Below are 57,671 nucleotides of genomic sequence, written 5' to 3' on the forward strand. Positions count from 1 at the left end.
TTTAAACACTTTGTTTGATACCTGCACTCTTTAGTTTGGTCTATAGAAGGACTTATTGGACATTTTGATGCCTGCCACCCCTCGTTTTGTCTTTTAAAGCCTTCTATTGGACACTTTGGCCCATCCATTCTGAAAGAGTACTAACAATAACCATGTACCGTTTTCCCATATGCAGAAAGATTATATATTCCTCCGTATCATTCTTCATAACTAGCTTTATTTTTAATGGTTTCCTATACGAATTATGTCGCTGTTTTACATGAAAGAATTGTTCCTCCTCAACTCCTGTTCTCCCTTTTCCTTTACAATCTTTACATATATGTAATTTATGTCCCTTACCACTAAATTTCTCATTTGCTCGATATCGGCCGCATCCTCTGCAATAATGGCCTCCTTTTTTAGCCATCCTAGTCCAACTCCAAGAATTTATAAAATCTATCAACTTTGGCTATAATGATATTAATACTATTTTGGATTTCATTAAAATTAGTTATGAGGGATTCCAATGCAAAACCTTGAACAGCAACTTCAGCAAGCATTAAACGAATGCCAGAGACTTAAACAAGAGAATCAGCTATTAAAGCAAATATTAAAATCTCATAACATAAATTATCGTCCACAACAGTCATATACCATTTCCATGAAGGAACAAGCTAAAAAGGAAAAGATTCTGGAAAGAATTAAGATTTTCAAAAATCTTTTTAGGGGCAGGACAGATGTTTTTGCTGTCCGCTGGGAATCTAGTGATGGTAGAAAGGGTTATTCACCTGCTTGTGATCATGAGTGGCATCCGGACCTTTGCCATAAACCTAAAGTGAAATGTGCCGTTTGTCAGCATCGAAAATTTCTCCCCCTTACCGACCAGGTAATCTACGATCATCTATTTGGGAAACAAACGATTGGGATCTATCCCCTGCTACTAGATGATACCTGCTGGTTTTTAGCGGTTGATTTTGATAAAAATAACTGGCAAAAGGACTCGCTCGCTTTTTACAGCACTTGCAAAGAGTTGAATGTCCCTGCCAACATTGAACGGTCCCGTTCAGGAAATGGCTGTCACATATGGATATTTTTCGACCAAGCACTGCCTGCTTCCCTAGCTCGTAAACTGGGTAATCTATTATTATCGCGTACTATTGAAAAAAGACATGAAATCGGAATGACTTCGTATGACCGTTTATTTCCCAACCAAGATACTATGCCGAAAGGGAACTTTGGTAACTTAATTGCCCTGCCCTTGCAAGGTCGGTCAAGAAATGAAGGAAACAGTTTATTTGTTGATGAAAACTTTGTCCCATTTGAGAATCAATGGAACAATTTAAAACAAGTTAGGAAAATGTCTTTAGCAGAAGTACAGGTCCTAATTAATGAATTTAACGGTGCTTCTTTTAAAGAAATCCGCCAACCAACAGAGATTAAAAATCTGCCTGAAACATTGAAGGTCATAGAAAGAAATGGTTTATACATTGAAAAGGAAAAACTCCCTTCCTCTTTCATCCATAAACTGATGCAGTTGGCGACCTTTAATAATCCAGAGTTCTATAAGGCCCAAGCCCAGCGATTTTCAACACATGGAATCCCTAGAAAAATAGCTTGTTATGACGAAACTGACCAATGCTTCATTTTGCCTAGGGGATGTAAAAATGAACTTATGTTATTGCTTAATGAACACAAGATTAAACCCGATTTTCAAGATGAGACCAATCAGGGCTCCGAGATTTCGTTAAGCTTCAAAGGGACCTTAAGAACTGAGCAAGAACAAGCAGTCACAAAATTATTGGAGCACTCTAATGGGATATTATCGGCAACCACCGGATTTGGTAAAACTGTTATTGCAGCTACCCTAATAGCTGAAAGAAAGGTAAATACATTGGTAATTGTTCACCGAAAACAGTTAATCGAGCAGTGGAAACAAAGCCTATCTAACTTTTTAAGTTTGGAAACCAATCAAATAGGACAAGTTGGCGGTGGAAAAAACAAACAGTATGGAATAGTTGATATCACAACTATACAAAGTCTTAATTATAACGGGGAAATTAAAGATTTGATTTCCCAATATGGCCAAATTATTGTAGACGAATGTCACCACATCGCAGCCTATAGTTTTGAGAAAGTGTTAAAAGCAGCAAATGCAAAATTTGTTCATGGGTTAACAGCAACCCCTAAAAGAAAAGATGGGTTGGACCCGATTTTGACAATGCAACTGGGACCAGTTCGTCATAAGGTTACCGCTAAAAATCAAGCAAAAGTGAGACCGTTTGATCATATCCTTCTGCAAAGGTACACCAATTTTAAAAGTTCAAAGAAAGAAGAAAAGAAAGGTATTCAATCCATTTATAGTGAACTCGTTAAGGATGAAATCCGAAACCAAATGATTTTTGATGATGTTTTAAAAGAACTTGAAAAAGGTTCGGTCCCACTTATATTAACTGAGAGAGTAGAGCACGCCTATCAGCTAAAATCAAGGTTTATGGGATTTGCCAAAAACATCATCATCTTAACCGGTCAAATGAGCAAAAAGGAACAAAAGGAAAATTTAAAAAGACTAGAAGAGTTATCGGATGATGAGGAAAGACTGGTTATTGCCACAGGAAAGTACATTGGGGAAGGCTTCGACCATGCCCGATTGGATACCTTATTTTTAGTCATGCCGTTATCCTGGGAAGGTACATTGCAACAATATGTCGGCAGACTTCATCGACTCCATGAGGATAAATTCCAAGTGAAGGTCATTGATTATGTGGATCATAAAGAGCCAATTTTGAAGGCTATGTTCGAAAAAAGAATGAAGGGCTATAAATCGATGGGATACAAATTGCCGGAAACGAAGTCAAAGGCAGGATCTGAATCCGAGCAAATGAGGTTGTTTTAAAAATTTCAAATAGGGTGTCAACAAGTGACACCCTAATTTTGCATTTGTGGTTATTATTCCTTACAAAACCGGCACCTTCGAACAGCTTTTAATGAACTCCACAAATAAATTATTCATCACTGAATCGGTACTCGCCATAGATTCCGGATGCCACTGTACTCCTAAAGTAAATGTGGTTGGATGAATATACTCTACTGCTTCAATAATTCCGTCAGATGCCGTCGCAACCACACGTAAATCGGCAGCGACCGTATCCAAAGCTTGATGATGAAGGCTATTAACTCTTACCCGTTCAGAACCAATCATATCAAATAATTTACTATTATTTGAGATATTCACCCAATGACTATCCCTGCTCCTATCAATCTTTTGCGTATGTTGAATTGGCTCTTTGACTTGACTCGGGATATCCTGTATTAATGTTCCGCCTAAGGCTACATTTAATATTTGGACTCCTCGGCAAATTGCAAGCAGTGGAATATTATTCTCTATTGCATATTTTGCAATGGCTATTTCAGTCAAATCCCGTTCTGGAGTGGTCGGCCCTAAACGGCGATGAGGGTCTTGTCCATAATACTTTGGATCGACGTCCTCTCCACCGCTAAGGACGATTCCATCACATAGTCCTAGAGTTTCAACAGCCAATTCAGGATTTATAAAAGGAAGCACAATCGGAATTCCTCCATTTGCGGCTACGCTTTTATGATAATCATGGTGGACATAAACACCTTCCATATATTCGTTATGGTTAACATAGGCACCCGTAATGCCGATAATTGGTTTCTTATGCATTTTCATCCCCCTCGTATGTAGCAACACTAAAAACCACCATTTTTTCAAATGATGGCATTATTCAAAATATATCATAAAAAAGTTTTAAAGAAACTAGAAAAAGATTCATATTAAACTTCTATTAATAGACTTTTATTGCTATCCGCAAAATGTAACTGATTTTCCAATGAAGCTATTCCACAATCGTAATAATTGGTGGGTTCTGTAAGAATCTCATTAAATTAGGACCATCCTCCTCAGCTGCTTTTGCCTCCGGACTGGCCAATGCCTGTGTCAATGTGTCCACACTCTCAAACTCAAGCTCGGTAATTAAATACAAATTCAAATCAGAATTTTGGGTCTGAAGGACGCGGCGAACCGATTCCCTCATAATGTTAGGAATCTTCTTACCTAGTGGAACATGGACATTAAAATAATGTTGATCAAATGCTTCCTTATCAAGCGGTTGTTCATACATAATTATCATTTTGGCCATAAAATCCCCCCCTTTTATCACGTCAATTTCAATATATTTCGGCCATTTCCCTAAAAATACCTTTTTAAATAAAAATTAATGTCCTAATGAAAATAAACGTAATTTTTTAAATAATAGTTCCATAATCTTAGTTTAGTTACCATTGGTTGATTTTCAGACTAAAAATTCAATTCGGGGTGATAGAATGGATAAAAAGTTTGACGTAATTATTACTGGAGCAAGATGTGCAGGCTCCTCTTTAGCTATTTATCTAGCAAAGGAAGGTTTTCAAGTATTGTTAATTGATCGGTCTTCTTTCCCTAGTGATACTCTATCCACTCATACCTTTTTCAATAATACCACCGCGCTTTTCCGCGAAATGGGTGTGCTTGAAAAGTTATTGGAAACCAATGCGCCTCCGGTTAAAGATATAAAGTTTCAGTTCGAGGATACCACGATTGAAGGGAAAATACCTGAAGTTCTTGGAGAGGAAAATTGTTATTGTATAAGGAGAACATTTCTGGATCATACTCTCTTTGAACACGCTAAATCTCTAAAGGGCGTGACTGTTTTAGAAGGATTTCGGGTAACGGACATCATCCGCCAAAATGGAGCAATAGTTGGTATCAAAGGGACTGATTCTAATGGCCTTGATCAAGAATTTATTGCCGATATCATTGTTGGTGCCGATGGAAGAAACTCAACCATCCGCAGGCTTACTGACAGCAAGCAGAAATTGCGTGTGCCCGCAAAAGTAGGCATTTATTATGGGTATTTCAGAAACTTTAACAACGATCTTGTACCGAAATTTGAAGTCCACAGGGTAAAAGACAACACGGCGATTCTCTTTCCTACAAATGATGACCTATGTACCGTTGTTGGAATATTCCCATTAGACAACAAAGCTTTCATTCAGAACTTGAAGAATAAACCGGAAGAAAGTCTTCGCAGCCTATTAACGGAAGGTTTTCCAAACACCACTATCGGTTCCCGGCTGAAGCAGGCCACCCTTGTTGAACCGATTAAAGGGATTCTAGGCTATGAAAACTTCTGGTATACCGGGATGGGAAATGGCTGGGCGCTGGTTGGGGATGCGGTTTGTTTTAAAGACCCAAGCATGGCACAAGGGATCCATGATGCGGTATATGGCGCAAAAATACTTTCTGGAATTCTAGTAAAATATAAAAATAAATATCAACAATGGCCAATAATATCTGAGGAGTATCAAAAGTCACTGGAAGATGAGTTTATGGTCCGTTTTTATATGGGCTGCGAAATATCCAAAAATGAACGGATTTCTGAGCAGCAAGACGCTATCAATAAGCTGATTAGCGCTCACCCTAAAGCTGTTGAGAAATTTCTAGGAATCTACAACTATGCAAACGAACCGGCTGATTTGGAAAAAGAACTAATGGGCATTATGGGTGAAAATACTTAATCATCAAAAAAGAGATTTATTACTTCGGAAAATTATTAATAGGGCGAATTGCAGCCCCCTAATTAATCATTGGGGGCCTGCTCTCTTGATATTTATACTAAAAATCCCCTTAACTGTTTCTGTTTTCTGGACAATTCGTCAACGATTTGTTCGTACTCATGTAACCTCGTTCCTAGACTTTGCTTTCTCTCGACAATCATTCTCCTCACCTCATCTGGATTCGGTCCCCCATGAATGCTTCTTATCCTAACAAAATACTCTGGAGAAATAATGTTTTTCCATTCATCCTCAGTAAGGGATACATCGACGAATTCTTGCAGCATCGAGTTAATCTCATCAATCTTCCAATCATTTAATTCTTTTTGTCCCTTACATGTTTTATTGGCAATTGCGCTTGCAACCGAATGCGCCTTCCTGAAGGAGATATTATATTTCCTCGTTAATGTATCGGCCAGCTCCGTAATCGTGATGCAGGATTTTTCGGACATTTCCTTTAAATGACTCTTATTAACTTGAAGTGTCAATATCACAGCATACATCAGCTTCATCACGCGGTTAGCTTTCGAAAAGGCCTTGTATAAATGCGGCTGCAGATCATCCTCTGTATCAACGATATCCCCAAATGGCGTATTGTGAATCATTTGGATGGCGGCCAACGCCTCACCAACAGAGCTGCTAGCAAGCGACCGTGAATGTTCAACTGATACCGGATTCCGCTTCTGAGGCATAATGCTGCTGACTTGAACATACGGGTCTGCTACCCTAAACGCGCCAAATTCCCTCGTTACATATAATAAGAAATCCTGAATCCATCTACCGGTATTCACCATACAAGTCATGATGGCGGTTGCTGTTTCCAATAAATAATCCGCTCCGGCGATGGAATCATAAGAATTCTCAATAACTCTATCAAACCCCAACAGCTCTGCCGTCCGCGTCCGGCTGATGGGAAAGCCCGTCGTGGCTAATGCCGCCGCTCCAAGCGGTGATTGGTTTACTGTTTCAAAGGCAGACCATAATCTCTTTAAATCCCGCTGTAAGACATCATATATTGCCAAAAAATAATTCCCTAACGTCGTTGGCTGTGCTGGCTGTGTATGCGTATAGGCCGTCATATAGGTTTCCGCATGACGCTCCGATTGCTCCAATATTGCTTCACTCAATCGATACCCATTCCCTATCAGCTGTAAAAGATGCTTCCTCAGCACCAAACGGTACATGGCTACCCCCATGTCATTTCTGCTTCGGCCGATATGGATTTTCCCTGCCAGATCATTCCCGATCTCCTCTGCAATTTTTGCCTCCATCATGAAAAATAAATCTTCATATTGAGGGTCATATGGAATTTCCGTAATATCCGTTTTTGCAACTTTTTCAATTCCTCCCAGCATGATTTTGGCTTCGTCCCTTTTGATAATTTGCTGTTCCGAAAGCATAATCACATGTGCACGATGAATATCAAACATTGCCTCAAACAAAAAATCTCTTTGGTCATAAAATATTGGCTTTAACAGCCCTTCAATGTAGGTTTTACCCGGAAATGAAGTCCCTTCATTCTCGAGAAATTCATGATGCTTGTTCATATAGTTCACTCCGATTTTTTGGCTTTGATGGTCGAATCTTTTCCCACCAAATTGTCCCTGCAATACATGTATACGGGATTTATTTTCTTACAGTGACATCTGATTACTTTATTGACACAAAAAACCGGAGCAAAAGTTGTTCATCGCTTGTACATTAGAGAAATTTGGTTTGCTATATATTCAGAGCTATAATGAATGCCATCCTTGATCCACCAGATAATAATCCCCATTAATGAAGCTGTCAGGATTTCAATGTATACATAATTTTTGGGTAACTCCTTTTGTTTGTTGTTTCTTCTAGTTTCTATTAGATTTTTTATAAGGTTATATAAATTGGTTTCAATACTTTTATTTTCAAATAAAATGGCAAAAAATTTCCGATTTTCATGGATGTAGTCAAAAAATCGAGCGAATGGCACGCGGATCTTCTTTTTTTGGACTAGACATTTTAAACTCCTTTATCGATTATAAATGCTTTCTTCAACAGATTGCCTTCAAATGTGAGGAAAAGTGCTGTAAAAATAGAAACCGCATCATCTGAATTAGCAAAGGAAAGTTAGATTGAATATAAGAAATGGCTTTACCAATAAAAAATGACTATCAAAATATCAATGATAGTCATTTTTCGTTACATATTTAGTTTGCGATAGGTGACGGTAACCGTCCATTAAAAAGGTTTTTTATTGAGCCTTTAATTTTTCCATTTCAATTATTTTTTTCAGGTATCCATATTCCTTTGGGTCGAGAATGTCAATCTCCTGATTTGTCGCGAGGAGAATCTGGTCTCGGCACTTTGAAATTCGTTGAAGCATTGGGTATATAGTCAAACTTGATAGATTTACAAAATCATATAAGTCGTTTAAGCAAACGGGTAATTTATAGCCTTTATTGCTGCTGGAGATTAACAACCCGCTATCGCGCAGTTTCGAAACAATGTTGGAACGGAAATAATGCTGATTCATTTTCACATCTCGAATGGCATTCAAATTATCGAGAATTTCTTGAGTATAGACGTATTCATCGGGATTTTCCTTCAAATTGAATAAAAGGAACTTTAAAAAATCGATTCGGAGCCTTTCGTCCTCTTCCTCACTTTTGCGATGATTTCCGATATATTGATAGGAGGAATTGACGGCTTGTTTGATGATTACTTCGTTGTATCGGGAGTCGGCGGGGTCTGTTTTGTAATCATAAAGAAAATGTCGGTAATCCAAAGGCAGTAGATTAATAGCGGCAATTTTATGTTTAATCATTTTTAACAATGAATGGGAATAGACGGAATAGGAACTACGGTCGTAGCTTGTGCCCAAAGTCTCCGCCATTAAGCCGGCCAATTGAAGCAGGATATCAGACTGGCTGTTATTGAACCCAAATGAAGAATAATTGAATAAATCTGGAATACTCCTTGTCATGATGTACTTTTTAAATTCCTGCAAAAATTTCTTCCCCTCAGCTTCATCCGTCACAAGATCAAGCTGATCAAAGGTTCTATTTAAGTCCTCATAAACCATCCGATTTACATATTTAATAAAAGGTGTTTGATGCATAATGCCGCTGTCTTCTCTTACCTTCCGCTTATCAATGACGTACGCATATATGCTAAAAGGCAAATCCTTAATATCCTGCAAAAGCTTAGATCTTTGGGCATCATCCATAGGCGCTGCTTCTGACGGAAAATAGTTCTGAAGCTGTCGTTCTAAGTTTTCTTTTTCAGATTCTTTAACAAGTATGGATACGATGATAAAGTGGGTCGAATGGTCGTGGTTGTCAAAATTAAATCCATAATTTCCAAATTCATCAAGAAACGCAAATTGTAACTCGTTCAACTTTCCCACCTCACCATATAAAGGAATTTACCTAATTATTTCAACAAAACGTTTGGAAACCCTTTAAAAAGTTATCTTTTTCCTTAGCAAAAAAATAAAGCAGGAATACCCGCTTTATTCTGCAAATAATATTTTGATTTCGTTTTCCGCTTCGACCATTCTTCCGTATTTGTAGCCTTCGATCAAAAGATGTTTTTCATGGGCATCCAGGGACCGGCACCATTTTGTTTCAAGGTACATAATGACTTCGTTGTACAGTATGTATGGGTATTCACATGGTTCATTCATAAACGTTCACCCCTTCCTAAAAAATCTCCTCATTCTAAGTTTTGACCGTTTAGTGATTTAAAAGACTTAATTTCTAATATAAATAAATGAGAAAGGAGTGATTTTTTGAATCCCAATGATCCTTTTATAAAAATAAAACCATACCTAACAACACATAGTTTATTTCCCGAAAATCAGGAGGCACCGATCCATTTTCTTGAAAACAGTGAAACCCCAACCGGATTAACCTATCGAAGAAATCACTTTCCATTTCCTGCCCTTTCCACCAAATCGTACTATCTAACCATCACAGGCTCAGTGAAAAATCCCATTTCCATCCCATACAATCAAATCATTACAATGCCATCTCGGACAGTAACTTCTGTCCTGGAGTGTTCAGGAAACAAACGAGCCCACTTCGAACCAAAAGTGTTTGGGGAGCAATGGAATGATGGGGCTATTAGTCAAGGAACATGGAAAGGGGTGCCCCTTTTCTATCTGCTGCAGATTGCCGGGATACAAGATAGTGCCCGTGAAGTGGTCTTTGAGGGTAATGATTCTGGAGTCAAGAAAGGTCAGCACGTTCATTTCGCAAGAAGCCTTCCGCTCAAAAAAGCAATGGAACATGATTGTATAGTCGCCTGGGAACATAACCATAAACCGATCAGCTCAAAACATGGTTTTCCTTTTCGTTTAATCGTTCCTGGCTGGTACGGAATGGCGTCAGTCAAGTGGTTAAAGACCATTCGTGTGGTGGACCATCCATTTACCGGGCCATTCCAGACTGATGATTATGTTTATTATCCCCACAAAAACAATAATGAAGAGGCCGTCCCTGTGACAGTGAGCCATGTCAATTCGATTATTCAGCAGCCGCGTGACCGGCAAATCTTGCAGTCTGGCCAGCATGAAATAAAGGGTCTAGCTTGGACTGGCGAAGGTGTGGTTACATTCGTTGAAGTCAGTTTGGATGATAGTGAAACATGGAAGCCGGCCACTCTCCATGGCCAGCCCCTTCAATATCAATGGATTATGTGGTCATATTCTTTTTTATTTGAAAAAAATCGAGAATACTCCATCAAGGTCCGAGCCTATGATTCAAACGGCCATTTCCAACCTGAGATAGCTTTCTGGAACTGGAAGGGATATGGGTACAATGCGGTGTCACAGATAAAAATAAAGATAGAATAATGCTTCATAGGGACGGTTCTTCTGCTTCAGAAACAAAAGAACCGTCCCAGCGTTTCACAAGCTTTCAATAAAGCTTTTTAGTACATGTACTGATATTACGCAATCGTTTAGGGAGGACCATTCTTTTGGATTGTGGCTGATTCCGTCCTTGCTTCTTACAAAAATCATGCCGACTGGGATCTCCTCTCCTAAAACCATCGAATCATGTCCGGCACCGCTTGGTAATCTCATTGGCTCAATTTGATTTTCTAGAAATGCTTTTTCCAGCTTCTTTTGAATACTTTCATCAATCGGTACAGGCTTGACAGAAGTGTTTACCTTAATCGATACCTCCATCCCTCGTGTTTGAGCAATGGAATTTGCTTTTTCCGTAACAAGCGAGACGAGTTCATCACGGGTATTCTCATAAATATCCCGGATATCAGCAAACAAGGAGACCTCTCCTGGGATGACGTTTACCCCATTTGGATGAACAGAAAGCTTACCAACCGTTGCAACAGCAGTAGAGCTTACTTTTTCGGGTAATGTCTCCACCGCAACCACAAATTCACCTGCAGCAACTAGCGCGTCCTTCCGGTCATTCATCGGTGTATTTCCGGCGTGGCCCGCTTTACCTGAAAAAATAATTTCTAGCCAGCACGGCCCGGCTATTCCGCTAACAATGCCAACAGGGAGCCCCGCCTTTTCAAGTCGCTTTCCTTGTTCAATATGTACCTCAACAAATAATCCAATGTCCTTCTTGTGGCTTGAAGCCTTTTTCAAGTCGTCGAGACTTGTCCCGTATTTTTCAAGTACCTCTTCAAATGAATCCCCATTAAAATCAGTCAATTGAAGCTGTTTTTCGAGATCAATCGTTCCCATCAAGCTCATACTTCCTGTTAAACTGCCATTAAACCGAGCTCCCTCTTCATCTGAAAAAATGACAACTTCAAATGGACGCTGCGGACGATATCCCGTGTACTTCCACGCCTCAACCACCTCAAGAGCAGCTAATACGCCCAGTGGGCCGTCAAAATTCCCGCCATTAGGTACACTATCAACATGGGAACCTGAAGCAACTGCTGGTATAGAATCGGCTAATCCCGATAACCTTCCGAATACATTGCCTGCCCCGTCCTCCCAAACCTTTAAACCGGCGTCTTTCATCCATACTTTCACTTGTTCTTTTGCTAGCTTTTCCTCTGCCGAAAAACCAGGGCGATTGACGCCACCGTCAGCAGTAGCACCAATTTCCGAAAGCATGGCCAATCTATGCCCTAATCGTTCCCCATTTACACCCGAGTGATTAAGCGCGGAATCATAGTCTTTTAAAAGTTTTGATATAAGGTTTTCTTTTGACATACAAACCCTCCTATACATATTTCTTATTGGTCCCCACTATCTTCCTAGGGTTTCCTTTACATCGTTAAGCGTTGGAAGAGGTGCCATAGCACCCTTTTTGAAAACAGCTAATCCTCCGGAGGGACTTCCAAATATCCCAATCACAATATCCACTTTATGTATAACTCTCTTAAATTTTACCAAAATTTTTGTGGATATGATAAACATAAAAAAAGACCTAAACGGTCGATGGGAAGGACAAACTCCTCATAATGGCTCATTTTGAGTCTTGCCTGATCGAATCAGTAACACCCTAAAATATGCATTTTTTAAAATAAAGCAAAACTCCTATCCTTCACCTAACAAAACATAGTTCGATAGAATCCCTCTATTATTTTATTTAGAACAAAAGATTCAATTTTCCAAATTTACTAACTTTTCCCTAAACTTCCAGTTCATTTTCTATTATTATCTTATTAGAGTCCCGAAAGATTTGTTAAATATAAATGAAAAATCCGGGATTACATAATTATTAGGGGGAAGTGTTGAATGAGAAAATTTACAAAGTTGGTCGTTCCGACTGCAATGGCTCTTACCATGGCGGTGTCTTCTACCGCCCTTGCAGAGCCGCAATCCAATCCAAACGGACCATATGTTGAAAATGAGCAAAACATCTCACTCTCAAGTTACATGTCCAATGAAGAACTGGCAAAAACTCTTCAAAAATTGGAAGCATCCTCGAAAGGAAAAATGAAGCTAGAAATTGCCGGATACTCCAATTTGGCACCAGATGGCTACCAAACAGAGACTGAAAAAGGCTATCCATTGTATGTGGTGAAATTTGGGGACTCAGACCCAAGTAAGAAACGAATTCTTATCACCACGCAAATTCACGGCAACGAACAAATCGGAACCGAAGCAGCGATTGATATTATCCAAAGACTATCAAGCAACGCCAAGGAAGTAAATGAAATACTAGATAAGGTCTCCATTTGGATTATGCCACGGATCAACCCGGAAGGTGCCGATAACCAATTTGAAGGAAAATGGTATCCGACCCGCTACACCCATCAAACGTGGCTCCCAGAAAAAACAGGCCTGCCATCCGATACAAAAGCACCTTGGTACTACAATGCTCTAGGCAGTGAACGGGCCCAGAATAATAATGGTACAGTAGTATACGGTATTCCAGGTTATGATCAAAACCGTGACTACAATCCAAATTTAGATTTTAGAGTTGAAAATCAAGACCCGGCCGAGTTCACCAAGTTTTTAAACAGCAAGGCAACAAATAACAGCAACAATGGAGGATTTTTTGTCACCGCTGAGGCCCGAACTGTTTCCTCCGTCTTTAAAGAGTTTAAACCAGATGTATACGTTGATGTTCATCACCGCGGTTTCAATACTGTTTCCGATGAAGATAAGCGTTCCGTTCCGGTGCAAATTGCGGCAGTGGTAGCTGATCCATATACAGATCCTTTCTCAGGGAAACACTATGAAGTGGACGAAGATGTCCTGAAGCTGGGCAAGCAGGTAAATGCCCTTTCTTATCTGGCATTGCAACGTGGCTTTTCCCATTTTGGAGCCATTCAAAAATATCCGGATGTAAACTTGCCTGGAACGGCTCTAGGGGCATTCGCTTTAAATGACACTGCGATTATGTTGATTGAACTTAAAGGCCAGAGCCAAACTCTTGGACAAAAGCAGTCCGGGATGTTGAAGGAAACCGTAAAAGCGCCATTATATGAGGTCTTTAAAGGGCTAGCAGACGGTTCTATAAACAATGTTGACACTAAAATTTATGACGATGTTCCGGAATCCTCGAACAGAATTAGTGACCCAACAACCAGGGATAATGATATGGCGTTCTAATCATTTCTATTAATCTCTGGAAAAATGAGAAAAAACCGCAGATCAGTTCACTGTGAATCTGCGGTTTTTCCTTTTAAAATTAATCCCAAAAAAAGATCATTCTCTATTGTTTACTACCATATTAAAATTACACTATATTTAAATGCCTTTCTTCGAATCAACCGCCATGATTGGTTTGACACTAGGCATGTTGGCGATATAAACCCCCATCAGTACTAATATGCCCCCTAAAATTTGCGACAGCATAATCCGATTCCCCAATATAAAATGCGAAGCAAGAATGGCGACAAACGGTTGAACATTCATGAACATGGATGCCGTTCCTGCCCCCACCTTGGCCACCCCGCTATTCCACCAAAAACCGGCCATTCCTTGTGCAAAAATCGCAGCAAAAATTAGCAACAACCACATGAAGACAGAATGACTGATGGCAGTCCCGCTCACCAATCCTTCCACCCCGGCTGCAGGAATCATCAGGACACTCCCTAAAACAGTTGCGTAAACTGTAACCACAAAAGATGGCATAGTTTGGGATAAACCACGGATAAATAAAATACTGATCGACAAACAAAGCATTGCTATAAAAATATTAAAATCTCCCCAAGAGATTCCGAGTGTACCTCCGGCAACCCCAATAATTGAAAAAACACCAATCAAACTGATCATAGCCCCTAAAGATTTTTTAGCTGTTAATTTCACCTTAAAAATAAACCGTTCGAGGATAATTGTCGCAATTGGTGCCAGCGAAATGATTAATGACGCATTGGCCGGTGTGGTATGTTTCAGACCGGTAAAATAAAACGTCTGGTTTAAAAGCGTACCAAAAATTCCAACACCAACAAGATATCTCCATTCCGAGCTTGTTGGGCGCTTTATACCCTTATAAAAGAGCGCGACAATGATGAGAAAAAGGGATGTAATGCAAATCCGGACCGTTGATAAGAATACTGGGGAAAACCCTTGAAGTAAATAAGCGCTAATGGGATAATTACAGCCCCAAAAGACAGAGACTAAAAACAAGCTGATAAAAGCTTTATTTTGGCCGACATTCATAAGGGTGTACACGAACCTTTCCAATTTACTATAATCATGTTATCCATTATAGCATGGTGTTTCGTAACACGAAACGTATTTTTATTGCTAGAATTCTATATTTTTACATTAAAAAAGGGAATCTTACCATAAGTAAAATTCCCAACTTTATACCTTAATTGTTCGGTTTTCTGTATAGCCTTCATATTCTCCGGCGATTAATTTGCCAGATTTACGATGCGTCCTTCCAAACTTGGACTCACTGTTTTTCCTTCTTGGGCGGTAACATATTCAGTAAAGGTTTCCCAGTCTACATATCCCGGCTCGCTAACACGGCCTTCACTGTACGCTTTCGCGAATACGGTAAAACCGTCTCCGCCTTTTGCAGTGAAGGTGTTCGTTGCAACTACGTATGTTTTACTATCAACAAGAGGTACATAATTAACACCATCTTCTTTTACCTCTACTGATTTCACCCTTTGCCCGACTACTTGATTGCTGTTATAGGTAAATTTTATACCGGATACTTGCAGGAACCCGCCAAATGCTTTCGGTGCGTCCTTTACGCTTATTTCCAGAGCCTCTTTAATTTCTGCACCCGTTAATTTCATGATGCCCAGCGAATTTCCAAACGGCATGATTTCGAGAACCTTTGCTAAGGTAATACCCCTGCCAGCACTGAGGTCCGGATTCCGCCGCCATTTTGGAAAGCAATAACGGTATCCGGATTGATTGTTTTTGCTTTTGCCAGCATACCATCGGTAATCAGGTTACCTAGATTGGTTTCACCAGTTCGTGCAGGCGGATTGCCGCCGATTAAGTCAACGGTTGTTTTTCCAATCACGGTATTTTGCATTTCTACTACAGCTGGTTTGTATTTCGTTTCGAGTATTTGTGCGGCCACCGGATCATTAGGGATGACATAAGCGTTGTTCACTTGTTGATCAAGGTCAATTAGCTTGCCCCCAAAGCTAACAACTTTTCCATTTTTATCAAATTGAACATCCAATGTACCCAAAAATTTGCTGTATTCATTGGCCTGGACAATGACCGTCGGTTCCTTGCCGGCTTCTACCATTACCGGTTGGTCCAGTTTAGTATGGGTATGGCCGCCGACGATGATGTCAATCCCGTCAACTTCCTTTGCTAAAGTGAGGTCGTTATCCCCGCCGCCATCATCGTATCCGATATGAGTCAGCGCTATAATTTTGTTGACGCCTTTTTCTTTGAACGATTTGACTGCTTGTTTTGCTTCTTCTAGATAATTTTGAAAAACCACATCAGGGCCTGGGCTGGAGATGTCCACGGTTTCGGCAGTCGTCAATCCAAAAATCCCAATTCTCTCGCCGTTTACCTTTTTAATTATGCCATTGTAAATTTCCCCATTGTGCTTGGGATTGTTTTTTATTTCATCATTAAAATACCGGTTGATATTTCCATCTTTCTTGAAGTCGACATTGGCGCTGACAAATGGAAATCCCGCCCCTTTCACAAAATTCGCCAAGGTGGCTGTCCCTTTGTCAAATTCATGGTTGCCAAATGTCATCGCGTCATAGCCCGCAAGATTCATAAACTCTAGATCCGCCAGACCCTCATACTTGTTAAAATAAAGTGTCCCGCTAAAAACATCCCCTGCATCCAATAAAAGTGAACTTGGATGTGCTTCGCGCACTTGTTTAATAGCGGTTATCCTTCTTGCAATATTGTCTAAATGTGCATGGGTATCATTGGTGTGCATGATAGTCAACGTATAGCTGCTTTTGTCTTTATTATGTAGAGCAGATTCATAGGAGGCATTAGCTTGTGCTTTTGCCGGCGGTACGGGAAGTTCTTTAGGGGCTGCAAGAGCAGCAGTGGCGGTTGTCATCATGGCGGCGGCAGTTAATACCGAGAAAAACTTGCGGTAAAGCGTTTTTTGAACTTTCATCCAATCCCCTCTTTACATTTAAATTTTCACCTGGTGTATGAATACATACGTCATTTCTATTTTAGCAAATTTTTCTAGGGATTTCCCTCCTTTTGCGGATATGACTGAAATTAAATCCAAAAATGCGAGAACTATTTTTAAATTCTCGCATTTCTTTAGTTACGAACCCAAAGCAATTCTTTGGTTGATTCGTTGCACAATGGCATCCACAAACTTCTTGCATCGCTCTAAGTCCTTTGCCTGCGGAATCACTTCAATTTTAAGAGTGGCCGCCAAGTTAGTCTGAACATAAAGCATATCCCTAAATTCATCAACTGCCCCGCAATATCTTGGGTACCCGCTGTCGCCAGTTCCTGCCGCCCCCGTAATCATGCTGCTGACCTCCAAAGTTTCAAAAGCGCGGTACAGTTCCATCATTTCGTATGGGATTTCCCCATTTCCCCACGTATAGGTTCCAACCACGACTGCATCAAACCCCGCTAATTCCCAAACTGGAAATTGGTCGACACGAAACAGGGCTGTATCTCTATTTTTCTGTAAAAATAAACTCCACAGCAAATAGGCTAACTCCTCCGTATTCCCTGTTTTTGATGCATAGACGATGGCTATTTTCATAACTCATCGAACCCATTTGATTGGGTGACCTTAGAATAGGTCCGCGGCTTCTGCTCGAAGAAATCGGATTTTGTTCCGTTCAGCATTTCATCACTAAACACATGAATCCAAGGCATCGGATTGTTCCTTTCCTTATATAAATTCTGCAATCCAAGCTGTCGAAGGCGCTTATTGGCAAGATATTCTGTATATTCCTCATACTCTCTTAAATCGATACCGTCAATTTCCTTTAAGATAAAGGACGCCCATTCCTTTTCCAGTTCAACGGCTTGTCCAATGGTCTGATATACATAATCCAGATTCTCCTGAGTGTACAGCTCTGGATTCTCTGTTAACAAAATCCGTATAAATTGGGCCATGAAGTACGCATGCTGCATTTCATCCCGCTGGATATAGCTGATCATCGTACTGGTTTTCAGCATTTTCTGCTCCCGAGCAAGATGATAGAAAAAGGCAAAGCCCGCATAAAAATAGATCCCCTCGAGGTTAATTGAGTTTACACCTAATTCAAATAAATGTTGCGCTGTGGGCTTTTCGCGAAATCGTTCATATGCATCTAAAATCAGTTGGTTCCGTTTTTGTACAATCTGGTCACTTTTCGCTTGATTAAACCGCTCATTTTGTTCACTTAACGGCACAAGGGAGCTCAGTATATATGAGTAGGATTCATTATGGACCGCCTCCTGTTGGGCAATCACTGCAAAAATCGCTTTAAAGCTGGAATCGGTCACATAATCCATTACTTGTGTCATCGTCGGTGTTTGCAGGCTGTCCAGCGATGCAAGCTGGGTATTGATTCGCAAAAATACATCTTTTTCAATGTCACTAAGCAGGTCCCACTGTTTTATGTCATCCTGCATATTAATCTCTTGCGCCTTCCAAAAATTTGACAATAACGTTTGATACAAATCGTACATCTGCGGATAGGCAATATCGTTCCAATTGAGCAGCCCCGATGACTGCCCGTTGATAATACCTGTTGATTTATTTGGAAACTCCGGGTTCAGCAGTTTTATTTTTTTCAAAAGGTTCATGGTTCCTCCTATCAGCTATGGCAAGCTTCGCATTCCTCGATTTCCGTTTGCGATGTGCTTCTAACATAGTACGTCGTCTTTAAACCCTGCCGCCACGCTTCTAGATGCAGGTTCAACAGTTCTTTCGCCTTGATATCATGCCGGACATAAAGATTAAAGCTAATCGCCTGGTCAATATGGCGAGCGCGGGCAGCATTTTGTTGAATGCTCCACTGCTGATCGAGCTCGTGCCTTGCCCGGCGGTAATAGATATACGTTCGATGGTTCAAATCTGGTGCTGTTACTTTAAATTTAAAGTTTTTCTTTTCCTCCGCGTATTCGACAGAGTAAATTGGGTCAATTCCATCGGTTGAACCACCAATCTTGGCCGTTGATGAATTTGGTGCGATAGCCATTAGCCAGCCATTCCGGAGACCGTATTGTGCGACCTCCCTTTTTAACTCCAGCCACCTATCAGACCGATACTTTTTCCGGACAAAATACTCGCCTGTCTGCCACTCCGAACCAAGGAACTTGCTGTAGGCTCCCTTCTCTCGGGCCAATTCCATTGAGGAACGGATGGTATAATAGGCTATCTCCTCATAAAGCTCATCCGCAAATTCAACGGCCGAATCAGATTCCCAGTGGATCCCCTTCAGCGCTAAAAGATGATGCCAACCAAACGTACCGAGACCGATAGCCCGGAATTTTTGATTCGTCATCTGCGCCTGTCCTACCGAAATGGTATTTAAATCAATGACATTATCCAGCATTCTGACCTGGATACGGACCAAACGCTCCATTACCTTAGCCGGCACCGCTTTTGCTAGATTGATAGATGATAGATTACACACCACGAAATCTCCAGGTTTACGAACAATAACTGCATTTCCATCCTGATCCTGGTATTCGTTAACAATTTTCGTCGCCGACATATTTTGCGTGATTTCCGTACAAAGGTTGCTGCAGAATATCGAGGTGCGGCCCTTTCCTAATAGATGTTTATTAGGATTTTGCCGGTTGACTTCATCCCGATAAAACATATATGGCGTGCCCGTTTCCAATTGCACCATCATGATTCGCGCCATAATATCCATAGCCCTATACGTTTTTCGCGGCAATAAAGGATGGTTAACAGCCTCTTTATATTTCTCCGTAAAGTATCTCCGGTCAATTTCATCGTAAAAATCCTCTAGTCCAAGTGGATTTCCATCGGCATCCTTCCAGCCCATCACCTGCTTCACTTGATGGGGACAAAAGGTATGCCACTCGCCGCTGCTTCTGCCAGTCCCATCGGTCTCTTGCAGTTTTTCCATAAAAAGATCGGGCACGCAGACACCTGTAAAAATATCATGTGCTTTCCGGCGTTCGTCCCCGTTGTTCGTTTTCAAATCCAGGAATCCGTTCATCAAGTCCTTATGGAATAAATCCAAATAAACGGAAATCGCCCCCTGACGCTGCCCTAATTGATCAACACTTACTGCGGTGTCATTAACTAGTTTGATCCATGGTACAACACCAGAGGAATTTCCCTTGAATTTCTTAATATCAGAACCCAGTGCCCGGACTTTTCCAAAGTAAATCCCAATCCCACCGCCATCTTTGCTTAACCTGGCAATATCCCAATTGTTTAAATAGATGCCATCAAGGGAATCGTCCACCGTATCAATGAAGCAGGATGAAAGCTGGCCAAAGCTTTTTCCGGCATTCGCCAAGGTAGGAGTGGCAACGGTCATGTATAAATTGCTCAGTGCCCAGTAGGCTTCCTTTACAAGCTTTAATCGATGGTCCTTGTCCTCATTTTTCATGATTGTCATGGCAATGATCATGAAACGTTCCTGCGGTAGTTCGAAAATGGTTCGATTATGGTCTCGGGCAAGGTAACGGTCTGCCAATAAGAATAACCCTATGTAATTAAATAACTCATCCCGCTCTGGGTTTATATCTGCTGCTAATTCATCCATTTCCTCTTTGGTATATACATTTAATAGGTCACTAGAATAAATCCCTATTCTCGTTAAATGTTGAATTAAGCCGTAAAAATCTCCGTATTTTAATGAAGAATCATACCCTCTGTTTTCCGATGCATTTATATAGAGTTCATACAGATATAACCGGGCAGCGATAAAAGTCCAATCTGGCTGGTCCATAGCAATTTGGTTTACTGCATATAATAACGCCTGCTGATTTGCCTCTTTTTTGGAAATATCAAGTTCCCTAATTTGTTTTTGCAGCTCTGTTGTATCGAGATTATATTTCTCCGAGACCTGCCTAATTGTTTCTAAAACTTCATGTAAATCTGATTTTTCCTGTGTGGTCATGGTTTTCCCCCTAAAAATAAAAAATCCGCTTCGGGGGGATCCGAGCGGATGAAACGAGCAAACAACAAAATAGAAAACGAAACCATGCCTTCTTTTTCTGTCGCCGTCGTTTCCTCTTCTCAATCCCCGAAGAAGTTGAAACATCTTAAGAAAGACAGGTCTCCTGACTTATGCATCACTCTACTCTGAGCCCTTCCCGTATAAGCACCTATTTTCATAAGCCTTCTTATACAGTGGTTTGCTCATTTCGTCAGCATTTACAGTTGCGGGGGCAGTTCCGGCATCACACCGGATTCCCTATTAAGCCGTGTTCGGCGTCTTCCTTTAAGGCTAACACAATATATAGTTTTTAGTTTTGCAAATAAAACAATATATAGAAAAACTAATATCAATATTAGTACAAGCTCATTTTTTGGTCAAGTATTATTTTCCATCAACAACAACATTTGGCTCTACTGAAATATCGATACTTGGCCGTAATGTCTGCGAAATAAAGCAAGCTTTCTCGGCCCGGACTGCAATCTCTAGCAATTTTTCTGGGGAGATCCCCGAGGCACTATTAATATAAAAAACTGGGCGATGGATAATTTGTTTAAACTTCAATTTGCCATCCTCCCTGTCAACTACACCCTCAGAAACAACCTCGAGTTTTTCTACCTCAATTTTTCGATTCCCCAGCATCGCCCCTAGTGTAATCATATAACAATTATTGGAAGAAGAAATAAGCAGCTCCTCTGGATTTGACCCGATTCCTGGACCCTCCATATCCGCCGGTGCCGAAACAGCGATATCCAGACCACCGTTTGTCTGAATATGCCCCTTCCCATTCCGATCTCCATGCCAGCTGCCATTTACTTTAAAGTAAAAACTTTCCATTTTGCAAATACCCCTTTATCATTTTTTATGAACCATCCTTATTAACCTTTCAACAAAATTTTCGAAACCCCTGCAAAAAATGACAAAAAGGAATCTTACATTTTTTAATGTAAAACTCCTCCATTCTTCACTCAATGTGTATGGTGATTATGATGGCGGCGGAACAATTGATTTGAATCCTCTGCCATGATCAAAATACCTAAGCCCATCTCCACAATCCCTACAATCAGAAAAATCGGTAATGTTTAGCGAGACATTCGTCGTAAAAAGTTATTAATTTAAAAGTTAACCTCATCCGCCTTTACAACGGCAATCTGATATTCAGGAGTTTTCACCCCTCTTAGGGTACTATTATGGTGATTTATTATTTGCTCGGCAGGATAAAATCCGTCAACAGTGGTATGACCGTCCTCAACTAATGTAACATCAAAACCTTGTGATATGGCCGCACGGCAAGTCGTATCAATGCAGAATTCCGTTCTCACTCCGACCACAACTAGGTTGGTCACACCTCGATTTTGCAACTCTTCTTGTAATTCCGTTTGATAAAAAGAATCCGCCGCCCGTTTGTGGATTACGATATCCTGTTCGCGCGGAGTGATACCGGAAGCAAACTGCCAAAATTGAGTCCCCCTTTCCAACAAATCTCCCTCCGGACCTTCAAACTGAATATAAACGATCGGGACATTTTCACTTTCTGCTTTAGCAATCATCTTTTGTATCACGGAAACCGTTTCATCCTTTTTATAGGTCCCCCAAATTGGACCTAACTGCACATCGATAACCAATAAAGCTGACTTTCCTGCTCCCATAAGAATTCATTCCCCTTTCGCAATTCTTTTGTCTTTTTTACATCCAACCGATTACTACATTTACATCATTTACCTTAATTTTCACACAAATTTGATAATAAAAAAACCGCAAATATCTCAAAAGAGATTTGCGGTTTTTTTGAGGTGGCTCCCTGAATGGCTTTTGACGACAAGTTACTAAATTTATTGACTGGTTCTGTCCTCATGAACCCTCTAAGAAGACACTTCCCTCCATTTACCTATTTCCCGTCCACAATTTCCTTCAATATCTCATACGATCGTTTTTGTTTTTCCACATCATATATATAAGACACTGCCATAAGTTCATCCACATTATATTTTTCCTGGAATGCTGATAATTGCTCCCGGACGGCCTCTTTACTTCCCAACATCGTCATTCTCGACATGGACATCACCATTTCCTTCTCCATTGGAGTCCAAATTTGATCCATATTTTCAACAGGTGGCTGCAATGGCATGCGGGAACCGCGAACAACGTTTAGGGAAAATTGTCGCATCGTAGTTGATAAGAAACTTGCTTCTTCGTCCGTTTCCGCAGCAACTACGTTTAAACAAACCATCATGTATGGTTTATCCAAATACTCTGACGGCTGGAATCGGCTGCGATATATCGAAATCGCCTCCTCCATAAATCTTGGCGCAAAGTGGGAGGCAAAAACATAAGGCAGACCCAGACTTGCAGCAAGATAAGCAGAATCCGTCGAGGAACCAAGAATATAAATAGGGATATTCGTTCCTGCTCCAGGATATGCCCGCACATAACCTTGCTGGTCTTCTGGTCCAAAATACGTTTGCAACGCTTTAACATCTTCAGGAAACGTAAAGACAGAATCATTTTTCGAACGTCTTAGTGCATTTGCTGTCATCATGTCTGTTCCAGGCGCGCGGCCGAGACCAAGTTCAACCCGCCCCGGATAAATGGTTGCCATTGTTCCAAATTGTTCAGCAACTACCAAAGGGGAGTGATTCGGGAGCATAATCCCGCCTGAGCCCACGCTAATTTCATTTGTATGTTCTAACGTATGTTTTATTAAAATGGCTGTTGCAGAACTAACCAGCGTCGGGGTATTGTGATGTTCGGCAATCCAATAGCGTTTATATCCCATTTTTTCAACTGACTGTGCTAAATCTATCATTTCATCAATCGCTTGTTTCGAATCCTGTCCTTCCCGAATTGGGGCAAGGTTTAATACGGAAACTGGTATATGAATATTTGTCATTATTTATAAGTCCTTTCTTTAAACAGATACACTACTATAGTAACAATGACAGTTTAGGAACAAAAATTAAATGCTTATACAAAAAGAAAAAGGTGCCGAACCATCCCGACACCCTTTACCTTCAAACTAATCGTTATTATTCGTCTGCTGTATTGATACATGCTTTGGAGGTTTCGGATAACCTGTTTTTCCTGAATCGTCTGGACCAGTCAAGGTATTTCTTTGATCCAAAACCTTTCCTGAATACACAATTGGATTCTTATCTGACATCATTTTTCACCTCTATTTTTTATAGGATTCAGGAAAGTTTAAACTTCATTTCCCTTTTCGCCATATTTCATTCTTCTCTCCGCTTCGCTCATCCGGTTTTGCGGCGGTTTGGTTTTATTGAGTGCCTTCTTTAATTCCACCGTTGCATCATTGTTTGTGTTATATTTTTCATCCATGAAAATCACTCCTTTACGTTCTTATTATGAACTGAATTGAAAGCTTCATTCTTCCAGACTAACGCAAAAAAGCCACCTAATCAGGATGGCTTAAAATTATAACTTCGCATTAAAAGACAATCGTCTTATTCTCATGGACAATAACCCGGTCATCTAAATGCCATTTGACCGCACGCGCTAAAACACTCCGCTCGATCGAACGACCGATTTTCTTTAGGGCCTCAACATTCGAACGGTGGTCAACCCGGGCAATATCCTGCTCGATAATTGGCCCCTCGTCCAAATCATTGGTCACATAATGGGAGGTGGCCCCGATTAATTTTACACCGCGGCCATATGCCCGTTCATATGGCCGAGCCCCAATAAAGGCTGGCAGGAACGAATGGTGGATGTTGATAATTTTATTCGGATTCGCGGCCACAAAGTTTGGCGTCAAAATTTGCATATAGCGGGCCAGCACGATGACATCAATGTCATGTTCTTTGAGGAGCTGCAGTTGCTTGGCCTCAACCTCCGCACGAATGTCTTTATTGGCAGGAATATAGTAAAACGGAATATTCAGTCCTTCGACCACATCCCTAGCCTCTTCATGATTACTGATGACAAGAGCGATGTCCGTCAACAAATCACCGCTTTGCCATTCCCATAAGAGTTCAAGCAAACAGTGCAATTCCTTTGACACAAAAATCGCCGTTCTTTTCACTTCAAAAACCGGTCTAAAGCTCCATTCCATTGAAAACTTCGAAGCAATCTCTGCAAATTGCTGTTTCATTTCCTGAGCTTTATCTTTTAAAGTGGGGCATTCAAATTCAATTCTGATGAAAAAACGCCCGCCCTCCGGATTAGTAGAATACTGATTGGACTCAATAATATTGGCATTGTGTGAATATAAAAATTGCGAAATCGCGGCCACAATACCCGGTTGATCCGGACAACTGACTAATAGTCTGCCACGATTTTGATTTTTCTCTTGAAATTGTTCTAGCTGATTTTTAAAAAACGAATTCATGATAGCTACCTCTACCCTCATTTTAATTATTGTGAATTATTATACAATTCAAAGCAGGGTCTTGTCACCATCCAAATAGAAAAAGGCTGCCGAACCATGACTTAAGGTTCGGCAGCCCTTTTCTATTCTTAAGCAGTCCCCAGCACTACGCCAAGGTTCTTTAGATATTGCCGATAGGCAATGCTCATACGGTCACACACAAGTGACAACTCCACTTGCAAATCAAGCGGCAGCTCCTCTGGCTTTTGATTTTCAACAATTGGCTTATCCTGTGCAAAGATCAAATTTTGGAACTGGACGATTTCTTCATCAGATAAACCTGGGTCATAGTTAAAAGAAAGAATTCCATAGGCAATAGATTTATTTTCATCCACTGGCCGAATGGTTAAGAGAATCGTCATTTCTTGATTTGTTTCTCGATCCTTTTTCGTAAACAGTACTGTGAATGGTCGGAGAATCTCATACGTGTAATATACATATTTAGGGATACCTGAACCATCTGGGTCTGGCTGAAAAATAGCAATCTCATCAGAATAGATGCGGTTTTCTTCCCAATGCACCTGGTAATCACCGATTTCCCGGTGGCTGTTATCTCCTAAGTATCCTTCGTGGACAATTGCCAAATGGCCAACATCTAAAAAGTTTTCAATAATCCGCGGCGGCTTTGCTTCTACCTCCTGAGGTCCCCAGATAACATTGCGGTATTCTGCTGCCTCCGCTTGCGGGTAGGAAAAAAGCTCCGGAGTGTTATCGGCAAGATTGATCCAAATGAATCCATACTTCTCGATACAAGCATATTTAATAGCCTTGGCTTTCTTCGGAATAGCACGACCTTCCGGCAATTGTGGAATGGAAACACATTCTCCACCCGTATTATATTCCCATGCATGGTAAGGACACACCAGACAGTCATTTTTCACTTCGCCAAGTGAAAGAGCTGCACCCCTGTGGATGCAAAGGTCTTTAAATGCATGAACGCCTTCACTTGTCCGAAATACGGCAATTCGTTCGCCCATTAACATAATTTGAATCGGCTTCTCCCCTACATCACTTGAACGGCAAGCGACCAGCCAATCTTCCTGCAATACCTTATCAGTTACCAAAATTATATTCCTCCTGTCTTTCAACTTACCTTAATTCTATAAACTCCAAACAAAAAGGTCAACCAAAACACGAATAAAAATTTCATTACTTTAAAAAATGTTCGTATTTATTGTGTACAATTTGTGAATTATCCATTATAATCAACTTGAAAATACCTTTGAATACGAACGAGGGGGATTTATCCTTGGAAAAACAGAATAATATTATTGTGGGTGTAGATGAGAAAATAAGTTTTGGCAAAGCCCTTATTTTAGGGATGCAGCACGTATTGGCGATGGATTTATATATTGCGCCAATCATTATCGCAGGATTACTTTCACTAAGTACGGAAAACACATCCTTCTTTATCCAAATGTGTTTCCTGGCAACAGGATTAGCGACCATCGTCCAAACAGGCTTCGGGATTAAGCTTCCTGTCGTCCAAGGACCTTCTTATGTTCCGATCGGCGCCATCGCTGCGATTGGCGGAAAGCTTGGATTAGGGGCCATTGCCGGAAGTTTGATTCCCGGTGCCATCCTTATTTCCCTTCTCGGTTATCCACTAAAATGGTTTGCGAAAGCCGTGAAAAAATTTATTCCGCCGCTTGTAGGGGGAACGGTAATCATCATTGTTGGGATTTCGTTAATGCCAGTGGGAATGAACAGCATCTATCATGCCGAAGGAAAAATTGGCACGAACATTCTAATTGCAGCGATTTCAGCAGGGGTACTTGTCATTTGCATGCTATTGGGTCGTAAAATGCACGGAATTGGAACCTTTTTCCGTCTCGTTTCCGTTTTACTAGCAATCGCTATTGGTACGATTGCTGCCGCCATTTTTGGGCAGGTAGATTTTTCACCGGTGAAGGAAGCAGCATGGTTCTCACTCCCTTCCTTTTTCCCGTTTGGAAAGCCAGTCTTTGATCTTAGCGCTATTATTACTGTTGCTTTTGTTTATTTCATTATTCTAATTGAAACAACTGGAACTTGGTTTGTAGTATCCACTGTTACTGGACAGGAATTGGATGAAAAACGCCTTAACCGTGCTTCCTTTGGTGAAGGCCTTGGCTGCTTTATCGGATCCTTGTTTGGCAGCACACCGATGACAGGTTATTCTTCTAATGCAGGATTATTGGCAATTACTGGTGTAGCAAGCAGAATGGCGATCATGACGGGCGGCGGAATCCTAATCTGCCTTGGTCTAGTTCCAAAGCTTTCAACAGTAATTACTTGTATCCCTGAAGCAGTAATCAATGGAATTTTCGGAATTGTCTGCGTGGCAATTGTGACCAATGGCATGAAGGTGATTCAGCCAATTATCATCAACGATCGAAATATGATGATTATCGGTATCCCTATCCTTTTAACCATTGCAGTAACAATCTTGCCTAAAGAGGCATTAGCGGGCGCACCTGACTGGGTCAACTATATCCTTTCTTCTAGCATGACAGTTGGGGCGTTGGCGACACTTCTTTTGAACCTTTTGATTCCTGAGGAAAAGACGGAAAAGAGCAAAACGACTGAGGTTGTTGCATAAAAAAAACGGGTGGAGCGCCACCCGTTTTTTTACGTCCTTTTCAACTGTCTGCCTTTTAATTGTGGCCGCCTTTCTACATACCATTGGAAAAACCAAATGGCTGTAGCCATCCAAAATCCACTTGCAAAATACCCGCCAATAATATCACTTGGGTAATGAACACCCAAATAAATACGACTGATCCCAATCATCAAAATCATGATGGTACTAAAAATAATTAACAGTATGCGGCCTGTTCGGGTAGCAATATGTCTCCAAAGCAGGAAGGCAAGTATTCCATATACAGAAAATGCATTCATCGCATGTCCGCTCGGAAAACTATAGCCGCCGATTTCTATCAAGCGATGGAATTCGGGCCGTGCTCGGTGAAAGATTGATTTTAATATTGAATTGATAATCGGGGTTCCCGCTATCACAGCAATGAATAATATCAGTTCTAGCCGATGGTGCAGCACCTTATAGAGAAAGAAGATAATAAGGAGGCTGAGAATCACCACTATTTTTGTCGACCCGATGAAGGTGAAAAATTTCATGATGGCTGTTAACGCAGGTGACTCAAGACCTTGTACTGAACTTATTATGGTGCTATCAAATTGGACAATCTTATGAGCCTCGATAAGCGTAGCCATCAAAGCAAAGGCCGCAAGGGAGATGACGCTTAGGATGAATGCACGTGTTAGCTGAAACTTCAAGTTCATTACTGGTAACCTCACAGATAAAATTTCCTTTATTTTACCCTATTTCTGTTTATATCATAAAGTTTCGGAAAAATAGGCAACTTGTTTTTTACCTCTAATACACTCTCGCTCAGGGCAAAATACAAAAAGTGCCCCAAAGGGACACTTCTTTTCTTCATTATTCCTCCGCTACTTTCACCAGCTGTTTACCAATGTTGTCACCGCGGAAAAGTCCTAGGAAGGCATCGATGGTGTTGTCAAAGCCTTCAACGATGGTTTCGCGGTATTTGATTTTTCCTTCCCTTACCCACTGGGCTAGCTGTGCTAAGCATTCCTTGTTGTGCTGTGCATAGTCAGAAACAATAAAGCCTTTCATCAAGGAACTGGTTGTCAACAGCTGACCGGCAACCCTTGGACCGACAGGCGGTTTATCCGCATTATACTGGGAGATTTGTCCGCAAATAGCAGTCCTGGACTGGAAATTAATTAAGGACATCACCGCATCGCTTACATGACCGCCAACATTGTCGAAATAAACATCAACACCGTTAGGACAGGCTTCTTTCAATGCTTTACGCAGGTTCTCCTCTGCTTTGTAGTTAATTGCCGCATCAAAACCTAGTTCCTCAGTCAAATAAGCGCATTTATCATCGCCGCCGGCAATCCCGACAACCCGGCAGCCTTTCAGTTTAGCGATTTGACCAACAACAGTGCCGACCGCTCCAGATGCACCTGAAACGACAACCGTTTCCCCTTCCTTCGGCTCCCCTATGTATAGCAATCCAAAATATGCGGTCAAGCCAGGCATTCCGAGCACATGAAGTGCCGTGGTCACAGGTGCCATTTCTGGATTAAGTCTGCGAAGGCCGCTTCCATCAGAAACGTTATATTCAGCCCATTCAAGTAGTCCGTCTACATACTGGCCCGCTTCAAACCGAGAATTTTTCGATTCGACTACTTTTCCAACTACCCCACCTTTAAATGGCTGACCGACTTCATATGGCTTGGCATAAGATTTGGCAGCCGACATCCGGCCCCTCATATAAGGGTCTACAGACAAATACAGAGAACGAATCAATACTTCACCATCCTGAAGTTCTGGAACATTCTCCTCAATAAATTCAAAATTACTTTCATCTGGCATTCCTACTGGCCTGCTTGCCAATAAAATTTTTCTGTTCAAAAGGTTTGACATCTAACCACTCCCTGTTTTATCTACTCCAAGAAGCAATTCTAGGTGTTTGATTATAATGTTCTACTTTTACGGCTAATCTCCTGCCAGAACACGAAATTAATGAGCGTATACCTTCAATTTTTCTTATTTTTCTTACTTTTTCAGCAACATTCATCACTGCACCCTGTTATTCCAATCCCGCTTCTTCAAGAGCAATTCTAGTAAGTGCTGCCCAATCCTGATTTCCGCGATTTTTGGCCACTGAGGCTAGCAGGCGGTTATGCAATAGACCCGCTAACGGCATCGGTGTCTGGGTCGAGTTTGCCTCCTCCAAAACTAGGTTGCAATCCTTAAGACCGAGCGCCAGCTGAAAACCCGCCGGTTCAAACTGCTTTTTGGCAATCATCTGGCCATAACCTTGATACACTGTACAATTAAATAAGGTTGATGCATAAATTTCAGCAGCCAGCTGCCGGTCTATACCATTTTTCTCAGCTAGATTAAAGGCTTCGGCCATTGCTTCCATTGCTGCCATAATCATAAAATTTCCGCCTAACTTGATGACATTGGCACTTTCAGGCTCCTCCCCTACATCAAAAACACGCTGGCCAAGAGCATCCTGGATGTGTTTTACCCGCTCTTTCGCTACACTGGACCCTGAGCTAAGAATATTCAATTTTTGAGCTGCCGCTGCTTCCGGACGACCAAAAACTGGGGAGGCCACATATTGGCTGCCATGCTCCTGATGATAAGTTGCTAATTTTCGTGATGTTGCTGGAGCTATTGTACTCATTGATAAATGGATACCGCCCTGCCCCAGCACTTCCCCAAACCCATTTGGTCCCATAACGAGCTCTTCTACTGCCTGATCGTTTGCCACCATAGTAATCACGATTCCGCCAGGTGCTGCGGCGTCTGCAGGCCTGTTCACTTGCTCGGCGCCAGCTTCAACAACTGCCTTTGTTTTCTCGGGAGTTCGATTGTAAACCTTCACCTGAAAACCAGCCTTCAATAAATTCATGACCATAGGCTCTCCCATATTTCCAAGGCCAATAAAGCCAATTACTCCTGTCATTTTCGTTCATCCTCCTGCTATTCTAATATCCCTTCTTGGTATCTACTCTATTGTTAAGAGGTTTGTTTTCTTCCAAGTTTTTAAGTGTATCCAAAAAACACGCTGCACCTTCTTCTGGTGACGTTACCGCTGAAATATGAGGGGTAATCAGTACGCCAGGATGTTTCCATAATGGATGATTTTCCGGCAGCGGCTCCTGTGCAAACACATCCAAGACAGCATAACGGACCTGCCCGTCTTCCAAAGCTTGCAGCAATGCTTCTTCATCCACCGATGCCCCTCGCCCAACATTAATAAAACCGGAATTTGTTACTTTTTGAAAAACTTGACTATTAAAAAATCCAGCCGTTTGTTCCGTTAGCGGCATCGTGTTGATGATCACATCCATTTCCCCTAGTAGGGTAAAATGAGATTCAACAGTCATTACATCATTAAAATACTCTTTTTCTTTTCCACTTTGGGAGACGCCGTAAACTTCCACTCCGAAACCAGACAAAAGCTTCGCGGCAGCCTGTCCAATTTCACCGGTTCCATAAACCATCACTTTGAGTTCGTTTAATAACTTCGGAGTCCTTTGCTGCCATTTTTTCTGCAACTGTAATTCCCGGAACTCCTCGTGAAATTGTAAATCTCTTAATATGTAGCTTAAACAATACTCTCCGATTCTTTGACCAAACGAACAAATGGTCCTTGTCAAAAGTACACTATCGTCCCAGGCATTTTTAAATAAAAAACGGTCAACTCCCGCACCGAGCGAGTGCACCCATTTTAAATGACTGTAATCGTAATCGGATTTGAGATTAAAAGATACAAGTGCATCCGCCCATTTCAAATTATCCTGAATAACTTCATCCTCCGGGATATAACGGAAATTCTTTTGGACGCCCGCATTTTGGATGTATGCCCGAAGCTCCTGATACATGGGACTGACAATTAAAATATTTTCGATTTTCACAATAATTCACCTCTTCAACATTACCTCCATTTTAAGGATAATTGGGAAAAAACTCAAAAAAGAAGCGTAGTCTGTTAATCCCTGCTCTCCTCCCAATGCTATATAACTATCAATAAATATACGATTTTAGTGTTTTTTATAAAAACCCCTTGAACAAATAGGAATATTCTGTTATATTAATTTTAATTACATACTTCTTACTTCATACCTTATGAAGTGAGGATAGAGGCGCAAAGACCATCAGTAAACCATCCAAGGGTAATGGGACCCGTTGACGGTGGCAGAAAGGGGAATTTGCCGAAGCTTCTGAGGATCTCATTGTTCCGGAAGCTGGTTCTGTTATTGAATAAATACAGAATTGTCATATAGGAAACTATATGGAGGGCTATCTCACGCAGGGGAACTTGTAAAATTAACGTTTCTGATGCAGCTGTTGGGCCCTTCCCTCAGCTGCTTTTTGCGTTTGGCCTTACCTCTTTTTAAAAATAATTTTAAAAGGGTGAAATTTATGTACTTTGGCCAAGTTTTAACAGCAATGGTGACTCCGTTTGATCAGCATGGCGAAATTGATTTTAATGCGACGAGTGATTTAGTAAATTATTTATTAGCGAATGGTACTGACGGGTTGGTGGTTTGTGGAACAACTGGTGAGTCCCCTACCTTATCAACTGAGGAAAAAGTGGCATTATTTAAATTTGTGGTTGAAGTTGTGGACGGGAGAGTTCCCGTTATTGCAGGCACTGGCTCCAACAACACAAGATCCTCAATCAGTCTAACAAAGCTAGCAGAGGAAGTCGGCGTAGACGGCATCATGCTCGTTGCACCATACTATAATAAACCATCCCAGGAGGGCATGTATCAGCATTTTAAAGCGATTGCTGAATCTACTTCTCTTCCGGTTATGCTTTATAATATTCCGGGCCGCAGTGTCGTCAATATATCTGCTGAAACGGTCATCCGCCTTTCTCAGATTCCTAATATCGTAGCGGTTAAGGAAGCTAGCGGCCACTTGGATGACATGGCCGAAATTGTTAAACAAACTGCTGATGACTTTTCTTTATACAGTGGTGATGATGGAATGACCTTGCCGGTGCTTTCGATTGGCGGCGTTGGTGTGATTTCCGTTGCATCTCATATTATCGGGAATGAAATGCAGGATATGGTTACACGCTTTAAAAATGGGGATTTGGCGGGCGCTGCTGCAGCACACCGTGAATTACTGCCCATTATGAAGGCTTTATTTGCAGCGCCTAGCCCAGCACCTGTAAAAGCAGCTTTAAATATGAAAGGGATCAATGCTGGCGGTCTGCGCTTGCCGCTGATTCCATTAAACGATGAGGAGACTAAAACGCTTCGAAATGTGCTGTTGCAGAACAGTGCAGTGGAAGTTTTGTAGAATGATATAATTTGATATCGGTTTAAGAAGGACAAAAATAACCGGATTCTGGTTGGATTTGTCCTTCATTTTTTTGATGAAGGACAAATTCATGTTGTCACCAATTCATAATGTCCTTCATAACCCCGTTGAAGACCAAAACCTTCCGTTACCTGTTTCAAAATGTCCTTCATAACCTTGATGAAGGACATTTTTAGTTGTTCCCTTGTCCATTATGTCCTTCATGGCCTCAATGTATCCGCTAATCTTTTTTCCCTCTATCCTCACTGCAAAAATATTTCTTTAATAAATTCAGAAAAGTGTTTACAAAATCTCCTTCAAACTCTATAATTCACATATATTTACTCGGAATTCATCATGAAAGAAGGAGGCCCCCAACATGAGCATAGGAATTGCATTAATGGGATTATTAGTTGGGTTATTGGTAGGATTAACAGGGGTTGGAGGGGCAGCATTGTTAACCCCAGTGCTCATCATGGTCGGAATTCAGCCTTCCATTGCGGTGGGAACGGACCTTGTTTACAACTCCATTACAAAACTGTTTGGAGTCATTCAGCATTGGAGACAGAAAACAATTAACTTTAAACTCATGAAGTATCTTGCTATCGGTAGTGTCCCAAGTGCAGCAGGAGCCATTCTCATCCTTCAGGTTTTTGAAAAATATTTCCACAATCAAGAACAAATTATCAAACATGGACTTGGCTATGTTCTAATTCTAGTGGCCACAGCCATTTTAATTAAGACATTTTTTGATAATAAAATCAGGCCGAACCGCTGGCAATTAAGGCCGATTGAGGAAAAACGAACATTAACAATTTTAATCGGTGCCGGTTTCGGCTTTATCGTCGGCCTGACTTCAATAGGATCAGGATCATTATTTGCCCTTGCCATGCTATATCTCTACCGCTTGAAAGGATCTGAGCTGGTTGGCACCGATATTGCCCATGCCTTTTTATTAGTGACTGTTGCCGGACTCCTCCACGCGAATGCTGGAAGTGTCAATTATATGCTTGTAGGGAACCTGTTAATCGGGTCGATCCCTGGCGTTTTAATAGGGAGTACCTTATCTTCAAAAGTACCGACAAAGCCCCTTCGTACGGTCATCTCAGCGGTCATCATTGTTAGCGCGCTAAAACTTATAGGATTATAATAAAAAAGAGCTTAAAGCTCTTTTTTTGCTAAAATTCGGTTTCTAACTTTAATTGGCTATCCTTCTGAACCATTTTATATTCTGTAATAAAGGCGGGTAATGTGATGGTTATGGTCGTTCCGACATTTAAGATACTGTCAATATCAAGCTTCCCATTCATCGTCTGAATGGTTTTCACCGCGACCATGGAACCTAATCCTGTGCCCTTTGTTTTACTGGTGTAGTATGGCTCACCGAAGCGGTTTATTTGCTCTTTACTCATGCCGACACCGGTATCAACTATTTTAACTGTGACCTTATTTTTTTCAAGAGCTGAAACTATTTGAAGCTCCCCGCCATTTGGCATTGCTTCGATCGCATTTTTTATTAAATTTAAAAAGCATTGGCGGAAATAGTTCTTGTTTCCTTGAACCGTTCCTTGACCAAGGTTATCTGTAATAGTCACGGAACTCATTTTTGCTAAAGGCTTCATGATATCAATGACATTGCGGATTTCTTGTTCGATTAGAAGTGGTTCTACTTTTTCGATTGCTGGTTTTGCAAAAGCCAGGTAATCACTAATAATCGATTCGGCATTATGAAGTTCTCTTTCTATATGTTCAATATAGCGTTTCTTCTCGTCTAGAGATAGATTAGGAGATTTAAGCAATTCCATAAATCCTTTTACAACGGTTAAAGGATTTCGAACTTCGTGTGAAATACTTGCCGCCAGTTGGCTGACAACCTCCATTTTTTCAAACTTAACTATTTTTGATCGGATATACATAGCATCTGACAATAATTCAATGATATATACCATAAAAAACATAAGAATAGGAGGCAGAATAATAAAATAAAAAATGTATGCTTCTGTCACAACGAAAATATCAGACATCCATAAGGCGACATAAGTCGTAAAAATCTCAAGGACAATGGTCAGCAATACGGAACTGATCAATTTATTTTTTCGATTAAACCTATTAAATCTTCCTGAAAATAGGGCTGTAGCCACAAATATCACAATATATACAACTAATGTAATACCATTCATTCCGTAAATGGCAAAGCGAGATGTTAACATAATCACCAATAGAACAGCCCCGACTGGCCATCCGCCATAAAGTGTTCCAATAAATACGGGAATTTGCCTTAAATCATGTACACAATACTCGTCAATGTAAATCGGGAATTTCATACAAAATATGATCGGTAAACTTATGCAGGCTGTCAGAAGGGCTTTTCGATACTGTTTAAATTTTTTGACGTTATCAACTAACACAAAAAACATCAACAGACTGACAATTATATAAAACACATTATCTAAAACATTGTGATTAATATAAACAAAATCCATTACAGGCAGCCCCTTTAAGTTATGTGCATTTCCAAGTTAAAAATAGAAGAAACACAGCTTATTTATTATAGCATTTATCATACTAGTAATTAAAGGAAAATTTCCCCTGAGTCGTATATCAATAAAATTGAATGAATATTTTTTCAAAAATAATTGTATTATATGAATGGCTCATTTGCCCTATTAACGAAGGTACATATGAAAGGAGAACCCATGACAAATCGTAATAACAATCGTAACCAGCCGCATACAGGCAGTAATGATGCTGAATTTGGCGCCGAATCAACTTTAAGTAAAAAAGAGCGTAAGAATGCAGCAAGGCAAAACAAGAAAAATCAATAAGAAAAAGGATAACTCTTCTCCAAGAGTTATCCTTTTTACGTTCAATACTATTTAGTTACAATGATCGGCCCATTTTTCGTCAGAATCAACGTATGCTCGATTTGAGCAACAAAGCTTTTTTCCGTAATGTAGGTCCAGCCGTCGCCTTTTTCATAAACTTCTTCCTCATGAGTAGAAATAAACGGTTCAAAGGCAATGACCATCCCTTCTTTCAACAGCTCATCATCCCATGGCTCATGGTAATTATAGATATGGTCTGGACGTTCGTGAATTCTCCGTCCAATTCCATGACCGGTCAGATTTTTAATAACGGTGAAGCCATGCTGCTTCGCGGTTTGGTGGACTGCTTTACCAATTCCGCTCTTTTTTGAACCTGGCTTCGCTTTTTTCAGACCGGCATCAAAGGCTGCCTGTGCCGTTTCGCAGAGTTTTGTCAGCACTTCGTCTCCTTGGCCAACAACAAAGGAAATGCCAGTGTCCGCAAAATAACCATTCTTTGAGGCCGACACATCAATGTTAACGAGGTCTCCTTCCTTAATAACCCGATTGCCCGGAATCCCATGGGCTACTTCCTCATTAACACTGATGCAGGTATAACCAGGAAAATCGTATTCCCCTTTTGGAGCGGAAATGGCTCCTTCCTTTGCAAAAAGTTCACCAGCGATATCATCTAACTCTTTCGTGGTAATACCAGGCTTTGTCCGTTCAACCAATTCATCACGAATGGCCCCAACAATCCTGCCAATTTCCTTTATTCCATTGATATCTTCTTCTGTTTTAACAATCATGCCATTCCCCTACTTATGTTAGTTTTGTTTGTCTAAATGACTTATAGGTTCTATTGTAGCCTTTCTTTTTCGAAAAAAACAAGTGAAAAACAGGTATTATGATTTCACTAGTACCTGTTTCCTTGAAATTATTCGGCCGTAACTTGGTTCAAAAACGTAAGTGCTTTAGCAAAGGAATCACGTGCATAGCGAGCATTATAGGTTGGGTTCGTGTCATTAAAGAACGCATGCTGCGCATCAGGGTAGACAATCGCTTCAAAGGATTTGTCCAACTTCTTCATTTCCTCCTCGAACGCTGGAATCAAGTTCGTGATATTCGGATCATTTCCGCCATAAAAGCCGAGAATTGGGCATTGAATTTCATCTATACGTTCTTTTGGCGGGCGGCCGTAGAATACAACAGCCCCGGTATGGTTTTGGTCATTCACAGCAAGTGCCGCTGATAAAGCGCCGCCTAAACAGAATCCAACAGATGTGACAGTCATATTTTTCGTTTTTTCGTAAGTATTTCGTGCATAATCGGCGGCAGCCTTTAAAATATTGACAAACATTTCGGATTTACTTGGATCTAAAAATCCAAAAAGCGTGTTTAATGCTGCACGCATTGTTTCTTGGCGTTCGTTTGGAAGTTTTGAAATCTCCGCTTCCCGCGCATCCGGGTTGAACCACGCTGGATGTGGAATAGAATGGAGAAAGCTTTTCACCTCTTTCAACATCTCCTCATTCAACTCATTTGGACGGACACCATTTTCTGCAAAGAGATCTGGCGCAATGGCTACGTAACCGGCAGCCGCGAAACGCTGAGCAACATCCTGGATATGAGCATCAACACCCCAAATTTCCTGAATGACAATAACCGTCGGCCTTGGTTCGGTAACAGGTTCAATTGCAGCAACATAAGCACGAATATCTCCATTTGCCCCTGTAAATGTTCTCCATTCTGATTGTATTGGCATCGTGACACCTCTTTTATGTAATTTTTCTATCCCAATTTACCATAATAAAGCTGTTTTTAAAATAAAGTGAACCGCCCCATCTGGATAATTTTGGGTATTTCAGGATTTACTCGTCTATTTTTGATTTTTACTAGCCTGATACCGGGGTTACTTGTCTATTTTTTGATTTACTCGCCGAAATTTAGAATTTACTCGCCTATTCTTAACGTTTACTCGTCAACTGCCCATTCCAACAATTAGAATCACAGGTTTGCTTAAGAAGACAAAGACGAAAACAAAAACAATGCGCATTTTGGATATAAAAAAACAACCTACAATTTTTAGGTTGTTTTCTTTAAGTAAGAAGCAATTAGCTCTCCAAGTATCTGAACGCCCGCTTCCATTCGCTCTTCAGACTCGTAGCTGAACGATAAACGCAGATACTCGATGCCCTCCTGTTGGTTTGCAAAAAAGAACTTTCCAGGCACATACGAAACACCTGCAGCTAAAGCCTTCTCTAACATTTCAGCTGTATCGACACCCGGAACCTTTACCCAGACAAAGTAACCGCCCTGGGGAACATACCAAGAAACCGATTCAGGAAAATACTTCTCAATATACTGAGCCAGTCTTTCACTTTTGCTCCGGTATACGGTTTTTAACTCCGCAAGCCTTTCATCAAGATTAATTTTTTCTAAATAGGCTGCCATTGTCGCTTGAGAAAATGGGTGGTCCAAATCCTTTTTAAACCATGAAAAAGCAGTAATAAATTCACGCTCCCCCACTATCCAGCCAACCCGCATACCTGGAGCAACGACTTTGGATAAAGAACCGACATGCAAAACGCGGCCTTCTGTATCCAGTGCTTTTAATGTTAATGGGCTTTCTCCGAAAGAAAGTTCACCATAAGCATCGTCTTCTAAAATAAGGAAGTCGTATACAGCAGCGAGCTCCAATAAATGTCTCCTACGCTCTCCACTCAAAGTCGTCCCAGTCGGGTTTTGAAAGGTTGGAATCGTGTATAGGAGGCGCGGCAAAGTCAGCCCTGCACTTTTTCTTCCAGCAAGAACCTTTGCGAGTTCATCCGTCCGAAGTCCCTGGTCATCAATCGGGATACTGATAATTTGATTCGTGTAGTTGCGAAAAATCTCCAAAGCCTCCATATAAGTTGGCGCTTCAACGGCAACAGCCACATTTTCGTCAAGCAGCACACGTGCAATTAAATCAATTGCCTGACATGCCCCTGCTGTAATTAACAGTTCATCCCCTTGGACCTTTATGTCACGCTCAGCCAAGCGGTTCTGGATTTGGTGTTTTAATTTCTCCATCCGTGGGGTGCCCAAATAATGAAGCGGCAAATCATGTTCCTCATCCAGCAAGCGGGCTGCTGCCGCCTTTATTTCACCTGAAGGAACAAGTTTAGGCGCAGGATACCCCGAACTTAAACGGATGCACTCCTTAGGCAATGCAGGCATCCATTCCCCAGGCGGGTCGTTCTTTAACGCCGCTTTCACATTGTCAGGAAAAAAAGAATCAATTTTCACGTTAACCAAACACCTTTCACTACGAACTCAATCTGTTAGTTAATTGCTTTTAAACTCTCTTCCCTGATGAGTGACAGTAATTCCTCTTTATATTGGGCAAATTCAACCGACCCTTTTACACTGAACTCTCTCGGTCTCTCCAAAGCAATCGGCACCTTTTTCTTTAGGCGGCCTGGTCTTGCCGTCATAACGTAAACAGAATCGGCCAAGAAGATCGATTCCTCGACATCGTGGGTAATGAACAAAATCGTCTTCTTAGAATCCTCCCACGCTTTTAATAGCACTTCCTGCATAATATTTCTTGTCTGGGCATCTAAAGCACCAAACGGTTCGTCCATTAGAAGAATCTTAGGGTCATTGGCAAGTGCACGAGCGATGGCAACGCGCTGCTTCATCCCCCCGGATAATTGGATTGGATAATGTTTTTCAAACCCTTCCAAGCCAATCAATTGCAGATAATGCCGTGCTACATCGTCCCGTTCCTTTTGAGAAACCCCTTTTAATTTTAATCCAAAGGAAATATTATCCTTTACCGTCAACCAAGGGTACAAGGTGTATGACTGAAACACCATCCCCCGGTCTGGTCCCGGACCGTTTACTTCCTGTCCATCGATGAGAACCTGTCCAGAGGTCGCTTCCTCCAACCCCGCAACAATCCTCAAAACTGTTGATTTACCGCATCCGGAAGGACCCAAAATGGTGACAAACTCCCCATCGCTAACGGAAAAAGAAGTCTTCTCCAATGCTGTCGTTTCACCGCTCTTTGTTTTAAAAACTTTACCGACTTCTTTAATTTCAAGCTTTGGTGTTTTTACCTGAGGGACATTGTTTTCGATTATGTTTTTCGCCGCTTGAATGACCATGTTACAATCCATCCTTTCTCATCCATGAAAACGAAGCCCGATAAACGGCTTTAAAAATCATATCGGTTAACAAGCCGAGAATTCCGATGATTAAGATTCCAACGATAATTTTATCAGGCTGCAGGAAACGCGATGCCTGCATAATCATGTAGCCTAAACCGCTTGATGCTCCGACAATTTCGGCTACAACTAAATAAGTCCACGCCCAGCCGAATGTAATGCGGAGTGTATCAACAATCCCCGGCAACGCTGCTGGCAGAATCACTTTTGTGAACAACTGCCCTCTTTTTGCTCCTAATGTATAGGAAACTTCAATTAAGTCATTTTGAACGTTTTTAGTAACGTCCATAATCATGAGCGTAAGCTGGAAAAAGGTTCCTAAGAAAATAACGCTCATTTTCTCCGGTTCACCAAGACCAATCCATAAAATCAATAAAGGAATAAAAGCGGATGCCGGCATATAACGAATGAATCCGATGATTGGTTCAAAAGCTCCCTCCATAATTTTTAATGAACCCATTAAAATCCCGAGAGGAATACCAATTAGAGCGGCAACCAAAAATCCAACCAATACCCTTGTAAAACTGATGCCAATATCAGATAGCAGGTCTCCATTGACAAATAAATCAACACCCGTAGTCAACACAGCAGTAGGTGTCGGCAAAAACAGCGGGTTCACAATACCGCCATAGGTCAGTACTGACCAAACTAACAAAAATAAAAGAAATGTTACAAGTCCTGCCGTACTATATAGCTTTTTTGGTATGTCCTTATTCGGCGTTAATAATTTTGCAATCATTTTTCTCACCCAATTCTCTTAATCTCTTAAAAAGGCCTAATATATGAGGACCGAACCCGCCTCATATATTAGGCTTTCTACTCTATCCTTTATCCCGCCTTAACGGGCAGTAAGATCCCCCACCTCAAGATTCAGAGATTAAATTGACGATAGGTGGGGAATCAACTGCCCGTAAAGGTCCGATTGGTTCAACTAACCATCAGTGGGGAGGTGAAGATTCCCCCACTTATGGAAGTTTCACTTTATTGGAAGCTTGGATTAAGCACATCTTCTGCTTTTGGCTCTTTTTTGATAATGTTTTGCTCTTTGTAAAACTTAATGGCATTTTCAGTTGATTGATAGATGGAGCCTTTGCTGCTTTCTGAACCAAATAATTTGGTGTTATCCTCTTTTGTGAAAAACTTCAAGCCTGATTCGGTGGCAACAAATTCTTTTGTATCAATCTTTAATCCTTTTGCCATGATTTCGTCTGCTTCATCTTTATGCTCTTTCCAGTAAGCCATTGCTTCACCCATCGCCTTAACAAATGCTTTTACATCGTCCGGACGGTTTTTAATGACGTCTTCTTTAAAGCTGATGGTATCTACAATAATGCCTGGAAGATCCTTTGTTGATAATAAAACTTTGCCGTTTGCTTCAGATCCTTTTGATAACCATGGCTCCCAAGTTACAGCTGCATCCACTTTGCCTGCTGCAAAAGCGGCACCAGCATCACCTGCAGACATTTGAACTACTTCTACGTCTTTTTCCGTTAAGCCGCCTTGCTTCAATGCGGTTAAAGCAAGCATATGGCTGGTAGAGCCCACTTCAAACGCAACCTTTTTCCCTTTTAAATCTTTTACATCTTTGATGTCGTTTTTAACAAGAATTCCGTCGCCGCCGTAAGAATCATCCAGTAACCAAACAACCTGCACCGGAATATCAGCTGCAGCAAGTGTTACTTGAACATCCAATGCTGTTGCCATGCCGTCGATTTTGCCGCTGGCTAATGCCTGCTTACGCTCTCCCAAACCTTCAACGATGGAAAGCTCCACATCGACGCCATTTTTCTTAAAGAAGCCTTTTTCTTTTGCCAAAAATAATGGACCATAACCTGTCCAAGTAGGCAATGTTACCTTTAACGGTTCTGATGATTTCTTTTCCTTAGCGCCACCGCTTGCAGCTTCATCTTTTCCACAAGCCGCTAATGCTAGTACTAACATAATTGAACAAAGCATAACTAGCCATTTTTTCATTTCTAATTTCCCCCTAAGATTGTCTTTATCTTTGATTTGTAGCAGCTAAGATTGTTGTTCCAATTTCATCTGCTTTTTGAACAGATGTCACGACCATTTCCGGTGTAACTGCGAATGGCATATTCTCCATATCTTCAATGGTCACAGTTATTTCACCTAGCTGTTTCCATTGTTCTGAGGTTAATTCCTTTATTCCCATTTGCTGTAATGTATAAGGCAGATCAACCTCTTGGTAATATTCGATTAACGACCTTACCTCTCCCGCTTCTAATCCTTCCATACAAAGCTGCGCTAAAATACCAAAAGCGACAATTTCGCCGTGATAGGTATCATGTATTTCCGGGAAGATGGTCAACCCTGAGTAAATCGCATGGGCTGCTGCAGTCCGGCAATCATCACCGCCATACCCGCTGACACTGCCGCTGACTAAAATGACGGCATCAATAATGTCCTCTAACTCATTGGTTAAGGTTTGCTCCTGAATCGATTGAACAGCTGCTTTTCCCGATTTCAGCAAGGTTTGATAAAGCTGCCCAGCAATCGCGATGGCTGTTTGGTTGATGGCGTTTGGCACAGCTTTCTTTATCGAACACTTCGTTTCAAACCATTTGGCCAATGTATCGCCGATTCCAGCCACTAAATAGCGGACAGGTGCTTCAAGAATAATGTTCGAGTCCACCAGCACCATTTCAGGTGCTTTAGCATTTCGGCTGATTTCAAGGAATTCCCCTTCATCACTGTAAATGATGCTGATGGGTGTTGCCGCCGCACAAGTGGCTGCAATCGTTGGAATAGCCACAAGCGGTTTCTCCAATTGATACGCCACCGCTTTTACAGTATCCAATGCTTTACCCCCACCTGCAGCAATCAGAACATCAAAGGTTTCAGATTTTAATTGATCTATCAACCTATCAATATTCGATTGGGAGGATTCACCGCCATACCAAAGAGACTGTTTCAAGATGATCTCTTGCTCTTCTAGACTTCGCCGTAATGGTTCCTCAATTACTTGACGACTGGTATTCCCGCCAATCAGAATAGCGGTTGTTCCAAAGTTTCTTATGTATAATCCTGCATCTGCTAGAATCCCAGGGTTTCTGACATATTGTCCCGGACCGACGACTACTTTCATTTACAATTTCCCCTTTTAGTTCCTGCGTATGAATAATATTCTACTAATATAAATGTTTGTCCATTTTATGTCAATATAATTATATAAATTTTCTAAAACTTATTTTTATAACATTTAATTGATAATTATTCACACATTAAATTTTCTTGATATATTTTCCATTTTTATTATACTGATAATATTTATAGTCTCCATTTTGTACTTTATAAAGGTGATTTTTTGAAAAAAGTGTTTAAAAAAACGCTAGTAAAATTCCAAAATGGAAGTTTACTAGCGTAAGATATTTTATCGAATATCAATCTAAGTTCAACACACAAATTACAAGTTCAAAGTACCCCCATCAATTACGATCGTTTCGCCGGTAATGAAGGATGCTTCATCTGAAGCAAGGAATAAAACTAAGTTAGCAATCTCCTCAGGATAACCAATTCGGTTAAGTGCATTTGCTGTAGATAACACGGGCCATTTTTTTGTTTTCTTCCAATCCTCAACCATATTTGTATCAATGATTCCTGGAGCGATCGCATTCACACGAATATTCTTTTTCCCAAACTCAGTTGCCGCTGTTTTCGTAAGAGCCATTACACTGCTTTTTGATGCAGAATAAGCTGCGACCAGCTTTTGGCCTTTGATGCCGGCAATACTTGCTGTATTAATGATGGAACCGCCTGAAGACATCTGGGGAATGGCATATTTTAAGCCTAAGAAAACTCCATTTGTATTTACATCAAACACCTGCTGCCATTCTTCAAACGAAACATCTGGAATCTTTTTCTCGCCACTTTTTACACCAGCATTATTAAATAAAATGTCTAATTTGCCATAAGTATCTATGGTTTCTTGAACCATAATCTGTACATCTTCGGGTTTGGACATATCAGTTTGAATAAACTTAGCTTCTCCGCCAATTTCATTGACCAGCTGAACGGTTTCTGCTCCCGCTTTCTCACTATAATCGGCAATGACCAACCGGGCTCCTTCTTGTGCAAAGCGAATTGCTGTTGCTCTGCCAATCCCTCCGCCGCCTCCTGTTATAATAGCTACTTTATCTTTTAAACGCATATTTTTCACCCTTTTTCCATTTTATTTAGGCACACTTCCTGCTATTATCATCGGGTAAAATTTAACTAAAGCGTCTTGTCTAAACTATTTCATTATGGCAGGGCAACCAATTTCCCATAAGTTTGACGATCACCGAGAACTTCCAAGGCGGAAGGAACATCCGTAAAATCAAATTCACGGTAAATGAGAGGCTTGATTAAGCCTTGGTCATAGAGTTTCATTAAATCCTCATGAATTTCGACCGCCTTCTCCGGATACAATCGGCGGAACAAGCCCCAATGCACTCCGACGATTGAATAATTTTTAATTAAGGCATGATTTGCAGGGGCTTCCGGAATGCGTCCGCCAGCAAATCCAATGACCAAGAGACGCCCATCAAAAGCAATACATTTTCTGGAACGGTCAAAAACATCACCGCCAACTGGATCATAGATGACATCTGCTCCGCGTCCGCCAGTTTCTTTTTTCACGACATCAACAAAATCTTCGGTCAAATAATCGATGGCAATATCTGCGCCAAGGTCTTTACATAATTGAACCTTTTCCGGTCCACCAGCAGTAGCGATGATTTTCGCCCCTCTTGCCTTACCGAGCTGGATGGCAGCCGATCCAACACCGCCTGCACCGGCATGTACTAAAAGAACTTCCCCTTTTTGAAGATTAGCACGGTGATATAATGCATAATAAGAAGTTTGGTATGTAATAAACATAGATGCAGCCTCGCTAGGAGACATCTTCTCAGAAATGACATAAACAGAATTCTCAGGAACACTGACCCATTCAGATAATCCCCCGTTTGGCAGAGGAGGTGTAGCTATAACTCGCTGACCTACCTGAAACCGGCTTCCTTCCCCCACTTCCCGGATAATCCCTGATACCTCAGCACCGGGCGTGAACGGCGTCGGCGGCTTTTCCTGATACTTCCCTTGGCAAAGCAATATATCGAAAAAGTTAAGAGAGGATGCCTCCACTTGAATTAACACTTTTCCCTCTTCAAGGGCAGGTACAGATTTTTCCTCCAGGTTTAACACATCTTTCGGATCCCCTAATTCATTAACAATCCAACTTCTCAACTTAAAACTCCTCCTTTAATTATTCTTTCACTTAATACTGACCGGTTAGTATTTAAAACAAACACGTTATACTTATTATATTCCATATTTTCTGACTAGTAAAACAATTTGTTTTGATGCATGGGGACGGTTCTCATGCATCATTTAAGTTTGAAGAACCAACAAAAAAAGACAACCATATTTCAGGTTGTCTTTTTGTTTGCCCGGCAGCGTCCTACTCTCACAGGGGCTTTCGCCCCAACTACCATCGGCGCTGAGAAGCTTAACTTCCGTGTTCGGGATGGGAACGGGTGTGACCTTCTCGCCATTGCTACCGGACCTATTGAATTAGAGGTTTCATTCCCTCAAAACTAGATAATGCAGAAGAAGTATTTAAGAACGAGTTCACCTTGCTTAATATGACTTGGTTAAGTCCTCGATCGATTAGTATCAGTCAGCTCCACACGTTACCGCGCTTCCACCTCTGACCTATCAACCTGATCATCTTTCAGGGATCTTACTAGCTTGACGCTATGGGAAATCTCATCTCGAGGGGGGCTTCATGCTTAGATGCTTTCAGCACTTATCCCGTCCGCACATAGCTACCCAGCGATGCCTTTGGCAAGACAACTGGTACACCAGCGGTGCGTCCATCCCGGTCCTCTCGTACTAAGGACAGCTCCTCTCAAATTTCCTGCGCCCACGACGGATAGGGACCGAACTGTCTCACGACGTTCTGAACCCAGCTCGCGTACCGCTTTAATGGGCGAACAGCCCAACCCTTGGGACCGACTACAGCCCCAGGATGCGATGAGCCGACATCGAGGTGCCAAACCTCCCCGTCGATGTGGACTCTTGGGGGAGATAAGCCTGTTATCCCCAGGGTAGCTTTTATCCGTTGAGCGATGGCCCTTCCATGCGGAACCACCGGATCACTAAGCCCGACTTTCGTCCCTGCTCGACTTGTAGGTCTCGCAGTCAAGCTCCCTTGTGCCTTTACACTCTGCGAATGATTTCCAACCATTCTGAGGGAACCTTTGGGCGCCTCCGTTACATTTTAGGAGGCGACCGCCCCAGTCAAACTGCCCACCTGACACTGTCTCCCACCCCGATGAGGGGTGCGGGTTAGAATTTCAATACAGCCAGGGTAGTATCCCACCGACGCCTCCACCGAAGCTGGCGCTCCGGCTTCTCAGGCTCCTACCTATCCTGTACAAGCTGTACCAAAATTCAATATCAGGCTACAGTAAAGCTCCATGGGGTCTTTCCGTCCTGTCGCGGGTAACCTGCATCTTCACAGGTACTATAATTTCACCGAGTCTCTCGTTGAGACAGTGCCCAGATCGTTACGCCTTTCGTGCGGGTCGGAACTTACCCGACAAGGAATTTCGCTACCTTAGGACCGTTATAGTTACGGCCGCCGTTTACTGGGGCTTCGATTCAGAGCTTCGCTTGCGCTAACCCCTCCTCTTAACCTTCCAGCACCGGGCAGGCGTCAGCCCCTATACTTCGCCTTGCGGCTTTGCAGAGACCTGTGTTTTTGCTAAACAGTCGCCTGGGCCTATTCACTGCGGCTCTTCGGGGCTATTCACCCCAAAAAGCACCCCTTCTCCCGAAGTTACGGGGTCATTTTGCCGAGTTCCTTAACGAGAGTTCTCTCGCTCACCTTAGGATTCTCTCCTCGCCTACCTGTGTCGGTTTGCGGTACGGGCACCTTTTATCTCGCTAGAGGCTTTTCTTGGCAGTGTGGAATCAGGAACTTCGGTACTATAATTCCCTCGGCATCACAGCTCAGCCTTATGGCAAGCGGATTTTCCTACTTGCCAGCCTAACTGCTTACACGCACATATCCAGCAGTGCGCTTACCCTATCCTCCTGCGTCCCCCCATCACTCAAACGATAAAGAGGTGGTACAGGAATATCAACCTGTTGTCCATCGCCTACGCCTTTCGGCCTCGGCTTAGGTCCCGACTAACCCTGAGCGGACGAGCCTTCCTCAGGAAACCTTAGGCATACGGTGGATGAGATTCTCACTCATCTTTCGCTACTCATACCGGCATTCTCACTTCTAAGCGCTCCACCAGTCCTTACGGTCTAGCTTCAACGCCCTTAGAACGCTCTCCTACCGCGGACACCTAATGGTGTCCACCCACAGCTTCGGTGATACGTTTAGCCCCGGTACATTTTCGGCGCAGAGTCACTCGACCAGTGAGCTATTACGCACTCTTTAAATGGTGGCTGCTTCTAAGCCAACATCCTGGTTGTCTAAGCAACTCCACATCCTTTTCCACTTAACGTATACTTTGGGACCTTAGCTGGTGGTCTGGGCTGTTTCCCTTTTGACTACGGATCTTATCACTCGCAGTCTGACTCCCACGGATAAGTCATTGGCATTCGGAGTTTGTCTGAATTCGGTAACCCGATGAGGGCCCCTAGTCCAAACAGTGCTCTACCTCCAAGACTCTAACTACGTGAGGCTAGCCCTAAAGCTATTTCGGAGAGAACCAGCTATCTCCAAGTTCGATTGGAATTTCTCCGCTACCCACACCTCATCCCCGCACTTTTCAACGTGCGTGGGTTCGGGCCTCCATCCAGTGTTACCTGGACTTCACCCTGGACATGGGTAGATCACCTGGTTTCGGGTCTACGACTACATACTATTTCGCCCTATTCAGACTCGCTTTCGCTGCGGCTCCGTCTCTTCAACTTAACCTCGCATGCAATCGTAACTCGCCGGTTCATTCTACAAAAGGCACGCCATCACCCATGAACGGGCTCTGACTACTTGTAGGCACACGGTTTCAGGATCTCTTTCACTCCCCTTCCGGGGTGCTTTTCACCTTTCCCTCACGGTACTGGTTCACTATCGGTCACTAGGGAGTATTTAGCCTTGGGAGATGGTCCTCCCTGCTTCCGACCGGATTTCACGTGTCCGGCCGTACTCAGGATCCACTCAGGAGGGAACGAAGTTTCGACTACAGGGCTTTTACCTTCTATGGCCGGCCTTTCCAGACCGCTTCATCTACCCCGTTCCTTTGTAACTCCATGTTGAGTGTCCTACAACCCCGAAAGGCAAGCCTTTCGGTTTGGGCTGTTCCCGTTTCGCTCGCCGCTACTCAGGGAATCGCGTTTGCTTTCTCTTCCTCCGGGTACTTAGATGTTTCAGTTCCCCGGGTCTGCCTTCAATACCCTATGTATTCAGGTAAAGATACTGTTCCATTACGAACAGTGGGTTCCCCCATTCGGAAATCTCCGGATCGGCGCTTACTTACAGCTCCCCGAAGCATATCGGTGTTAGTCCCGTCCTTCATCGGCTCCTAGTGCCAAGGCATTCACCGTGCGCCCTTTCTAACTTAACCTAAAAGGTTTTTACTCTTAAAAATAAGAGAGAAAAACTAAAATGGCGATTACTCGGTTCTTACTTGGTTACTTCTTCTATACGATTATCTAGTTTTCAAGGAACAAAAAGTTTTGAGAGATAATTCCCTCAAAACTAAACAAACAAGAAACAGTCAACTTCTTATCAGTCCATAAGGACTGCATTATCCTTAGAAAGGAGGTGATCCAGCCGCACCTTCCGATACGGCTACCTTGTTACGACTTCACCCCAATCATCTGTCCCACCTTAGGCGGCTGGCTCCTTACGGTTACCCCACCGACTTCGGGTGTTACAAACTCTCGTGGTGTGACGGGCGGTGTGTACAAGGCCCGGGAACGTATTCACCGCGGCATGCTGATCCGCGATTACTAGCGATTCCGGCTTCATGCAGGCGAGTTGCAGCCTGCAATCCGAACTGAGAATGGTTTTATGGGATTGGCTCCACCTCGCGGCTTCGCTGCCCTTTGTACCATCCATTGTAGCACGTGTGTAGCCCAGGTCATAAGGGGCATGATGATTTGACGTCATCCCCACCTTCCTCCGGTTTGTCACCGGCAGTCACCTTAGAGTGCCCAACTGAATGCTGGCAACTAAGATCAAGGGTTGCGCTCGTTGCGGGACTTAACCCAACATCTCACGACACGAGCTGACGACAACCATGCACCACCTGTCACTCTGTCCCCCGAAGGGGAAATTCCTATCTCTAGGAGTGTCAGAGGATGTCAAGACCTGGTAAGGTTCTTCGCGTTGCTTCGAATTAAACCACATGCTCCACCGCTTGTGCGGGCCCCCGTCAATTCCTTTGAGTTTCAGCCTTGCGGCCGTACTCCCCAGGCGGAGTGCTTAATGCGTTAGCTGCAGCACTAAAGGGCGGAAACCCTCTAACACTTAGCACTCATCGTTTACGGCGTGGACTACCAGGGTATCTAATCCTGTTTGCTCCCCACGCTTTCGCGCCTCAGCGTCAGTTACAGACCAGAAAGCCGCCTTCGCCACTGGTGTTCCTCCACATCTCTACGCATTTCACCGCTACACGTGGAATTCCGCTTTCCTCTTCTGCACTCAAGTCCCCCAGTTTCCAATGACCCTCCACGGTTGAGCCGTGGGCTTTCACATCAGACTTAAAGGACCGCCTGCGCGCGCTTTACGCCCAATAATTCCGGACAACGCTTGCCACCTACGTATTACCGCGGCTGCTGGCACGTAGTTAGCCGTGGCTTTCTGGTCAGGTACCGTCAAGGTACCGGCAGTTACTCCGATACTTGTTCTTCCCTGACAACAGAGCTTTACGACCCGAAGGCCTTCATCGCTCACGCGGCGTTGCTCCATCAGACTTTCGTCCATTGTGGAAGATTCCCTACTGCTGCCTCCCGTAGGAGTCTGGGCCGTGTCTCAGTCCCAGTGTGGCCGATCACCCTCTCAGGTCGGCTACGCATCGTCGCCTTGGTGAGCCGTTACCTCACCAACTAGCTAATGCGCCGCGGGCCCATCTGTAAGTGTCAGCCGAAACCGACTTTCAACCTTCCCTCATGCGAGGGAAGAAATTATCCGGTATTAGCTCCGGTTTCCCGAAGTTATCCCAGTCTTACAGGCAGGTTGCCCACGTGTTACTCACCCGTCCGCCGCTAACCACCGGGAGCAAGCTCCCAGTGATTCGCTCGACTTGCATGTATTAGGCACGCCGCCAGCGTTCGTCCTGAGCCAGGATCAAACTCTCCAATAAGATGAGACTTCCATTGCAGATGGTTTTCCTGCAATGGTTAGTCGAATCAATCAGGTATTTACAGGCAGTTTATCCGACAGGATTTACTGCATGTTAATACGTGGAAAAGTTGAGTTGATTAGCTCAAAAATGTTACGTTGGCTTCGTTTCAAACGAAACGAATATTACTGTTTGTTGACGTTTTTGTTTGTTTAGTTTTCAAAGAACTATCTTGCCTCTTATTACAGCGACAAAAACAAATATATCACATTCACTTCATAAGTGTCAATACATAATTTTCATTCATTAAGTTTGACCTCTCGTGAAGGAACTTTTATATCTTATCACCTGAATCACCCGTGTTCAATATATAATTTTTTCCAATTAGACGTAAATATAAAAAAAGATAAAAACCAAAAAATAAAATACCTCTCTCCATTTAATTAGGAAAGAGGCAACAGCAATATTATTGTTTATTAATCACGAAATCAAATGTCTTTGTTGCTTTAGCAATTGCACCGCCATCATTTTTAAAATTAGTGGTTTTACTAGACTCTGATGGTTCGATATGAATGCTGAGTTTGTTTTCTCCTGCATTTAATTTAATAGTATGCGAGAAAGTCATATCACTATTAATTGTTACAGGCTCACCATTTATAGTAAGAACCCCATCTTTAATGGCGTTACCTTGCAGCGTTACCGTGTCAGATGATACCGTTTGCCCATCAGTATGGGAAGTTATAACAACTGGCTGATCAATCCAACGGACAATCTTATCCTGAACGACCATTTGGTTTCCACCCTGGTTTGAAACGACGATAGAAAGATCTGTACCTTGTGCTCCGTATCCGTAAAAGCTGACATCATCATCATTTGGATTCGCTGCCATATGGTCAGGCAACCCTTCTTGATCCCATGTGCCATTTTTTACGTATTTATACGTTAATACTTCACCTTCCTGTGCTTCGACAGTATATTCATAATCATTGGTGACTGCCCCTGCACGCGTCATTTGCCATGCACCGGTGTTCCAGCCGTTTTGATTACCAGGCATCGTAATATAAATTCCTTGTGGAGTATAGGCTGGTGCGTTCACCTTAAATGTTACCTTTACGGTTACTAATTCAGGTGTAACAGTTACAGGATTGGATTTCACCATATTTCCGGCCCGGTCATAAACTTGTACCTCGTACGTATACGTTTTTCCGTTTGTTACATTAATATCTCGATACGATTCTTTTGTCACATCCAGCAGCTGATAAATTTTTATCCCGTCTCGGACAATAACAATCATATATGGATCTTCATTTCCTTCCAGTTTCCAAGAAAGGTTCACTTGCCCTGATTCCTGCTGCGGCTTAGCCAGGGTTATTTTTTCTACGGGGGATGTCGTATCAACCCCTTTGGTAAAGGTTACAGTCTTTATTTCACTTGTAACCCAGGTGCGGCCTAAGTCATTTGAAAAGGCAAATCGATACTCATAGCTGCCTTCATCAAACGCCAGGAAATTAGAACTAAAGACATTCGACACATCCTGTTGATTTACGTAAGTAGCATTGTAGGAAATCCAATTTTCGTTTCCAGGTTGTTTTACTTCAAGTTTAGCCTGCAAGCCTTCCATTTCTCCCGTTTCTGTTTCACCTTTTACAAAGAAATTTGCTGTGACTGTTTCAGGTTTTGAAAGATCAATACTTGCTTGTTCAAGTGATGTGACGTTTTCAATTTTGTAGTTATCTTCCGTTAATTTCACATTCGGAATAACGGCAGTTTGGAATTCCACCTTCTCAGAGCTATTGCCATTTTTATCAAGCGCTGCCACTGCAAAGTAATATTTTCGGCCATTATCTAGCCCATCAATTGTTACACTATTAGAAGAAGACTCTTTTACTTTTTCATAAAAAGCACCAGAAATCGTTGTTTGATAAACAGCATATCTTTGCGCATCTCCTTCCCATTTAATTACAGCTGAGTGACTGCCTTCTTCCACTGTTAAATCCGTAACAGCAGCAGGACGTTTTAGGTTTTGACCTTTTTCCGAAACAAGCATACGCCCGCTCATGGCCGGAACAGTTACAGTCAGTTTTCCATCCTTTGATTCTACTGTGTATTTTTTATCAAGCTGGTCGGTTAACTTAATCCCGTTTATCATTATATCTTCCATATTTAGTACGACTGTTTTTGGATCGTTGCCGCGGTTTGTAAGGACGATCCCAACATTCTTTTTATCTGAGCGTGAAAAGGCTAGCACATCACCTATCGCATATAAATGGTGCAAATCACCATAGCTAAACAAATCATGAAAATTCGATCTTACATTTCCGATGGCTTGATAATGTTTGATTAACTCCTTATCTTCGCTGCCCCATGGATATGTCCGGCGGTCATCAGGATCCTTGGAACCGGTCACACCTGCTTCATCCCCATAATAAATAGTCGGTGCACCTGCATAACCCATCTGCAAAATGGCAGCCAGCTTTAAACGTTGAATTCCGAGCTTCGGGTTATAATTCTTATCGAATTCCGCTCTCTCAAAAGAGTCTGTTCCATTCCCGAGAACAAACGCTGCACGGGCAGTATCATGTGAACCCATCAGATTCATAAGGGAATAAAATGCTTCTTTTGGATAGTCCTCGTAAACAGCATTGAGCTGATTTTGTGCACCTTCAGCGTTTCCAGATTTTAGGTAATCGATCATAGCACCGCGGAAGCGATAATTCATTACGGAATCATATAAGTCACCCAAGAAATATTTGGAGGCATCGTCCCAGATTTCTCCCAATATTAATGGTTCGTCTTTCTTTCCAGTCTTAAGTTCTTTTCGAAACTCCCTCCAAAACTGAGGATCCACTTCGTTCGCCACATCTAAACGCCAACCAGAAGATCCCTTGTTAATCCACGACTTGGCTACCGAATCTTTATCATACATAATGTAATTGGCGAACGAGTTATTATTTAGCTCAGATGGATAATCAACTGCTTCACCAGGAATGGATTTGATTTCTGGAAGTGAATCGTACCCCCACCAACACTGGTACTTATAAACACCGTCAACTTTTTCATTTTGAATGTTAAACCAGTTTTCAAAACCGTAAGGGCTAAATGTTTGGCCCTCAGATATAAACTTTTCTTTTACTTGTTTTTTAGCCTCATCTTCTGACACTCCCTGATTCACAAGGTTGTAAATAGAAGACCAATACTCATAAGCACCTACTGTTGGATATTTACTGTAACGGTCAAAGTAGATGGAATCATCACCAACATGGTTAAATACACCATCTAAAATCAAATGCATCTTTCGTTTCTTTAACTCCTTTGTAAATGCCTCGAACTCTTTTGGGGAGCCAAACATCGGGTCGACATTTTTATAATCTGCAGCATCATATTTGTGGTTCGATGCTGCTTCTGCAATTGGATTTAAATAAAGTGTGTTTACCCCCAATGATTGGATATAGTCCAATTTCTGTTGAATACCTGCAATGTCGCCGCCAAAGAAATCATTAGAAAAGATGGCATCGTCTTGATATCCTTCGGTCCCTTTCAAACGAGGATTATCAGGCAGATCATTCCACTCCTTATGTTCAATTGGCTCTCCCCCGCGCGCATTGCTTTTGGCATTATCATTTTTCTTATTTCCATTGTAAAAACGGTCAGGGAAAATCTGATAAACGACCGCTTCCTTCATCCAATCAGGAGTTTTATATGACGGGTCATATACCGTAAGCTGGAATAATGATGCGTTGGAGTCAGATGCCGTACCTATTCCGCCTTCTTGGACATCTTCCCCATATTCCTTCTGTCCTGGGCCATCTTGAGCAATAAATTTATACCCGTATACCCCCTCTTCTTTAGGCGTAACGTCCGCTTCCCAAAACTCCACTTGCCCGCCCTTTTGCTCAAGCCAGCCGGCATATTCCATATCCACAGTAACAGTGTTACCGGAATTATAGTTTTTTAGCTGAACCTTCGCTCCAGTTAGGTCCCCTTTCTTCGCTTGAAGACGAAGCTTTACAACATCCCCTGCTTTTACCGCTCCAAATGGTGAACGGTAAGCCATATCCCATGTATTATGGTATAGCTTGTCCCCCTGAACAATGCCATCAGGCAGTCCCGGATCATAATCGGTAAATACTTCTTTTGTATCATGGTTATAAAAGAATGTGACTGCTGCGTCCTTTAGGACATTTAACACAAAGTTATTAGCTGGATAAGCAGGTGCACTCCAGTTATCCCCGAGAACAATTTTAAATTCATGTTTCCCTTTTGGAACTTGAGCCGTATATGTGTACACGTTGTCATGGTCTTCATCATGCAAAATCGCCGTTGATTCACCAGGTGACCACTCGCCCCCGGCATTAAGCTCTGGCTGAATATCACCAACAATTCTTGGCTTTTGATTATCCGGCATCTCAATCGGTACTGTTACTCTATGAGTGGTATCATCATAAATAAACCTAACCTCTGTTTCTTTATCAAGTGATAATTTATAATTATCACCGTTCCGTGCCCCGTCTGCCCCGTAATTCTCATCCCAGGTGCCATTTATGGCAATTTTATATTCATAATTTCCTGCAGGCAGTTTGCCGGTTAGAATGTATTTTCCCGTTTCCTGCAGCGTCATTTGTGTAGCTGGATCTGCAGGATTCCACTCACCGGAGCCTCCCAGCTCATCTTGCAGGTTACCAACTAGAGTCACGATCCGTCCTTCTGCATTTGTTTGTGCCGGATGAAAAAAAGCTGTTCCTGCAATCGTTTGCACTACTAATGCTAAAAGTGCAAGGTAATTCATCCACTTACGTGATTTTCCTTTCATTCATTTTCCTCCCCCTTTTTTTTGCGCAAACGTTTGCACAATTTTAAATAGAAAACGCTTACTTGCACCTATTATCTCATCATCAATATCTCGAAAAGAATAGGTCTTTGCTACTAATATTTACTAAAACTTAAATCACGGACACGATTGCGTTAGGCTAACTACTCCTACGGCTTCATGGTCCAGTACCTTCACCAGGTAGTCGCACATGACTTCACACAAAATAAAGAGGAGACACACGCCTCCTCTTAAATTGGGCACCCTATTCTTGGAATTTCACTCGAATGTTTCGGCGCCCCTCATCTTCATTACCTTCTTCAGGCAAGGTGTCATTTTTTATAAAAAACGAAAGAACCAGCGTCAAAAGCGATAGTACAGCAATCACCATAAATGCCATGTTGGCACCATGGATATCCGGATATAGGATTCCCGGCTCATCCTTCGCCGATGCAGCAGTTGTCGTCATCACTGTGACAAGAATAGCGGTCCCAACTGATGCGGCAATCATTTTCATCGTATTATCCATTGCTGCCCCATGGGGAATGAGCCGTTTCGGAAGCTGGTTTAGGGCTGCAGTGGCAGCCGGCATCATAACCATGGAGAGGCCGAACATCCTAATGCTATATAAAACTGTAATAAAGGTAATAGTCGTGTCTGGCCCCAATTTAGTAAACGCAAATGAGGAAGCTGTTATTATGATTAAACCCGTGATTACCAGCCATCTAGCACCGATTTTATCAAAAATCCTACCGATAATCGGTGCCAAAATTCCGCTTATTAGCGCGCCCGGTAACAGAGCAAGGCCTGCCTCAAATGCTGAGAAATCTCTCATATTCTGCATATATAAAGGAATGATAGTTTCAGCACCAATTAACCCCATAAACCCAACCATACCGATAATGATGGCATGTGGGAAAATTGAAATTTTAAATACTCTAAATTCCAGCATGGCATGTTCGAGACGTAACTGTCTTGTAATAAACCATACCAAGGAAAGACCTCCGATTCCTAATGCAAAAAGAGTGATGCCGCTTCCCCAGCCAAAATTTCCTGCACAAGTGAATCCATATAGAAGACTGCCGAATCCAATAGAGGATAAAATAATGGAAAGACAATCGACTTTGGGTTTCGATAATTCGGTAACATTTCTCAAGGTGAAGTATGCGACAACAATGTCTATTAAAGCTATTGGCAGGATGATAAAAAACAAGAGGCGCCATGAATAATGGGACGTAATCCATCCCGATAAGGCGGGCCCAATCGCCGGAGCAAAGGATATAACAAGTCCAACCAGTCCCATAGCAGCGCCGCGTCGATTAACTGGAAAAATCAGCAAAAATACCGTTTGCATCAACGGCAGCATCACTCCAGCTCCGCATGATTGAATAATTCTTCCTAATAAAAGAAATTCGAAATTTGGGGCTATTCCCCCAACTATTGTACCGGCTGCAAAAATGCTCATTGCAGTCAAGAATAACTGGCGGGTGGTAAACCGTTCTAACAGGAATGCACTTACCGGTACCATAATACCGTTGACAAGCATAAAAATGGTCGTCAGCCATTGCGCACTGTTGGCAGTAATGTTCATTTCCTTCATTATTGGAGGTATTGCTGTAATCATCAAGGTTTGATTTAAGATTGCGATAAAAGTTCCCGCTAAAAGAAGCGCCACGATTGGGCCTCGTTTATTAGTGGATCTATCCATTTCTCATCCTCCTTTATTTTCAAAAACGTACTTTTTAGATTACATGATTTTGCCACTTTGTGCTAACTATTTATCTTGAATGAGTATGTCTTTTTTATCTATTATTCTTGCGACATTCTTAACAGTGTACATTTTTCCATTTACACAAAAAAACCCCCTCATCCACCGAGGGGGCCAATCCCAATTTCTTCTATAATATTATGATAAAATTCGTTTTTCACCTTCAATAGCATGAATCGGATCGATGTTTTGTGTAAATTCCAGTGCGCCGACGTAATTGCCCACTTCATCACGAACCGCAAAATAGCGAATGTAAACATATTTATCACGGAACTTAATCCAGAAGTCCTCACTGTCTTTCTTTCCTGATTTAAAATCTGCTAATAATTCCTCCACGACATGTACGCTTCTTGGCGGGTGGCAGTTTTGTACAGTCCGGCCGATGATGGCTTTGGTTCGGGCAAAGATTCGATCCTTGCCATGTGAGAAATAACGGACCACATCCTGATGATCAATAAAGGTTATATCAACCGGCAAATGGTTTAATAACAGTTCAAGCTGTTTTAACGAAAGGATCCCGGTTTCCATTTTAATATAGCCTTCGGAAATGGCATTTTCATCTAGTGCCTTCCGTTCTGGTTTCCAAACTTCCTCCGGTTCGGTTAGGCAAAAACCGATTTCATCACTCTCATGGGCAATCTTCACCCATTCATCTTCTGTGAAATTGGCCAGCGCCATCGGGAACAGAATGTTCTCCTCCCGATAAATCATTGCTGTTACCTCTTCGATTACCCAGTTTAGTTTTTCAATTACAACCTGCTTTTCACCATTATAATGAAGCAGTGTTTGTCTCACTTCTTTGATAGCATCGCGGATGAAGTCATCGATTCTCCACATATTATTTGTTGGACCGTAAATGCCGTAGTTTTCTAAGTACGGAAAAATCAAATGCTCTTTACGATTGAAATGTTTATCAATATCAAGCAGTAAATTGATATCCTCTAAGAGCTTAAATACATTTTCCGCATGATCCTCT

At 42.0% G+C, this 57,671-nt stretch carries 43 protein-coding genes, 3 rRNA genes, 1 pseudogene and 2 riboswitches (1 of these 49 cut by a window edge); of the genes and pseudogenes, 8 read left to right on the forward strand and 39 right to left on the reverse strand.

The genetic code is table 11. The annotated features are described in order from the left end of the window. The first annotated feature begins 505 nt into the window (after positions 1 to 505). Complete coding sequence (locus QNN06_RS20655) at positions 506 to 2,872, forward strand: TOTE conflict system archaeo-eukaryotic primase domain-containing protein (RefSeq protein ID WP_284035871.1); 2,367 nt, start codon at positions 506 to 508, stop codon at positions 2,870 to 2,872. A gap of 60 nt (positions 2,873 to 2,932) precedes the next feature. Here the strand turns inward: QNN06_RS20655 and QNN06_RS20660 are convergent, their stop codons facing one another. After that, on the reverse strand, positions 2,933 to 3,664 hold the full coding sequence (locus tag QNN06_RS20660) for a gamma-glutamyl-gamma-aminobutyrate hydrolase family protein (protein WP_284035872.1): 732 nt from the start codon (positions 3,662 to 3,664) through the stop codon (positions 2,933 to 2,935). A 172-nt stretch (positions 3,665 to 3,836) separates the two neighbouring features. Continuing rightward, positions 3,837 to 4,139, reverse strand: coding sequence for an EthD family reductase (locus QNN06_RS20665; RefSeq protein ID WP_284035873.1), 303 nt, complete (start codon positions 4,137 to 4,139; stop codon positions 3,837 to 3,839). Between the two features lie 184 nt (positions 4,140 to 4,323). On the opposite strand from QNN06_RS20665, the gene QNN06_RS20670 reads away from it, so the two are divergent. Beyond that, positions 4,324 to 5,556 (forward strand): NAD(P)/FAD-dependent oxidoreductase, encoded by a 1,233-nt coding sequence (locus tag QNN06_RS20670; RefSeq protein WP_284035874.1) that lies wholly within the window; start codon positions 4,324 to 4,326, stop codon positions 5,554 to 5,556. A 92-nt stretch (positions 5,557 to 5,648) separates the two neighbouring features. On the opposite strand, the gene argH is transcribed toward QNN06_RS20670, so the two are convergent. The 4 genes from argH to QNN06_RS20690 all read right to left on the reverse strand — a co-directional run bounded on the left by argH (position 5,649) and on the right by QNN06_RS20690 (position 9,253). Continuing rightward, entirely contained in the window at positions 5,649 to 7,139 is a 1,491-nt protein-coding gene (argH, locus tag QNN06_RS20675; protein WP_284035875.1) for an argininosuccinate lyase, read from the reverse strand. A 140-nt stretch (positions 7,140 to 7,279) separates the two neighbouring features. Further along, on the reverse strand, positions 7,280 to 7,558 hold the full coding sequence (locus QNN06_RS20680; RefSeq protein ID WP_284035876.1) for a TetR-like C-terminal domain-containing protein: 279 nt from the start codon (positions 7,556 to 7,558) through the stop codon (positions 7,280 to 7,282). Positions 7,559 to 7,819: 261 nt separating this feature from the next. Continuing rightward, the gene (locus QNN06_RS20685; protein ID WP_284035877.1) at positions 7,820 to 8,965 is read right to left on the reverse strand and encodes a DUF3800 domain-containing protein; all 1,146 of its coding nucleotides are present in this window, start codon (positions 8,963 to 8,965) and stop codon (positions 7,820 to 7,822) included. 114 nt (positions 8,966 to 9,079) lie between these two features. Continuing rightward, on the reverse strand, positions 9,080 to 9,253 hold the full coding sequence (locus QNN06_RS20690; protein WP_213118960.1) for a hypothetical protein: 174 nt from the start codon (positions 9,251 to 9,253) through the stop codon (positions 9,080 to 9,082). A 105-nt stretch (positions 9,254 to 9,358) separates the two neighbouring features. Between QNN06_RS20690 and QNN06_RS20695 the strand changes: the two genes are divergently transcribed. Next, the gene (locus QNN06_RS20695) at positions 9,359 to 10,423 is read left to right on the forward strand and encodes a sulfite oxidase (RefSeq protein ID WP_217036042.1); all 1,065 of its coding nucleotides are present in this window, start codon (positions 9,359 to 9,361) and stop codon (positions 10,421 to 10,423) included. A gap of 54 nt (positions 10,424 to 10,477) precedes the next feature. Here the strand turns inward: QNN06_RS20695 and QNN06_RS20700 are convergent, their stop codons facing one another. Further along, positions 10,478 to 11,764, reverse strand: a complete 1,287-nt coding sequence (locus tag QNN06_RS20700; protein ID WP_217036040.1) for a Zn-dependent hydrolase — start codon at positions 11,762 to 11,764, stop codon at positions 10,478 to 10,480. A 528-nt stretch (positions 11,765 to 12,292) separates the two neighbouring features. On the opposite strand from QNN06_RS20700, the gene QNN06_RS20705 reads away from it, so the two are divergent. Continuing rightward, the gene (locus tag QNN06_RS20705) at positions 12,293 to 13,615 is read left to right on the forward strand and encodes a M14 family zinc carboxypeptidase (protein WP_284035878.1); all 1,323 of its coding nucleotides are present in this window, start codon (positions 12,293 to 12,295) and stop codon (positions 13,613 to 13,615) included. 138 nt (positions 13,616 to 13,753) lie between these two features. On the opposite strand, the gene QNN06_RS20710 is transcribed toward QNN06_RS20705, so the two are convergent. The 12 genes and pseudogenes from QNN06_RS20710 to QNN06_RS20770 all read right to left on the reverse strand — a co-directional run bounded on the left by QNN06_RS20710 (position 13,754) and on the right by QNN06_RS20770 (position 26,013). Further along, the gene (locus QNN06_RS20710) at positions 13,754 to 14,668 is read right to left on the reverse strand and encodes a DMT family transporter (protein WP_254124751.1); all 915 of its coding nucleotides are present in this window, start codon (positions 14,666 to 14,668) and stop codon (positions 13,754 to 13,756) included. Positions 14,669 to 14,865: 197 nt separating this feature from the next. After that, positions 14,866 to 16,574 (reverse strand): annotated as a pseudogene (locus QNN06_RS20720) (bifunctional metallophosphatase/5'-nucleotidase). A 159-nt stretch (positions 16,575 to 16,733) separates the two neighbouring features. Further along, a complete protein-coding gene (locus QNN06_RS20725) occupies positions 16,734 to 17,189 on the reverse strand; it encodes a flavodoxin domain-containing protein (RefSeq protein WP_213118954.1) in 456 nt (151 codons plus the stop codon). Continuing rightward, a complete protein-coding gene (locus tag QNN06_RS20730) occupies positions 17,186 to 18,223 on the reverse strand; it encodes a ribonucleotide-diphosphate reductase subunit beta (protein ID WP_213118953.1) in 1,038 nt (345 codons plus the stop codon). Before QNN06_RS20730 ends, QNN06_RS20725 begins: the two co-directional genes overlap by 4 nt. An 11-nt stretch (positions 18,224 to 18,234) precedes the next feature. After that, positions 18,235 to 20,523, reverse strand: a complete 2,289-nt coding sequence (locus QNN06_RS20735) for a ribonucleoside-diphosphate reductase subunit alpha (protein WP_213118952.1) — start codon at positions 20,521 to 20,523, stop codon at positions 18,235 to 18,237. A gap of 136 nt (positions 20,524 to 20,659) precedes the next feature. Then, positions 20,660 to 20,860, reverse strand: a riboswitch (cobalamin riboswitch). Between the two features lie 86 nt (positions 20,861 to 20,946). Then, positions 20,947 to 21,399 (reverse strand): OsmC family protein, encoded by a 453-nt coding sequence (locus QNN06_RS20740; protein WP_213118951.1) that lies wholly within the window; start codon positions 21,397 to 21,399, stop codon positions 20,947 to 20,949. Positions 21,400 to 21,677: 278 nt separating this feature from the next. Next, positions 21,678 to 22,211 carry a cysteine hydrolase family protein gene (locus QNN06_RS20745; RefSeq protein ID WP_284035881.1) on the reverse strand — a complete coding sequence of 178 codons (534 nt, stop codon included), beginning with the start codon at positions 22,209 to 22,211 and terminating at the stop codon, positions 21,678 to 21,680. Between the two features lie 239 nt (positions 22,212 to 22,450). Then, a complete protein-coding gene (locus tag QNN06_RS20750) occupies positions 22,451 to 23,452 on the reverse strand; it encodes an LLM class flavin-dependent oxidoreductase (RefSeq protein WP_213118949.1) in 1,002 nt (333 codons plus the stop codon). A 126-nt stretch (positions 23,453 to 23,578) separates the two neighbouring features. After that, on the reverse strand, positions 23,579 to 23,725 hold the full coding sequence (locus QNN06_RS20755) for a hypothetical protein (protein ID WP_284035882.1): 147 nt from the start codon (positions 23,723 to 23,725) through the stop codon (positions 23,579 to 23,581). A gap of 35 nt (positions 23,726 to 23,760) precedes the next feature. Beyond that, positions 23,761 to 23,898, reverse strand: a complete 138-nt coding sequence (locus tag QNN06_RS20760; RefSeq protein WP_213118947.1) for a hypothetical protein — start codon at positions 23,896 to 23,898, stop codon at positions 23,761 to 23,763. Positions 23,899 to 24,007: 109 nt separating this feature from the next. Continuing rightward, positions 24,008 to 24,907 carry a formyltetrahydrofolate deformylase gene (purU, locus tag QNN06_RS20765; RefSeq protein ID WP_217036031.1) on the reverse strand — a complete coding sequence of 300 codons (900 nt, stop codon included), beginning with the start codon at positions 24,905 to 24,907 and terminating at the stop codon, positions 24,008 to 24,010. A gap of 128 nt (positions 24,908 to 25,035) precedes the next feature. Beyond that, positions 25,036 to 26,013: an aromatic ring-hydroxylating oxygenase subunit alpha gene (locus tag QNN06_RS20770; protein WP_213119742.1), complete on the reverse strand. Its 978-nt coding sequence runs from the start codon at positions 26,011 to 26,013 to the stop codon at positions 25,036 to 25,038. A 182-nt stretch (positions 26,014 to 26,195) separates the two neighbouring features. Here QNN06_RS20770 and QNN06_RS20775 point away from each other — a divergent pair, with 182 nt between their 5' ends. Then, positions 26,196 to 27,527 (forward strand): solute carrier family 23 protein, encoded by a 1,332-nt coding sequence (locus QNN06_RS20775; RefSeq protein ID WP_284035883.1) that lies wholly within the window; start codon positions 26,196 to 26,198, stop codon positions 27,525 to 27,527. A gap of 29 nt (positions 27,528 to 27,556) precedes the next feature. On the opposite strand, the gene QNN06_RS20780 is transcribed toward QNN06_RS20775, so the two are convergent. The 4 genes from QNN06_RS20780 to QNN06_RS20795 form a co-directional block, all read right to left on the reverse strand. Then, a complete protein-coding gene (locus QNN06_RS20780; RefSeq protein ID WP_213118944.1) occupies positions 27,557 to 28,225 on the reverse strand; it encodes a phosphatase PAP2 family protein in 669 nt (222 codons plus the stop codon). A gap of 157 nt (positions 28,226 to 28,382) precedes the next feature. Next, positions 28,383 to 29,399, reverse strand: coding sequence for an NADP-dependent oxidoreductase (locus QNN06_RS20785; RefSeq protein ID WP_213118943.1), 1,017 nt, complete (start codon positions 29,397 to 29,399; stop codon positions 28,383 to 28,385). Between the two features lie 166 nt (positions 29,400 to 29,565). Beyond that, positions 29,566 to 30,453, reverse strand: a complete 888-nt coding sequence (locus QNN06_RS20790) for an NAD(P)-dependent oxidoreductase (RefSeq protein ID WP_213118942.1) — start codon at positions 30,451 to 30,453, stop codon at positions 29,566 to 29,568. A gap of 22 nt (positions 30,454 to 30,475) precedes the next feature. After that, positions 30,476 to 31,408: a D-2-hydroxyacid dehydrogenase gene (locus QNN06_RS20795; protein WP_213118941.1), complete on the reverse strand. Its 933-nt coding sequence runs from the start codon at positions 31,406 to 31,408 to the stop codon at positions 30,476 to 30,478. Between the two features lie 215 nt (positions 31,409 to 31,623). Then, positions 31,624 to 31,804, forward strand: a riboswitch (Lysine riboswitch). 112 nt (positions 31,805 to 31,916) lie between these two features. Here QNN06_RS20795 and dapA point away from each other — a divergent pair. After that, entirely contained in the window at positions 31,917 to 32,804 is an 888-nt protein-coding gene (gene dapA / locus QNN06_RS20800) for a 4-hydroxy-tetrahydrodipicolinate synthase (protein ID WP_284035884.1), read from the forward strand. Between the two features lie 379 nt (positions 32,805 to 33,183). Next, positions 33,184 to 33,954 carry a sulfite exporter TauE/SafE family protein gene (locus tag QNN06_RS20805; protein ID WP_284035885.1) on the forward strand — a complete coding sequence of 257 codons (771 nt, stop codon included), beginning with the start codon at positions 33,184 to 33,186 and terminating at the stop codon, positions 33,952 to 33,954. Positions 33,955 to 33,982: 28 nt separating this feature from the next. On the opposite strand, the gene QNN06_RS20810 is transcribed toward QNN06_RS20805, so the two are convergent. Next, entirely contained in the window at positions 33,983 to 35,287 is a 1,305-nt protein-coding gene (locus QNN06_RS20810; protein WP_284035886.1) for an ATP-binding protein, read from the reverse strand. Between the two features lie 213 nt (positions 35,288 to 35,500). Here QNN06_RS20810 and QNN06_RS20815 point away from each other — a divergent pair, with 213 nt between their 5' ends. After that, positions 35,501 to 35,629 carry a hypothetical protein gene (locus QNN06_RS20815; RefSeq protein ID WP_284035887.1) on the forward strand — a complete coding sequence of 43 codons (129 nt, stop codon included), beginning with the start codon at positions 35,501 to 35,503 and terminating at the stop codon, positions 35,627 to 35,629. 47 nt (positions 35,630 to 35,676) lie between these two features. Here the strand turns inward: QNN06_RS20815 and map are convergent, their stop codons facing one another. The 15 genes from map to QNN06_RS20890 all read right to left on the reverse strand — a co-directional run. After that, entirely contained in the window at positions 35,677 to 36,417 is a 741-nt protein-coding gene (gene map, locus QNN06_RS20820; protein WP_284035888.1) for a type I methionyl aminopeptidase, read from the reverse strand. A 128-nt stretch (positions 36,418 to 36,545) separates the two neighbouring features. After that, positions 36,546 to 37,373, reverse strand: a complete 828-nt coding sequence (locus tag QNN06_RS20825; protein WP_284035889.1) for a dienelactone hydrolase family protein — start codon at positions 37,371 to 37,373, stop codon at positions 36,546 to 36,548. A gap of 320 nt (positions 37,374 to 37,693) precedes the next feature. After that, positions 37,694 to 38,896, reverse strand: a complete 1,203-nt coding sequence (locus tag QNN06_RS20830) for an aminotransferase-like domain-containing protein (RefSeq protein WP_217036017.1) — start codon at positions 38,894 to 38,896, stop codon at positions 37,694 to 37,696. Between the two features lie 35 nt (positions 38,897 to 38,931). Further along, a complete protein-coding gene (locus QNN06_RS20835) occupies positions 38,932 to 39,771 on the reverse strand; it encodes an ABC transporter ATP-binding protein (RefSeq protein WP_284035890.1) in 840 nt (279 codons plus the stop codon). Continuing rightward, on the reverse strand, positions 39,761 to 40,558 hold the full coding sequence (locus QNN06_RS20840) for an ABC transporter permease (RefSeq protein ID WP_213118934.1): 798 nt from the start codon (positions 40,556 to 40,558) through the stop codon (positions 39,761 to 39,763). Before QNN06_RS20840 ends, QNN06_RS20835 begins: the two co-directional genes overlap by 11 nt. 242 nt (positions 40,559 to 40,800) lie before the next feature. Further along, a complete protein-coding gene (locus tag QNN06_RS20845) occupies positions 40,801 to 41,793 on the reverse strand; it encodes an ABC transporter substrate-binding protein (RefSeq protein ID WP_213118933.1) in 993 nt (330 codons plus the stop codon). 25 nt (positions 41,794 to 41,818) lie between these two features. Further along, the gene (locus QNN06_RS20850; protein WP_284035891.1) at positions 41,819 to 42,925 is read right to left on the reverse strand and encodes an iron-containing alcohol dehydrogenase family protein; all 1,107 of its coding nucleotides are present in this window, start codon (positions 42,923 to 42,925) and stop codon (positions 41,819 to 41,821) included. A gap of 318 nt (positions 42,926 to 43,243) precedes the next feature. Beyond that, positions 43,244 to 43,987: a glucose 1-dehydrogenase gene (locus QNN06_RS20855; protein WP_217036013.1), complete on the reverse strand. Its 744-nt coding sequence runs from the start codon at positions 43,985 to 43,987 to the stop codon at positions 43,244 to 43,246. Between the two features lie 92 nt (positions 43,988 to 44,079). Beyond that, positions 44,080 to 45,060: an NADPH:quinone oxidoreductase family protein gene (locus QNN06_RS20860; RefSeq protein ID WP_284035892.1), complete on the reverse strand. Its 981-nt coding sequence runs from the start codon at positions 45,058 to 45,060 to the stop codon at positions 44,080 to 44,082. 201 nt (positions 45,061 to 45,261) lie between these two features. Continuing rightward, positions 45,262 to 45,378, reverse strand: a 5S ribosomal RNA gene (gene rrf, locus QNN06_RS20865). Positions 45,379 to 45,463: 85 nt separating this feature from the next. Continuing rightward, a 23S ribosomal RNA gene (locus QNN06_RS20870) occupies positions 45,464 to 48,398 on the reverse strand. A gap of 193 nt (positions 48,399 to 48,591) precedes the next feature. Then, a 16S ribosomal RNA gene (locus tag QNN06_RS20875) occupies positions 48,592 to 50,141 on the reverse strand. Together the 16S, 23S and 5S rRNA genes form the textbook arrangement of a ribosomal RNA operon. 445 nt (positions 50,142 to 50,586) lie before the next feature. Then, positions 50,587 to 54,930: an alpha-amylase family glycosyl hydrolase gene (locus QNN06_RS20880; protein WP_213121043.1), complete on the reverse strand. Its 4,344-nt coding sequence runs from the start codon at positions 54,928 to 54,930 to the stop codon at positions 50,587 to 50,589. 262 nt (positions 54,931 to 55,192) lie between these two features. Continuing rightward, positions 55,193 to 56,635: a DHA2 family efflux MFS transporter permease subunit gene (locus QNN06_RS20885; RefSeq protein WP_213121042.1), complete on the reverse strand. Its 1,443-nt coding sequence runs from the start codon at positions 56,633 to 56,635 to the stop codon at positions 55,193 to 55,195. 198 nt (positions 56,636 to 56,833) lie between these two features. After that, positions 56,834 to 57,671, reverse strand: the 3' portion of a protein-coding gene (locus QNN06_RS20890; protein ID WP_284035893.1) for a DUF438 domain-containing protein. Its footprint extends 392 nt past the window's final position; 838 of the gene's 1,230 nt are visible here — the last part of the coding sequence; the start codon falls outside the window, past its right edge — the gene reads right to left on this strand; its stop codon occupies positions 56,834 to 56,836.

This window comes from Neobacillus sp. 114, from assembly GCF_030127045.1.
GTDB lineage: Bacteria > Bacillota > Bacilli > Bacillales > Cytobacillaceae > Neobacillus > Neobacillus rhizophilus.

Bases quoted from the DNA above. Each gene is read 5' to 3' on its own strand.
- QNN06_RS20655 (WP_284035871.1), top strand. From the start codon at position 506: ATGCAAAACCTTGAACAGCAACTTCAGCAAGCATTAAACGAATGCCAG.
- QNN06_RS20660 (WP_284035872.1), bottom strand. From the start codon at position 3,664: ATGCATAAGAAACCAATTATCGGCATTACGGGTGCCTATGTTAACCAT.
- QNN06_RS20665 (WP_284035873.1), bottom strand. From the start codon at position 4,139: ATGGCCAAAATGATAATTATGTATGAACAACCGCTTGATAAGGAAGCA.
- QNN06_RS20670 (WP_284035874.1), top strand. From the start codon at position 4,324: ATGGATAAAAAGTTTGACGTAATTATTACTGGAGCAAGATGTGCAGGC.
- argH (WP_284035875.1), bottom strand. From the start codon at position 7,139: ATGAACAAGCATCATGAATTTCTCGAGAATGAAGGGACTTCATTTCCG.
- QNN06_RS20690 (WP_213118960.1), bottom strand. From the start codon at position 9,253: ATGAATGAACCATGTGAATACCCATACATACTGTACAACGAAGTCATT.
- QNN06_RS20700 (WP_217036040.1), bottom strand. From the start codon at position 11,764: ATGTCAAAAGAAAACCTTATATCAAAACTTTTAAAAGACTATGATTCC.
- QNN06_RS20705 (WP_284035878.1), top strand. From the start codon at position 12,293: ATGAGAAAATTTACAAAGTTGGTCGTTCCGACTGCAATGGCTCTTACC.
- QNN06_RS20710 (WP_254124751.1), bottom strand. From the start codon at position 14,668: ATGAATGTCGGCCAAAATAAAGCTTTTATCAGCTTGTTTTTAGTCTCT.
- QNN06_RS20725 (WP_213118954.1), bottom strand. From the start codon at position 17,189: ATGAAAATAGCCATCGTCTATGCATCAAAAACAGGGAATACGGAGGAG.
- QNN06_RS20730 (WP_213118953.1), bottom strand. From the start codon at position 18,223: ATGAACCTTTTGAAAAAAATAAAACTGCTGAACCCGGAGTTTCCAAAT.
- QNN06_RS20735 (WP_213118952.1), bottom strand. From the start codon at position 20,523: ATGACCACACAGGAAAAATCAGATTTACATGAAGTTTTAGAAACAATT.
- QNN06_RS20740 (WP_213118951.1), bottom strand. From the start codon at position 21,399: ATGGAAAGTTTTTACTTTAAAGTAAATGGCAGCTGGCATGGAGATCGG.
- QNN06_RS20745 (WP_284035881.1), bottom strand. From the start codon at position 22,211: ATGGGAGCAGGAAAGTCAGCTTTATTGGTTATCGATGTGCAGTTAGGT.
- QNN06_RS20750 (WP_213118949.1), bottom strand. From the start codon at position 23,452: ATGACAAATATTCATATACCAGTTTCCGTATTAAACCTTGCCCCAATT.
- QNN06_RS20755 (WP_284035882.1), bottom strand. From the start codon at position 23,725: ATGATGTCAGATAAGAATCCAATTGTGTATTCAGGAAAGGTTTTGGAT.
- QNN06_RS20760 (WP_213118947.1), bottom strand. From the start codon at position 23,898: ATGGATGAAAAATATAACACAAACAATGATGCAACGGTGGAATTAAAG.
- purU (WP_217036031.1), bottom strand. From the start codon at position 24,907: ATGAATTCGTTTTTTAAAAATCAGCTAGAACAATTTCAAGAGAAAAAT.
- QNN06_RS20780 (WP_213118944.1), bottom strand. From the start codon at position 28,225: ATGAACTTGAAGTTTCAGCTAACACGTGCATTCATCCTAAGCGTCATC.
- QNN06_RS20785 (WP_213118943.1), bottom strand. From the start codon at position 29,399: ATGTCAAACCTTTTGAACAGAAAAATTTTATTGGCAAGCAGGCCAGTA.
- QNN06_RS20790 (WP_213118942.1), bottom strand. From the start codon at position 30,453: ATGACAGGAGTAATTGGCTTTATTGGCCTTGGAAATATGGGAGAGCCT.
- dapA (WP_284035884.1), top strand. From the start codon at position 31,917: ATGTACTTTGGCCAAGTTTTAACAGCAATGGTGACTCCGTTTGATCAG.
- QNN06_RS20805 (WP_284035885.1), top strand. From the start codon at position 33,184: ATGAGCATAGGAATTGCATTAATGGGATTATTAGTTGGGTTATTGGTA.
- QNN06_RS20810 (WP_284035886.1), bottom strand. From the start codon at position 35,287: ATGGATTTTGTTTATATTAATCACAATGTTTTAGATAATGTGTTTTAT.
- QNN06_RS20815 (WP_284035887.1), top strand. From the start codon at position 35,501: ATGACAAATCGTAATAACAATCGTAACCAGCCGCATACAGGCAGTAAT.
- map (WP_284035888.1), bottom strand. From the start codon at position 36,417: ATGATTGTTAAAACAGAAGAAGATATCAATGGAATAAAGGAAATTGGC.
- QNN06_RS20825 (WP_284035889.1), bottom strand. From the start codon at position 37,373: ATGCCAATACAATCAGAATGGAGAACATTTACAGGGGCAAATGGAGAT.
- QNN06_RS20835 (WP_284035890.1), bottom strand. From the start codon at position 39,771: ATGGATTGTAACATGGTCATTCAAGCGGCGAAAAACATAATCGAAAAC.
- QNN06_RS20840 (WP_213118934.1), bottom strand. From the start codon at position 40,558: ATGATTGCAAAATTATTAACGCCGAATAAGGACATACCAAAAAAGCTA.
- QNN06_RS20845 (WP_213118933.1), bottom strand. From the start codon at position 41,793: ATGAAAAAATGGCTAGTTATGCTTTGTTCAATTATGTTAGTACTAGCA.
- QNN06_RS20850 (WP_284035891.1), bottom strand. From the start codon at position 42,925: ATGAAAGTAGTCGTCGGTCCGGGACAATATGTCAGAAACCCTGGGATT.
- QNN06_RS20855 (WP_217036013.1), bottom strand. From the start codon at position 43,987: ATGCGTTTAAAAGATAAAGTAGCTATTATAACAGGAGGCGGCGGAGGG.
- QNN06_RS20880 (WP_213121043.1), bottom strand. From the start codon at position 54,930: ATGAAAGGAAAATCACGTAAGTGGATGAATTACCTTGCACTTTTAGCA.
- QNN06_RS20885 (WP_213121042.1), bottom strand. From the start codon at position 56,635: ATGGATAGATCCACTAATAAACGAGGCCCAATCGTGGCGCTTCTTTTA.